Here is a 57,671-nt window from a genome sequence, read left to right on the forward strand (position 1 = left end):
CAGCGTCTGCGGCGGATACTTGGCTTGGGCTTCCGCCAGGATCTGCTGGTAGCGGGCGTCGTCGGCCTGCTGGCGGCCCAGCTGGCCGATCAAGGTCTGGCGGCTGGCCTGCGCCAAAGCCGGATCGGCGGGGATGCGCCAGCCGGGCTGGCCGGCCAGCCGGTCGGCGTAGAACTGGGCCATCGCGCGGCGCAGCGCCGGGGAGAAGGCGCCGTCGTCGCGGGCCGCCAGCTGGGCGGCGAGGAAGGCCGGTTCGGCGCGCGCCGGCTGGTCCAGGGTCAGATAGGCTTTCAGCGCCTGATAGCCTTGTTCGGTGTGGGCCGGATCGGCGCTCAGCTCGGCGGCGGGGGTCTGGTTCAGCGCCTGCAATTGCTGCGCCCAGTGGCTGCGGGCCGGCGCAATCATCGCCTGGCCGATGGCGCGGGCGTAGTGCGGGCGCAGCCGTTCCAGCAAGGCGGCGTCGCGGTTCAGGCCGAAGCGGGCGGACCACGGCGCGCCGTGCCGCTGGCGGGCCTCCAGCTTCTCCAGCAGCCGTTGTAGCTGGAGCGCGCTGTTCAGGGTGGCGGTTTTAGGTTGGGCGTCGATGGCGGCCTGGGCCTCGGCGATCAGGCCGTGGTTCTGATAGGCGGACGCCAGCATGCCGGCCAGCCAGAACAGGCACAGCGCGCCGATAAGTCCGGCCAGCCGGCGTTGCCAGAGGCTGCTGCGGCGGCGCGGGGCGAAGGCGAAACCCTGGCTGACCGCGCCGCTCCACAGCCGGACGTCGGCCGGCCAGGTGGCCAGCGCCAGCGCGGTGAAGGCGGGAGCTGTGCCCAGGCCGCCGCGCCAGCGCTGCCAGGCCTCGGCCAGCGCCGCGGCTTCGCGTTCCAGCCACTGGGCGCAACGCAGCAGAAAGGGCTGGGCCACGTTGTTCTGGTGAGTGGGAATGCCGTGTAGGGCCAGCCGGTCGGCCCAGGCCTTGGCCTGGGCGGCCCAGTCGTCGGCGTTGGCGGGCAGCGCCGGCAAGGGCCAGCCGGCGACGCCGGGGCCGGCATCGTCGGGTGCGCGCTGGCACAGGGTGATGGGCAGGGTCCAGCCGCTGGCGATGGCTAATTGCTCGGCGCGCTCGGCCAGCGCGGCGGCGTCGCCGGCTTGGGGCAGCAGGGCGATGACGGCGTCGGCGGGCGCTTGCCAGCGTCCGCGCAAGCGTCGCCAGCCGCCGGGAGGCGGGGGGGCGGAGGCGTCGATCAGCACCATGCCGTCGGTTTCCAGCCAGGGCTGTTGGGCTAGCGCCGGCGCCGCCTGGCGGACGGCTTCGGGCGCGCCGCAGAGCAGCAGCCAGTGCGGGCGCTGCTGGGCCGGGCGCTCGCGCCAGCGTTGGGCCACGCGTTCCAGGCCGGCCCAGGGGGCGGCCGGGGCCGGCGCGTCGGCATCCAGCAGCCGGGGCGGCGGCGCGCCCCAGCGCAGCACTCGCTCCAGGCCGGTCAGCAGGCCCTGTTTCTTGAGCAGGCGATACAGGCCGTAAGCCAGCAGCCCGGCCGCGGCCAAGGACAGCAGCGGCCACCAGACCGGGCGGCTGCCATCCGCGGCCGCGTCGGCGCCGATCAAGGCGTCGCGGTACAGCCATAGCGGGATGCCCAGTAACAAAAGCAGCAGCGCCAGCGCCAACAGCATGATCAGCAGGCCATGGGGTTTTGAAGGTGCGCTCATGCCGTGTCCTTATTGTTGGAGAGTGAGGCCGCCGGCAGCGCCATCCCGGCATAAAGCATGCTTTGTTCTTGCAATAGCCAGCCGCAGGCTTGCCGCTGGGCGGCGGCGTGGATGGCGGCCAGCGTGCACAGCGCTGGGCCATCCAGCTCCGGCGGGCCGTCCCACCATGGCCGCAAGCCCTTGTCCGGCGTCGGCCAGGGAGCGGCGGTCGGCGTCAGCTTGTCCAGGCCCAGGCAGGCGGCCGGGGCTTGCTCGGCGTTGCGGGTGGCGCCGGCGCAGACATCCTCGCCGCTGTCGCTCCATTCCGGGCGGCTCAGCCGCACCGCGTCGTCGGGGCCGGGGCGGCGCAGCAGCCAGGCGAAACCGGCCTGCCGCGTCGGCTGCTGAGGGTCCAGCGCCAGGCCGGCGCACAAGACCGCCGCCGGCGAGGAACCGTCCGCCGCCGGGGTGTGCAGCCGTTCAATGGCGGCATCCAGTGTTTGCATGGACTCCCAGCGCCTTAGCGAACCCACACTCAAGCCGGGCCAATGGGCAAGCAAGGCATCGACAAACCGGGTTCTGCCGGTGTCTGTCCCTTGCCAGTACAGTTCCAGGGCCAGCGGCACGTCGGGACCGGATTGGCTCGTCCGCAAGGCCAGCGCCAGCCGGCTGGCTAAGCGGGTCTCTATCTCGGCGTAACCCGGCGCGGCTTCCCAGCCGGGCGGTCGTTGCCGCAAGGACGCGGCCGGCGGCGGCTTGGCGGCCGCGCACAGCGCCGCCCATTCCGCTTCGCCGCGGGCCTGCGGCGTCAGCAGCGCCCAGGCGTCCAGGCTGGCCGTCTGGCGGTGATGGGCCAGCCAGTATTGCTGGCGTTGCGCCAGCTCTTCCTTGAAGAAGACGGCGTCATTGTCCGCCGCGTAATAGGCGACGCCGCGCAGACAGAGCAGGAAAGCCCACAGCAGCGGGCCGAAAGCCGCGGTCCAGAACCAGAACTCCAGCGTGTTGGTCGGGGCGTCCGTCGGCCAGCGCCATAGCGTGAGGCCGGCGCCGGCGGCGCAGAACAACAGCAGCGCCGTCGCCCAAGCCCATGGCGACAGCCGCTTAGGCGGCGGCAACAAGGGCAAGCTTGGCAGCGCGCGCATCTCAATGCACCTCGATGCCGTCGCTGCTGCTGAGCAGCGTGCAGCCGCACTCGCAGCGATGGCCTTCCAGCGCCACCGGCATATCGTCCAGCAGCCAGTGCGCCGCGCCTTCGGCGATGCGGTTGTGGCCATGGTCTTTCAGCGGGCAGAACACCGGGTCGCCCTTGCGGGCCAGCGGCCGCTGGAGATGGCCGCCCAGGCCGCTGCCCTGCAACACCGTGCCGCCGCTGCTGAGGCGGTCGCCCTGACGAATCACGCGAGACATGGAGGATTTCCCTTTCTTTAAGTCGAGAGCGTCAACGGCTCCGGAGCGGGGTGAAGACGAAGTCGGCGAAATAGGCGATAGCGGACAATTTCCAGCGTTGACGGATGGCCATGAGCTTGATTTCCTGCATGTATTAAGTTTGATGGAAAAAGAAGGCCTCACCATGACCACGGCCGCGGCGGGAACGGCGGCGCGTCCGGGTCGTTGGGGTGCGGCGGCGTCAAGGCGCGCCAGGCCTCCAGTTCCGCCACGTCCTGTTTACGCGCCTCCCAGGCCCTCAGCATCAGCGGCGTCGGCTGCCACGGCTCGGCGCCGAACACCGGCAGCCGCGGTTCGGCGCGCCACAGCTGCCTGAGCACCGTTTCCGCCGCCGCCGGCCGCTGACTGAAGGCGCGCAGCGCCGGGTCCAGCTCCGCCATCGGCAGGGCCGCCCCGCTTTGCGGGTCGGTGAAGCTCAGCTCCGGCAGCGCCCCGGCCGACCACTGCGGCCAGCCGCGCCCGCTCAATACCGGCAAGCCCAGCGACGGCAGCATCAGACCCAGCAGATAGCGCGGGTCCTTGCGCTTGATCGCGAAACCGACGCTGCCCAGCGTCACCGCCAGCCCCACCACCCGGCCGGCGATCATCAGCGGCGACAGCGGCTTGTTGGATTCGTCGTCGTAGAACACCGTGCGGTAGCGGAAGTAATCGGTCCACGGTTCGCGGGTGCCCAGGGTGGAATAGATGAACCAGGCGCGCGAATCGTGGATGTGTTCGTCGTACAGCAGCACCAGATCGCGCAGCTCGCGTTGACCGAACAGGATTTTTTCCTTGGCCTGGCCGCCCTCGCGGATGCTGGCGTATTCGGCGGCCTCGTCGTCGCTGTTGAGCAGGTAAACGGTGCCGCCCAGCAGCAGATCGAACACGCCATCGATGACGCTGCTGGGGTCGCCGGACAACTGCCACTCCGGCACATAGTCCTTGCGGAAGTCCTTGGCGCCGTGCTCCAGCTGCTGCTGGTCGATCACCGGCTCAAAACCTTTGTCGATATTGACCCGGGTGGCCACGCCCGGCCGCGTCACCATCTGCTCGCTGCCGTCCTTGGCCTTGCCGCCGTCCGGAATCGCCTTGCCGGCGGCGGCTTTGGCTATCAGCTCGCGGTCCTTGTCGCGCTGCTCCTGCTGCTCCGGCGACAGCTGCGGCGGCGGCTTGTTGTCGCGCTGGGCCAGGTCCTCCTGCAACTGCCGCTCATGCTCGCGTTCCAGCGCCTGGCGCAAGGGTTTTGGCTGGTCCTTGTCGTCGCAGCGCTTGAAATAGTCCTGCTGCGGCTGGCTGTGCGCGGATTCGTAAAAGCAGCGCGACCCGGGGATCCAGCGGTGGATGCGCCAGCCGGTGATCCAGGCGATCTGGCCGCGTAATACGTCTTCCAGCCCGCCGGCCTGGGCTTGTTCCAGCCAGACGTTGAAGCGGGTGATGACGGTAGGAGAAATAGCAAATTCGCGGCGGGTGTCCGCGCTCATGACCCGCCAAGGGTCAACCTCTCGCACGCTGACGGGAATGGCAGCCTCCGGCATGGTCAAGGGCGCGCCGGCCTCGAAGGCGGCGCGGTACATATCGTGCAGCGGTATCTGCGACAGCAGCATCCATTGCCATTCTTGGTTCTTGGGGTCGATGCCCTTGCCCTGTTCGCCGACGCTGTAGCCGCCGCCGACATCGCTGTGCATGCCGGGATACAGCGTCTCGACACAGCCAGAGCGGTAGCGCGACGCGGTATTGGCCTGCTTGGGGTCCTCGCGGCGGCGGATGCTATCCAGCGGGAAGCTGGCGCGCTGCTCATGGGCGGCGACAAAGTGCTGGCACTGCTCCAGAAACTGAGGGTTGTCGGACAGGCGCAGCTGGCTGTCGCTGGCCCAGGCCATGTGGCCGTCGCACATCGGCACGCTATTGGCCAGGCCGACGGTGGCGACGGTGTCGAACAGGCCCATAAAGCGAATCGAGATCGGGATGCCGATCAGCGTGTGCTGGACATCCACCGCGTCGGCCGGCGCGTCCTCGGACCGGGTCAGCGCCTCCAGCCAGCGGGCGAACACCCGGGCCTCGGCGGCGCCGCGCGAGAAGCCGTAGACAAACAGGCGGATGCCGAGCACGGTGGGCCGGGGTTTGGCGTAGCGGGCCTCGGCCAGCGCCTCCAGATGCGGCTGCAAAGCATCCTTGCGGTAGCGGTAGCCATCCTGTTGCGAGATGGTGGTGCGCATCCGCGTGGTGATCATCTCTCGGGCCGTGGTTTCCGGTAGGCCATCGCCGGTGAAGTTGATCAGCAAAGTGTCGATGATGCGGGTCAGTCCCCAGTTGATGCGGTCCTCGCCGCCGTTGGCGAAGATCAGACCGCTGCTCATCGGCTTCAGCTCACCGATTTCCGGGAAGCGGGTGCCGACGCCGGGGATGTAGTAGCGGTAGACCCCTTGATCCAGCAGCTTGCCGCCAGGGGAGTTGGGAATGCTGGTGGCGGCGCCTGGCAGTAGGCCCATGGTGGCGTGGAATAGCCGGGCGATATTCGAGGTGTTCGGCGGCTTGGCTTCCCGATCCGACGGCTCATGGTTATTGGTGCCGTCGAAGAACAGTGAGATGGTGATGGTCTTGTTGCAGGGCGTCGAGTAGGCGCGGCCGCCCTCGGCGGCGGCTTTGCGGCGGCGGGCTTTTTCGGCGTTCTCGTCGCGGGCCTGCAAGTTCAGGTTCTGCCGGCGCTCGGCCAGGGTGGTGGGTAGCAGGCCACCCTCGGGGAAGGGGGCTGAACGGAGCTGTACCGCTTCGGGCTTGGGACGGCTGTCTATTTGGGACATGTCTTGGGCTCCTTGATCTGATACCAGTCTTTATAGGGAAAGTTAGGACCACTAGGTTTGTGGCAGGTAGCGGTAACCCGGACCTCATTGCAAGGAAGGAAGTGGACTTGTACTGCACATGGTGGGTCGTAGCGTGGGATTTCGACGACGGCGCGGTGAGAAGAAAAATACTGGGCTTTATGGCGGTCGAAGGCTTGCATCCAGGCTTCGTCATATTTGCCTTTGGCTAATTCAGGATTGCCGAATGGCTTGGAGTCTTTTTCCCACTCGACGGTGGCCATCAGTCCAGGCCGCCATTGGCGTGGCAAGGAAACGCAGCAGGATTGCGAGCCGCCATAGCTATTGAACGGAGCGATATTGTGGCCGCCTGCGCGGTTGACGCTGAAGTTATTGATATTGGCTGAGGTGTGGTTGTAGCCTTCGACGCCGGCAGGAACCATTTCGGGTTTGTCGCCCATGGCCTGTGCCGGCAGCCAGGGCAGCACGGCGAGCGCCAGCAGGGTCAGGCCGCGTTGGGCGAATCGCCACAGGATGGCGAAATCAAACATGATGGGCTCCTTTTTTATGGTGATGGGGGAAGGCACAAGCGGGTAAGCACGGAAGCACAGGGAAAAACACGGCACAGGCTTGGGGGTGTTTCCCGTGTCCTTCCGTGTGTTTCCGTGGCTCATGGCGACGTGATAAAGCCGGGCGATATTCGAGGTGTTCGGTGGCTTGGCTTCACGGTCCGACGGCTCATGATTATTGGTGCCGTCGAAGAACAAGGAAATGGTGATGCTCTTGGTACAACTGGTCGAGGAATAGGCCGGACCGCCCTCGGCGGCGGCTTTGCGGCGGGGGGCTTTTTCGGCGTTCTCGTCGCGGGCCTGCAAGTTCAGGTTCTGCCGGCGCTCGGCCAGGGTGGTTGGCAATAGGCCGCCTTCCGGGAAGGGGCCGGAACGAATGCGCACGGCTTCCGGGCTTGGGCGTGGTTCTACTTGGGACATGTCTTGGGCTCCTCCATCCTTCTAGGAAAGTTGTAGGGGTAGCCGGGCGTGATGTTGTTGGCGGCGACTTTGACCTGATCGCAGGGCAGGAAGTGGACTTTCAAGGCACCGGAATCCTCGTAGTGCGGAATTTCGACGACGGCGCGGTGAGAAGAAAAATACTGGGCTTTATGGCGGTCGAAGGCTCGCATCCAGGCTTCGTCATATTTGCCTTTGGCTAATTCAGGATTGCCGAATGGCTTGGAGTCTTTTTCCCACTCGACAGTGGCCATCAGTCCAGGCCGCCATTGGCGTGGCAAGGAAACGCAGCAGGATTGCGAGCCGCCGTAGCTATTGAACGGTGCGATATTGTGGCCGCCTGCGCGGTTGATGCTGAAGTTATTGATATTGGCCGAGGTGTGGTTGTAGCCTTCGACGCCGGCAGGAACCATTTCGGGTTTGTCGCCCATGGCCTGTGCCGGCAGCCAGGGCAGCACGGCGAGCCAGAACCCGTCCAAGACACGCAAGATGGCGGTGAGGAGACGACCGGTCATCGCGATGTGTCCTGCGCCGAGGCGGCTAGCGCGGCCAATTGCTTGGCAATCCAGTCGCCGCGCCCCGGCTCTTCCCATAGCGATCGGGCGTCCGCCTGACAGCTCAGCGCCGCCAGTTGGTCCAATAAGGCTTCCCGGCCGCTCAGTTCCGGTTCGTCTTCCAGCCGCTGTTGCAGCAGCGCATGGGCTTCGACATAGGCTTCCAGTTGCTGGCGCTGCTCGGCGCTCAGCCGCAGTGCTGGCCCTGCCGGCGGTAGCATGGCGGCCGGGGGGCTGAGCTTGGCCAGATCACCGTCGCGATCGCGCCACAGCCAGCAGTCGATATTGTGATTTAGCGCAGCGGCTTGCTCCGGCGCCAGGACCTGTTGCACCACGCGTAGCAGCCGCGGGTCGTAGTAGCGCAGCAGCGTTCTAGCGCCGTCGTCCAGCACCGCCAGCAGGCAGCGGCGCAGTTGTTGGACAAGAGTGGGCAGCGGGCTGGGGCTGAGCAGGGCCAGCCATTGCGGCTGCTGCCACAGCATGCTGAGCGTGCTGTCCAGCCAGTCGCAATGGCCGGGCTGCGATAGCATCACCCGCACCAGCAGTGGCGAGTCCTGGCGCAGATCGCTCAAGGGGGTGTCGTCGAACAGGCGCAGGCGTTCCAGCGGCGGCTGGATCAGGGCGATGCGACGGAGCCAGTTGTCGCCGTCGGCGGCCGGGTCCAGCAGCAGGTCCAGATGGCCGTAGCGCCGCTGCGCCGTGGCGGCGCTGAGTTGGTCGAGATAGCGTTGATGGGGTTCGGTCATGTCTTGTCCTTGCTTAGGCGGCGGTTTCCAGCGGGACCAGCGGGTTGGCGCTCGCCAAGGCCAGGCGCAGACATTCCTTGCACACTGAGGCCGGCAGTTCCGGCAAGGGCAGGGTCTGGCCGCCGGGCGGGGCCATGTCGTAGATGCCGCGCAGCTTGAGGTCGCCGGGGCTGTGGATGTCGATCTTGCCGTCTTGCAGGCGGATGAAGGCGCCGCCGCTGGCCAGGGTGATGCCGCGCTTGGCGTTGAGCAGCAGTTGGCCGTTGACGGTTTGCAGTGTCATGTTCTTTTCGCTGCTCAGCTCCAGCGCGTCGCCGTGGGCTTCCAGTTGCAGCTTGCCCTGGCCCGCCACCAGCCGCATGCCCTGGCTTTGCGCCAGCAGGGCGATGGCCTTGACCGCCACCGCGTGCAGCGATTCGCCGCTGCCCAGGTTGATGTCGTCGCCGGCTTGCAGGTGGATGGCCTGGCCGGCGCTGGCGAGCAGCGAGGCCGGGGTGGCGTGGGCGATGCCGGCCGGGGCATGCGCCAGCAACGCGGATCCGGCCAGTTGCTTGCTGTGGTCGAGCAGGGTTTGCAGGGTGTCCAGCATCGGCTTGGGGTTGCGGTGTTCGCCGGCCAGGCGCAGCAGTTCCCGCGCCTGGTTCATTGCGGCGTCCAGCTGATCCAGCGCCGCCTGCATGTCCAGCTGCTTGCCGCCGGCCTTGGGCTGGGCGTCGGTGGTGATGAACAGCCCTTTGGCCGAGCGAATGGCGCCCCAGCCGTCGGTCCGGAGTTCGAAGCCTTGGCCGCGCGGCGCGCGCTGGCCGTTGACCAGATGGCCGAGGTTGAGCTGGCTCTTGTCAAACTCGGTGGCCAGCTTGATGTGTTCCTCACCCTTGCGGTCTTCCAGCCGCAGCTTGTTATTGGCCCAGGTGCGGATCAGGTTGCGGCTGTCCCAGTAAGCGCCGGGGTTGCTGTCGGTGAGTTCGGAGTTGTGCAGGCAGCCGCTGATATAGGGCCGGTCCACATCGCCCTGTACGAAACTGACCAGCACTTCGGTGCCTTGGTGCAGCGGGAAGTGCTGGCCGTACTCCGGGCCGGCGTAGGGCCGGGCCAGGCGTAAGGGGCGGCTGTCGCCGCCGGGCGACCATTCGTCCAGGTCGAAGGGCATACGCACGCAGTAGCGGCCTTGCAGGTCTATCGCGCCGTAATGGGTTTTTTCCGGGGCGACCACGCGGGCCGGCAGCGCACCGGCGATGTTCGGCACCGGGGTGAATAATTCCTGGCGATAAGGCCGGTCGGCGGGCGTGGCGCTGAAGGCGTTGCGGTAGGCGTCGCGGCGGCCGCCCTGGTGCTGGACCGAGACCAGCAGCCAGCCGTCCGGGGCCGGAGCCAGCGTCGGGCCGTCGTGCTTGAAGATCTGGCCGGGGGCGAAGGCTTGCAGGCAGTTGCCGTCGCCGGCGGCGACCCACTGGCGGCAGTGTTCGCGCTGCTGGGCGATCCGCACCGCGCGCTGCCCTTGCGCCGGGTCTTTGTAGTGTTCGCCCCACAGGTAGTCGACGCCGCGCGCGCCGGGGGTGTTGTCGGCCGGACCGCCCTGGCTGAGCAGGCGGGTGTCGGCGCTGCGGTAGTTGTAGTCGTTGCGCTGGATTTGCGCGCGGATGGGCTGGGCGGCCAGTTCGAAGCGGCTCAGGGTTTCCTCGTTGTCGGCCATGCCGGCCTGGGGCCGCAGTTTGAGCTTGACGCCGCCCTGGGGCGGCTGGGCGGGATCGCGGCCGGTGCGGACGTAGGCGTCGACATCGTCGCCGAAGACGATGGTTTCCCAGGCGGCGCTGTCCGCTTCGGTGACCAGGTAGTAGTAGAGGCCGGCTTTTTCGGCGAGGCGGTGGATGAAGTCGAGATCGGACTCTTGGTACTGGGTCACGTATTCCAGCTTGGGGTAGGCCTCGCCGCCCTGGCTGAAGGCCGGGCGCAGCTTCCAGGTGATTTCGTGGCCGCGATAGTCGTGGCGGCGCAGCACGGCTTCAATGATCTCCGGCACGGATTGGTGCTGGAAGATGCGGGAGTAGCGGCCTTCTCCGAGGCGGGCGAGCCGGGATTCGATGCGCAGCTCGTACAGCGCTTCGTCGCGGCTGGCGCTGAGGCGGCGAGCGTGGCTGACCACGCCGCGCCAGCGGCGCAATAGCTGCGGCGGAGTCTCTGGAAACAGGGCGGCGTCCGGGTGGGGGCCGTGGATGGAGAACAGCGCGTAGCGGTCCAGCAGGGAGACGAGGTCGATGTCCTGGCGGGCGGAAGTGACGCGGATGTTGGCGGCGAAGGGCCGGCCCAGGGTTTCGTTCAGGGTGAAGGATTGGACCGACAGCTGTTCTGCCGGCAGTTCGGCGATCTTCAGATGGTAAAGCTGTTGCGGCGGCATGGCGGCTCTCCCTATTGGACCTGTCCTCGGGCCGTGGAGACGGCCCGAGGGGACGGACGCTTAGAACCTGTTTACGATCTGCTGCGCGTCGTGAAACGCGGCGCGGCGAGTACCGCTTCGAAATGCCCACGTACCAAACGTACATTCCGCTTTCTCAGCGGTTTTCGCCTTGTCTCGCTCTTGCTCGCTAGGTCGTAAACGCGTTCTTAGTTTTTGGCCTTGGGCATTTGCGAGACCAGCGACAGGTTGATGTCCAGGCCCTCCACCTGGAAGTGCGGCACGATGAACAGCTTGACCTTGAAGAAGCCGGGGTTGTCGTCGATGTCTTCGACGATGACCTGGGCGTCGCGCAGCGGGTGCGAGGCTTGCAGTTCGTCGCTGGGGTCGGTCATTTCGGTGACCAGCAGCTTGATCCAGGTGTTGAGCTCCAGCTCCAGCAGCCGGCGGTCCTTGGTGGCGCCGATGTTTTCGCGCTGGATCAGCTTCAGGTAGTGGGCCAGCCGCGACAGCAGGAAGATGTACGGCAGCCGAGCGTTGATGCGGCTGTTGGCGCTGGCTTGCTTGGTGTCGTACAAGGCCGGCTTTTGCGCGGAGTTGGCGGAGAAGAAGCAGGCGTAGTCGCGGTTTTTGTAGAAGGACAGCGGGACGAAGCCCAGGTTGGCGAATTCGAATTCGCGGGTTTCCGGGATCAGCACTTCGGTGGGGATTTTCACCTGGTTGCCTATGCCCAGGTCGTACAGGTGGATGGGCAGGTCTTCCACCAGGCCGCCGGCCTGCGGGCCGCGCACTTGCACGCACCAGCCGTTGCGGATGAAGCTGCGCACCATATTGGCGGCAAAGGCGAAGCCGGCGTTGGCCCACAGGTAGCGCTGGTGATCCGGACCCTTGACGTTTTCGGCGTAGTTGAAGCTGCGCACCGGCACGGTGTCGGGCCCGTAAGGCAGACGGGCCAGGAAGCGCGGCAGGGCCAGGCCGATGTAGCGGGCGTCGTCGCTGTTGCGGAAGCTGCGCCATTTGATGTATTCCGCGCGGTCGAAGTAGTTGGCCACGTCCTGGATGGCGGCGACTTCGTCCATGCTGTCCTTGCCGAAGAAGGCCGGCCCCACGGCGCCGATGAAGGGCATGTGGGCGGCGGCGGATACCTTGGCGATGTCGCGCAGCAGCGCGATGTCCTGCGCGCCGCGGTCGAATTCGTAGTTGGAGATGATGGCGCCTATCGGTTCGCCGCCGGGGGTGTCGTATTCCTGGATGTAGGTGTGCTGGTACAGCCCGCTCTGAATCACTTCCGGCGCGTCGTCAAAGTCGTTGCGCAGGTCTTCCTTGCTGACGTCCAGCACTTCGATCTTGACGTTCTTGCGGAAGTCGGTGCGGTCCACCAGAAAGCGCAGTCCGCGCCAGGCGGATTCAATCTGCTGGAAGGATGGGTTGTGCATCACCGCGTCCAGCTGACGGCTGATCTGCGCGTCGATGCGGGCGATGTGGAAGTCCAGCAGGCTTTTGTCCAGCCGGTCCACCTTTTGCGAAGACTCCTGAATCATTTTCAGGAACACGTTGACCGCCACCGCGATGCGTTCGTCCAGCGGCGCGTCGGACATCACTTCCGCGGTCTGATAGGCCTCGATGGGCTGGGTGCTGGCCACCGGGGCCAGGTTGATCTTGGCGCATAGCGATTCGTAAACGCTGGCCGGAGATTCCAGCACAACGGTGCCGTCGGACTGCTGTTGCGTTTTTGTAGACATGGAAGGGCTCCTGGCTTAGTGGGCGGCTTGGCTGAGCGGGATGATGCGTTCCAGTTCGCTGCGCAGGTTGGCGGACAGCGAGTCGTCGCGCAGGATTTTTTCCAGCTCGCGGCGGAAGGAGGCGTTGTCCAGCAGGTTGGCCTTGAGGTCGCGCAGCAGGTTGCGCATCGCCAGCAGCGCGCGCAGCTCCGGAATCCGCGCCGCCACCTGTTCCGGGTGGAAGTCCTTCATGGCCTTGAAGTCCAGGTCCACCGCCATTTCGGAGCCGTCGCCGGCCAGCGTGTTTTCCACCACCAGCTTGGCCCTGGGGTTGAGTTCGGCCAGCACCGCGTCGAAGTTGTTCTTGTCGATCGACACCTTTTCCCGTTCCGCCAACGGCCGCTGTTCCTGGCCATGGCTGTAGTCCCCCGCCACCAGCAGTTTCAGTGGGAGCTCCACTTTCTTCTGTGCCCCGCCGGTGTGCAGGTCCAGCTTGATGTTGACCCGCGCGGCGGGCACTTCGTTTTGAAAGCTTTCAGCCATGGTGTTTCCTCCTGCGATCAAGGTTGAAGCTGTCCATTCATCCTGTTGGGTAAATGAACGTGGTTGTCTTGCTTTGCCGCGCTGGGCGCGGATTTAAGGTTTTTTTGAGTTTGTTTGTGGTTTGTTTTTTCTCCTTATTTAGGTGGGTGCGTTTGTTGTGGTTTTGTTTGTGTTTTTTTTGGTTTTTGATACTTGTTTGTTTTTGCTGGATTGTTTTTCAATGGTAACCAGGTTGTGTGCTTTGGCGCAATATTGTTTTTAAGTTGACATGATGTGATGTTTGATGTCTAGAATGCTTGAAATTTTCTATGTTGATTGTTGTGTTATTTCAATGGCATTCATTGTTTAATCAAATATATTTTTGGTAATTTAATAAATTTAGTTTAAATGATTTTGTGTTTTTTATTTGTTTTTACGTGAACAGATCGAGTTGGTTTTATTTTTGTGGAGACGTTGTGTGTTGTTGATTTGTATTACGCATCGCAAATATTCGTGTAAGGATTTATTCGGAGGTTATCTGCATGAGATTTTTCCGTCCGATGTGGCTGGAGGGCGCCTTGCTGTCCCCTCAGCATTTTCAGCAGCAGTCCTTGTGGTTTTCCCACCTGGCCGCCTCGTTTGGACGTTTGGCCCAGCCATATTTTTGGGGGTGCTGGGAGTTGGCGTGGGATGAAGCCGCTTTAGCCCTGGGCAAGCTGAAGCTGGAAAGGCTGCGTCTGATCCTGCCGGATGGCGTCGTGGTCGATTGCGCGGAGGCGGACCGCCTGCCGCCGGCGCGGGATTTGGCGGCGCCGGCCGAGGCGCAGAGCGTGCAGGTGTTTCTGGGGCTGCCCATGTGGGAAGCAGGGGGCGGCAACGGAGAGTTCGATGGCGAAACGCCGGCGCGGCCCAGGCGGCAGCGCTGCGAATACCTGGAGGTGGAGGACTTGTACGACGGCCCGCCGGCGGAGCTGGCGGTAGAGCGAGGCAATTTGCGTGTGCTGCTGGAGTTTGAGGAGCGGGCGGATTATGTCTGCTGCCCCTTGTTGCGTTTGAGCCGCAACGGTCAGGGCCAATGGGAGCGGGATGCTTCGTTCTGGCCGCCGGCGCTGCGTCTGGACACGGCGCCGGGCTTGATGGATTTGCTTGGGCGGATTGAGGAGACGCTGTTGGCGCGCAGCCGGCAGCTGTCGGAGCGCCGGCGCGAGCGCGGACATGGTTTGGTGGATTTTTCAGTGTCGGACGCCGGCTTGTTCTGGTTCTTGCATTGCGTGAACAGCGCTTGGCCGGTGCTGGCGCATCTAAGGCAGACGCCGGCCTGCCACCCGGAGGCGCTGCATCGGGCTTTGGCTCAGCTGTGCGGCATGCTGTCCACGTTTTCGTTGCAGCAGGATCTGGCGGACATCCCCGCTTATCGGCATGAGGATGCCAGGCCGGGTTTCCTGTTGTTGGAGGACAGGATCAGGGGCTGCCTGGACACGGTGATTCCTTCGCAGGTGGTGTCGGTGCCTTTGGTGAAAGGGGAGGCGTCGATGTGGCATGGCCAGTTGGTGGATTCGAGGCTGGGCGAGCAGGGCGGTTTTTATCTGTCGGTGAGGGCGGAGATGCCGCCGGCGCAGTTGCTGGAGCGCTTTCCGGCTGTGTGCAAGATAGGCGCGCCGGAGGATGTGGAGACCGTGGTCAGCACCGCGTCTGGCGGGGTGCCGCTGAGCGTGCCGGCGCGTTTGCCCGCCGCTCTGCCGCTGCGGATGGAAAACTTGTATTTCGCCCTGGATGCCGGCCACCCGGCTTTTCTGCGCATGCTGGCGGCGCAGGCGTGTTCTTGCTATGTGCCCGCGTCTTTGCCGGGGGTGGTGCTTGAACTCTTCGTGGTGTTGAAATCATGAGCAAGCAATTTTCGCCGGAGGCTTTGGCCCGCAGTTTCCGGGACACTGCGCTGACGGTGTCGATGTTGGCCGACAAGGACGCGCCCGAGCACGTGGAGGATTGGCGTGAGCACGCAGCCGGACTGGTGAGCGCGACGCGCGAGGATTTACGCCAGGGCGGCGCCGGCGAGGCCTTGATAGAGCGGGCCAGTTACGCGCAATGCGCGTTGCTGGATGAGGCGGCGCTGCGCCGTCTGGAAGGGGCGAAGCGGGCGGCGTGGGCGCGGGAGCCTTTGCAGGTCCGTTTTTTCAATAGTTATCAGGCCGGCGAGGTTTTGCTGGGGCGGATGCGCGCGCATTTGGCGCAGCCTGCGGCGGAACCGGCGTTGGGCTGGTGCTATGCGGCGACTCTGGCCTTGGGGTTCCGCGGAGGAGAAGACGAAGCGGCCTGCCAGGCGCTGTTGGGGCAACTCAGCGCGGGCCTGCCGGCTCCTCCCTCGTTGCCGTCCGGCGAGTTCGACGGCGGGGTCGCCATGCTGCGTAGCGGCGTTTCCAGGCGTTTTCGGCGCTTGGTTTTGCCGCTGGCTGTCGCTGTGGCGGGCCTGGCTGCGGCGCTGCTGGCGCATGCGGCGTTGAGCGGGTGGTTGAGCGCCGCCGACGCCGCCTTGGCGTTGACCTGAAAGGGGGGCGGGCGATGCGGGCTCACGCGCATTTTTTCTGCTTGTGGGGGTTGTCGCTGGCGGCGGTGGCTTGGTGGCTGACGCAAATGGCGCCGTGGGGCGGGACGGTTCGCCTGGGCGCGGCTTTGGCGGCGGCGGCGCTGTGGCTGGCCTGGGGCGCTTGGCGTTTGTGGCGTTGGCGGCGCGACGAGGCGGAGCGGGAGTTGCTGTTGCCGGGGTTGCAGGATTTGCCGCAGGGCTGGCGCCGCGGCCGCGCCGCGGTGGTGGAGCTGGAAAGCCGGCGCGGCGCCTATGTGGCGGCGGAAGACGGCGTGCTGCGGGTGATGGTGCCGACGCCGGCTTTGCTGGAGCGCGCGGTAGCCGAGCTGGCGGCTTGGCGGCAGGGTTCGCCGCCGGATGCCTTGGCCTTGCGCCTGGAGGCCGCGGCCGAATGCAGCGAGCCGGCCTGGTTGGGGCGCTTGCAGGCCTGGCGGCAGGCGATTGCCGATGTGGAGGGGCGCCTGACGTGTCGCTTGCCGGTCTATTTGTTGGTGGGGTTTCCCGCCCCGGCGCGTTGCGCCGGCATCAATGAGCTTTTAGGCGTGGTGTTGCAAGGCGCGCCGTGTTCCAGCCTGCGGCAGTGGCGCGAGCGGCTGGAGGCTTGGCGCAGCCGGATGGAGTTGCAGCCGCCGGCCTTGGGAGACGAGGATGCGCGCGCGCGTTTCGATCTGCGCTTGCGCGCCGGGGCGGTGGGCGGTTGGCTGGGGGCCCAGGTGTTGCCTGCCTTATTGCAGGGCGCGGAACCGACCCCCGCGCCCCGTTTACAGGGAATCGCTTTGCTGCCGGCGCAGGGGAGGGATGCGGCGCTGTCTCCATGGGGCCGCTGCAGGCAGGCTTTGAGCGGTTTGGCGGTGCGCTCGCTGAGCATGGGCAAGAGCGAGTGGGAAGGAGTGCCCAGAGGCTGGTTGTTCGGTCTGGAGCCGGGCGGGCGGCTGTCCGCTGCCTGGAGGCTGGCGCTGAGGCTTTGGCTTTTGGCCTGCCTGACGGCGTTGGCGACATTCGCCGCTTCGGCCTGGTCCAATCGCGAGTTGCTGGAACGCTTGTCGGCCAATGTCGCGCACTATCGCGCCTTGCCGGTAGAGCGGGATGCGGAGCGTCGCCAGGCGTTGCGGACGCTGGAAAGCGACGCGCGCGAGTTGCAAAGCCACGCCGACCTTGGCGTGCCCTTGCGCTTGGGTTTCGGGTTTTATCGGGCGCAGCCGTGGCGGGAGCGCATTGCCCGGCTGATTGCCGAGTATCGCCCGCCGACGGCGGCTCCGGCCTCGGTGTCGCTGGACAGCCTGTCCTTGTTCGATAGCGGCAAGGCGGTGTTGCGCACTGGAGCGGAGGCGGCGCTGCAGCCCGCGCTGGCGGCGCTGGCGCGTTATCCGGAGCGTAATGTGCTGGTGGCGGGGCATACCGATAGCGTGGGCCAGGCGGAGTCCAACCAGCGCTTGTCGCTGGAGCGCGCCGCGGCGGTGCGCGACTGGCTGGCGCAAGCGAGCGGGCTGCCGCTGACGCGCTTCGCGATCCAGGGGTATGGCGCGACGCGGCCGGTGGCGAGCAATGACGACGCCGAGGGCCGGGCGCGCAATCGGCGAGTCGAGATTACCTTGCTGCCGGCGCTGCCAGTCAAGTGACGGGCGGCAAGGCGGCGAAGTGGCCGCAGGGTGCGGCGCGCTCGCTCCGCGGCGTTTAGCTTGGACGTGGCGGTGGGCGGGCTTGTTTAAACTTAAGTTATTAAGTTAACCCAAGGAGTGTTTGACATGGCGATACCCGCATATATGTGGCTGAAAGACGATGGCGGAGCGGACATCAAGGGCTCTGTGACGGTGCAGGGACGGGAGAGCAGCGTGGAGGTGGTGGAGTTCGACCACGCGGTGCGCATTCCCACCGACGGCAATACCGGAAAACTGACCGGCACCCGCGTGCACGAGGCGCTGACTCTGGTCAAGGAGTTCGACGCTTCGTCTCCTTACCTGTACAAGGCGGTGACCAGCGGCCAGACCCTGAAGGAGGTGGAGTTCAAGTGGTATCAGATCGACGACGCCGGCAGCGAGCAGGAGTATTTCAACATCAAGCTGGACAACGTCAAGGTCGTGTCGGTGGCGCCCAAGATGTACAACATCAAGGACCCGGACCGCGAGCGTTACAACCACCTGGAGGAGGTGGAAATGCGCTACGAGAAAATCACTTGGGCCTATAAGGACGGCAACATCATCCACTCCGACAGCTGGATTGAAAACCGTTAGTTCCGCCGCGCGCGGCGAGCGCGGCGTCTGGGCGGAGCCGGGGAGGCTGCCGGCATGACGCTCTGACGCGGCGCTTCGCGGTTGCCGGCGGATATCCAGAGGGCGTTTAGCGATGCCGGCCATTCTGGCCGGCATGCGTTTTGTTTGGGAAAAGGCGGAAATGACTCTCGATTCTGTTCATTTGTTGCGGAGGCTGAACGAGCACTGCGCTCGGGCGCTGGAGGCCGCCGCCGGGCTTTGCCAGGCGCGCACGCATGCGGAAATCACGGTTGAGCACTGGCTGGTGAAGCTGCTGGAGCAGGGCGACGGCGACTTGGCCGCCTTGCTGCGGCACTACGAGATCGACGTGGATGACATCTGGCAAGGCTTGCTGGCCGCGCTGGAGCGCCTGCCGCGGGACAGGCGCGGCAAGCCGGGCTTGTCGCGAGGGCTGCAGGAATTGCTGCAGGCTGCCTGGCTGATCGCTTCGCTGGATTTCGGCGGCCAGCAGATTCGCTCCGCTCATCTGTTCCTGGCCTTGCTGGCTGCGCCTGAACGCCTGTCCTGCCGGCAGGCCTGGCCATTGTTCAGCTTGTCCGCCGCGCAGGTGCGCGCGCGCTGGACCTGGCTGGAACGGGTGTCGGCGGAGTCGGAGACGCTTGAGCTTGCGGAGGGGACGGAGCTTGTCCTGCCGGCGGCCGGCAAGGAGGCGCCCGCGGCTGCGGATGCCTTGCCGGAGGTGTTGAGCCGCTTCGCCGGGGATCTGACCGCCAAGGCGCGCCAGGGTTTGATCGACCCGGTGCTGGGGCGCGACAAGGAAGTGCGCCAGATGGTGGACATCCTGTTGCGCAGGCGCAAGAACAACCCGATTCTGGTGGGCGAGCCGGGGGTGGGCAAGACGGCTCTGGTCGAGGGACTGGCTTTGCGCATCGCGGCAGGAGAAGTGCCGGAAGCCTTGCGCCGAGTGCGATTGTTGGCGCTGGACCTGGGTTTGCTGCAAGCGGGCGCCGGGGTCAAGGGCGAGTTCGAGCAGCGGCTGAAGCAGGTGATCGAGGCGGCGCGCACGGCGCCGGAGCCGATCTTGCTGTTCATCGACGAGGCGCATGTGCTGGTGGGCGCCGGCAACGCCGCCGGAGGCAGCGACGCGGCCAATCTGTTGAAACCGGCGCTGGCGCGCGGAGAGTTGCGGACGATAGCCGCCACCACCTGGTCCGAGTACAAGCGGTATTTCGAGCAGGACGCGGCGTTGGAACGACGTTTCCAGATGGTGAAGGTGGAGGAGCCGGACGATGCCGCCGCCTGTCTGATGCTGCGCGGTTTGAAACCGCGCTATGCCGAGCATCACGGGGTGGCGATCCGCGACGAGGCGATCACGGCGGCGGTGAGCTTGTCGCGGCGTTATCTGGCCGGCCGGCAGTTGCCGGACAAGGCGGTGGATTTGATCGACACCGCGGCGGCTCGGGCGAGGATGAGCCTGGAGGGCGCCGCCGCGGAACTGCAGGGCGCGCAGGGGCGGGTGTTGGCGCTGGACAGCGAGAGGGAGGCCTTGCGGCTGGATGCGGGTTTGGGCGCCGGCGGTGCGCAGCTGGAGGCGCGCCTGCAGGCGATAGACGCGGAGCTGGCTGCGGCGCGGCTTGAGAACGAGGCCTTGCAGCAGCGTTACCAGCAGGAGCGGCAGGGCGCGGAGTGGTTGCGCCAGTTGTGCCGGGAGTTGGCCGGGCAGCCGGGCGGCGCGGAGCGGCTGACGCAGGCGCGGGCCGAGCTGGCGGCGCTGCAGGGGGAGCGCCGCTTGGCCGCCGCCGATGTGGACGCCGCCCTGGTGGCGGAGGTGATTGCAGACTGGACCGGCGTGCCGGTGGGCAAGCTGCTGGCCGACGACGCGGCCAATCTGCTGGGCTTGGCGCCGGCTCTGCGGGAGCGGGTGCGCGGCCAGGAGGCCGCGGTGGCTGAGATTGCCCAGTCCCTGCTGGCCGCCAAGTCCGGTCTGGAGCCCAGCCGCGGGCCGCTGGGGGTGTTCTTGCTGGTTGGGCCGTCCGGCGTGGGCAAGACCGAGACCGGGTTGGCGCTGGCCGATTTATTGTTTGGCGGCGAGCAGGCGCTGCTGACCATCAACCTGTCCGAATATCAGGAGGCGCATACGGTCTCGCAGTTGAAAGGCTCTCCGCCGGGTTATGTCGGCTACGGCCAGGGCGGGGTCTTGACCGAGGCGGTGCGGCGGCGGCCGTATAGCGTGATTCTGCTGGACGAGGTGGAAAAGGCGCACCGCGATGTGCTGAACCTGTTTTACCAGGCGTTCGACCGCGGTTTCATGCGGGACGGCGAAGGACGCGAGATCGATTTCCGAAATACGCTGTTCCTGATGACGTCGAATCTGGGCAGCGAGTTGCTGCTGGAGCAGGAGGGGGAGCCGGAGCGAGAGACGTGGCTGGAGGCTTTGCGCCCCCTGCTGCTGGCCCATTTCCAGGCGCCGCTGCTGGCGCGGATGCAGGTGGTGCCGTACGGATTGTTGTCCGAGACCGCTTTGGCGGAGATCGCGCAGCTGAAGCTGGCGGCGCTGGCCGCGCATCTGAAGGCGTCGCAAGGCATTGCGCTGGAGGCGGGGGCGGAGGTCGCGCAGGGGATGGCCGGCGCCTGCGGCCGGCGCGACAACGGCGCGCGCGGCCTGGATCACCTGATCCGGCAGCAGTTGTTGCCGGAGATGGCGGCGCAGTGCTTGCAATGGCGGCTGGAGCGAGGACGCATGCCCTTGCGGATCGAGCTGGCGGCGGGAGAGGGAGGACAGCTGGAAATGTCGATGTCGTAAATGGTTTCTAAGCCTTGCCGGCACTTGGATTCGTCATTTTTCAGCGCTAGTGAATATCACCTTCCATGTTTTTTGCAGCTGGGAAAGCGGGTTGATACAATTCAATCCGCTTTTTCTATTATGAATAGAATAAAAGTCGTGCTGTAATGGAAATCGCAGCGATCCGAAAAATCACAAAGACAGGACTTGACGCATGTTCGTCGGAATCGGGTACCTCATAATTCTTGGCTCCGTGCTGGGGGGATTCGTCGCTGCGGGGGGCCATCTCGCCGCGTTGATGCAGCCGCTGGAGGTGGTGATGATCGCGGGCGCCGCGCTCGGCGCTTTCGTGGTGGCCAACGGCGGCGCGCCGCTGAAGGCGACGATGAAGGCCTTCCCCACCGTGTTCAAGGGCACGCCTTACGGCAAGGCCTTCTACATGGAGCTGTTCTCGCTGCTGTTCGAGATTCTGACCAAGGTGCGCAAGGAAGGCCTGATGTCCATCGAGGCCGATGTCGAGAATCCGGAAGCCAGTCCTGTCTTTTCCAAATACACCACCGTTTTGCACGACCACCACGTGGTGGAATTCATCTGCGATTACCTGCGCCTGATGGTGGGCGGCAACCTCAACGCTTTCGAAATCGAGAACCTGATGGACGTGGAGATCGAAACCCACCATCACGAGGGCGAGGTGCCGGTCAACGCGGTGAAGGGTCTGGCCGACGGTCTGCCGGCCTTTGGTATCGTGGCGGCGGTGATGGGGGTGGTGCACACTATGGAGTCGGTGGGCGCGCCGCCGTCCGAGCTGGGCATGCTGATCGCCCACGCGCTGGTGGGCACCTTCCTCGGTATCTTGCTGGCTTACGGCTTCGTCGGCCCGCTGGCCACCATTCTGGAGCACAAGCTGGGCGACGGCACCCGGGTGTACCAGACCATCAAGGTCACCATTCTGGCCAGCCTCAACGGCTACGCGCCGCAAGTGGCGGTGGAGTTCGGCCGCAAAGTCTTGGCTTCGCATGATCGTCCGTCCTTCAAGGAACTGGAAGATCATGTGAAACAGGCGAAGAAATAAGCGGGGGGAGCGATCATGGCTGACGAATCGCAACGGCCCATTATCGTCAAACGCATCAAGAAGGGCGGCCACGGCCACCACGGCGGCGCCTGGAAGATCGCCTACGCCGACTTCGTGACCGCGATGATGGCCTTCTTCCTGCTGATGTGGCTGTTGGGCTCGGCCTCGCAGGGCACGCTCAACGGCATCGCCGAATACTTCAAGACGCCGCTGAAGGTGGCGCTCTCCGGCGGCGCCGGCGCCGGCGACGCCACTTCGGTGATCAAGGGCGGCGGCAACGATTTGACCAAGCAGACCGGCCAGGTCAACAAGTCAGGCTCGCCGCAGGACGAGATCATGCGCAAGCAGCAGGAAAAGGCGGCGATGGAGCAGTTGCAGAACAAGATCCAGAGCACGGTGGATCACAGCGAGCTGCTCAAGGAGTACAAGAATCAGCTCAAGTTGGAGATTACCCCGGACGGATTGAAAATCCAGATCGTGGACGAGCAGAACCGCTCGATGTTCGACTCCGGCAGTTCGCGCATGCTGCCGCATACCCGCGTGCTGTTGCAGCAGCTGGCGAAAGAGCTGAACATGATGCCCAACAAGATCAGCATCTCCGGCCATACCGACGCCAAGCCGTTCGGCAGCGGCCAGGGCGGCTACAGCAACTGGGAACTGTCCGCGGACCGCGCCAACGCGGCGCGGCGCGAGCTGGTGGCCGGCGGCCTGCAGGACAACAAGGTGCTGCGCGTGGTGGGCCTGTCCTCGGCCAATCCGCTGGTCAAGACCAATGTGTTCAGCCCGGAAAACCGGCGCATCGCCATCGTGGTGCTGAACAAGGAGGCGGAGAGCAATATCCTCAACGACGGCTACAAGCCGCAGATGAATCAGGACGTGATCGGCGGGCCCGCGGAGAGCGGGGCGGAGCCGGCCGCCGAGCCGGCGGAAGCGCCGGCCAAGTAATGCCGATGCGAGCGTTGTCTTGTTGAGCCGCTTGCGACACCTGGGCCTGCAGCTGCTGGCGGCGCTGGCGGCGATGTATTTCGTCGCGCCCGCGGTCCAGCCTCTGGGCTGGGCGATCCTGCAGGGCCTGTGCGCGGCGGCCTTGGCCATTTTCATGCGCCTGCCGGGCTGGCAGCGTTTGCTGCACGGGCTGTTCGTGCCGGCGCTGGCCTTGATGCAGCAGGCGGCCCTGCCGTCCTGGGTGTATTTGCTGGGGCTGGCGCTGACGGTCGCGCTGGGCCGCAACGCCGTGCTGGAGCGCGTGCCCTTGTATCGTTCTTCCGCCCAGGCGGCGGAGCGGCTGGCCGAGCGCTTGCCGGGCCGGTCCGCCTTGCTGGAGGCCGGTTGCGGCGACGGCAGGCTGGCGGTGTGGCTGTGCCGGCTGCGGCCGGATCTCAGGGTGAGGGCGCTGGAAAGCGCCTGGGGCAGCTGGCTGTTGGCGCGCGCGCGCTGGTGGCTGGCGCGGCGGCCGCGGCGGCTGGAGTTCGCCTGCCGCAGTTTTTGGAGGGAGCCGTGGGGAGAGTACGATGCGGTGTACGTGTTTCTGTCCCCGGAGCCTATGGCGCGCGTCTGGCGCAAGTTCCTGGCCGAAGGCCGTCCCGGCAGCCTGCTGGTCAGCAACACCTTCGCCGTCCCCGATGTCGAACCCGATGAACGCATCCCGCTGGGAGGTGCTTTGCAAACCGAACTACTGATCTGGCGCCACCCACATGGAGCTTGCTAACTGGATCAAGTCCATCGCCGAACGGCGTTGGCCGATTCTGCCCAATACGCTGGGCGAGCTGAAGGACATCTGCGCTCGCCACAGCGATCTGATCAATTTCACCGACCTCGCCAATCTCTGTCTGTCCGACCCCTTCCTGCTGCTGGACCTGGTCCGGGTGGTGGGCGGTTCGCGCGCCTTGCAGCGCAATGAGAGCATTCCCTCGGTGGAGCAGACGCTGCTGCTGATGGGGCTGGAGGCGGTGACCAATCGTTTTGGCCGCGTCGCCGCGCTGGAGGCGGTGCCGGACAAGCTGGACGAGGAGGTGCTGGAGGCGGTGGAGGACTGGCTGGGCCGCTCCCGGGTGGCGGCCTTGCTGATCAAGGAGTGGCTGTCCCTGCAGGGCGATCACAAGGTGGAGGACTGCTTCGTGGCCGCCTTGCTGTACAATCTGCCCGCCTGCCTGTTCATGATGCAGCGCAATCAGCTGCCGGACCGCCCGCTGCTGCAGGAAATGTCCAACGCCTTCGATTGCGATTACGCCCAGGTGCTGGAGCAATTCATCAAGCTGATGCCCTTGCCGACCGGGCTGAACGCCCTGCTGGGGCCGGGCAGCCCGACCAAGCGCCGCCAGTTGCTGCGCCTGGCGATGGCCACCGCCAACTCTCTGGAGCAAGGCACTTGGCGCAGCACCTGGCTGGTGGGCGTGGAGGCCGCGGCCAAGCTGATAGGCTGCGCGCCGCATCTGGCGCATCAGGCGGTGGTGCACGCGGCGCTGTCGGTGGCGCGCCATCCCAGGGCGGTGGGCTATATGTATCCGGTGCGCAGCCTGTTGATGCTGGAAGGCGAGTACAAGCGACCGAGTTTGCAGAAAACCGCCGCCTTGAGCGACGCCGAGCAGATGGAGAAGGCGATACGCGAATCCATCCGCCATCTGGCCAACGATCTCAAGTTCGAGCGGGTGCTGTATTACCGCTACGATCAGGACGCGCACGCGCTGAAGCTGCGTTATCAGCTGGGCCTGGGCGACAGCCACCCGCTGCGCAAGCTGCCCCTGGGGCTGGAGCCGGGGTCTTTCTTCGCGGTGTTGACCAGCAAGCCGCAAAGCTTCCACGCGCCGGCCTCGGTGCGCCAGCAGCTGGAGCGGCGCTACGAGGATCTGTTTTTCGAGCATGTCGGGGACAATGAGTTCGCCCTGATCACCCTGTTTGTCGGACATACGCTGTCCGGCGTGTTCTATGTCGACAACGGCCATAGCGGCCAGGCGATCGACGAGGACAGTTATCACCGATTCAAGGATTTAGTGGCGCGCCTGACCCTGCTGCCGCAATAGGACACATGTCGTACCTCAGCAAAACCATCACCTCCGCCCATAACGACGAAATCAAGCAATTGGCGCGCCTGGCGCAGAGCCCGCGCGAACGCCGCAAGCAACAGGCGATGTTGCTGGAGGGCATTCATCTGACCGAGTCCTGCCTGGACGCCGGCATCGTGCCCGAGAGGGTGTATCTGAACGAAGCGGCGGAATCGCATCCCGAGGTGAGGGCCTTGCTGCGGCGTCTGAGCGCGCCGACGGTCGTGATCGCGGTGCCGGAAGCCGTGCTGGCCAAGGCCACCGCGCTGGCCAGCGCCGGGGAGCTGCTGGCCTTGTGCCCGCGGCCGCAGCCGCGACCCAGCCCGGCGGGCGCGTCGCGGGTGATGCTGGAGGATATCCAGGATCCGGGCAATCTGGGCACCATTCTGCGTTGCGCGGCGGCGGCGGGGGTCTACGATGTGATGCTGTCCAAGGGCTGCGTCGACGTGTATTCGCCCAAGGTGCTGCGCGCCGGCATGGGCGCGCACTTCGCGCTCAACATCCACGAACAGGCCGATCTGTGCGCCGAGCTGGCGCGTTACGACGGTCGCAAGCTGGTCACGCATCTGGAGGGCTCCACCTCGCTGTACGCGCAGGACTTGCGCGGTCCGGTGGCCTTCGTGTTCGGCAACGAAGGCGCAGGCGTCAGCGCGGAGGCGCTGGCGCTGGCCGATGCGCGGGTGAGGATTCCGATGCCGGGTCACGCCGAATCGCTGAACGTGGCGATGGCGGCGACCGTGTGTTTGTTCGAGCGGGTGCGGCAGCTGGAGACGGCGGCCGGCTGAGCCGCCGCGCCCGCCGCCCAAAACGGAGAAGGATGAATGGAGCGCTTTGCGCTGGCGGAACGCATTCTGCCGAGTTATCAGTATGTCGAGACTCACGCCCGGATCTTGCCGGCGGCGTCGGGCTCGGTATTGGACGCGGTGCAGCGCGTCGCGCCGGCGGACGACCGCTGGGCGCGGCGCTTCATGGCCTTGCGCGAGCTGCCCGGCCGTTTGAGCGGCGCCTTGCCCGAAAACCGTCCGCCGTTCGGCATGCACAGCTTCACGCCGCTGGCGCGCGACGGCGAGAGCGAGATGGTCCTGGGCCTGGCTGGCGCGTTCTGGCGCGCGGATTTCGGTTTGCGCGAAATCGGCGGCCTCGAGGATTTCATCGCTTTGAATGAGCCGGGCGTGGCCCGCTTATTGCTGAGCTTCCATTGCGAAGCCGTCGCCGGGGGCGTCCGCCTGTCTACCCAGACCCGAGTGCACTGTCCCGACGCGGCCACCCGTTTGCGTTTCGCGCCGTATTGGTATCTGATCCGGCCGGTCAGCGGCCTGATCCGCCGGCGCATGCTGCGCCAGGTGGAGCGGGAGTTGTTGCGCGGCGCGGCAATGGCTTGAGTCTTCGCGCATGAATATTGAGTAGCGGTTGGTTTTTATTTTGGAGAATCTGTTTTATCATGCGTCGGTGATATTCAAACGGCAAATTGAAAGACAGGAAACCAGAACATATGAATGAAGCCGCGCTCGATACCTCCTCAACCCGCTTCGGCGGCGTTTCTGCCTTGCTACGGCAACAATGGGCCACGATAGGTCTGTTGCTGGCCAATCTGATCGTTTACGTCTGGATGGGGGCCTCTGGCGTCTCCTGGACCGAGCCCGACCCCGAACAATTGGTGAGCTGGGGCGCCAACCTGGCGCCGTTCACTCTGGGCGGCGACAGCTGGCGTTTGTTCAGCAGCATGTTCGTGCACGGCGGCGCCATGCATTTGCTGCTCAATATGTATATGTTGCTGCTGATCGGCCCCCTGGCGCAAAAGCGCTTCGGCGGCGTCGGCTTCCTGGCGATCTATCTCGCCACCGGCCTGGTTGCGGGCCTGGTCAGCGCCTGGTGGTACGGCACGCATCCGGTGACCAATCTGTTTATGCAGAGCAGCATCCGGCTGGTGGCCAGCGTGGGCGCGTCCGGCGCCTTGATGGGGCTGGCCGGGGCGCTGTGCGTGGCCGGCCTCAGCGACGCCGACATGGGCGGTTCGCAGGGCAAGGCCCTGGCGCAAGTGGTGCTGTTGAACCTGGGCATGGGCTTCATGGTGTCCGGCGTGGACCAGGCTTGCCATGTCGGCGGCCTGCTGGCCGGTCTGCCGCTGGGCGCGCTGGGCTGGTCGGAGCGCTTGAAGCGGCGTCCGCTGCAGCGTTCCCTGCTGTTCGTCGCGCTGGCGGGCGCGGCGGTCCTGGGCGCGCATCAGGCGAGCCAGACGCTGGGTTCCGAAGACTTGAGCGAGCTGGCGGCGCAACTGCGTCAACAGCAGGTCGCGACGCCCGCCCAGCCTTGACGCGGCGGCCCGCTAGTCCAGCGGGATGTAGACCTCGCCGCGCATCAGCGGCCTGGCGGTGCGGGTCATCACCACTTCGCTGATGATCCAGCCGTATTCGTCCGAGTGGCCCAGCACCGCTTCCACGGTCTGCTTGCCGCTGGCGTGGCTGAAGGTCAGCGGCATGCCGCGCACCGGCGCGCCGGCCACTTGTTGCGGCAGCGTGCCTTCGGTGGCGCAGGCGCAGGCCAGCGCGATGGCGCCGGTGCCGGTGAAGGCGTGGTGCAGCGAGCGGCCCGAGGTCAGGATGCGGGCGTTGATCTGGCAATCCTCGTCCCGGCTTTCCGACAGCAGGCTGATCCGCGGCGTGCCCGGGCGTTCGCGCCGGGCGGCGAAGATGTCGGGCGCCAGGCCCATGACCACGGCGGCGATTTCCCGCGCCCATTCCAGCCTATGGCGCGCGGCCTCCGGCAGGGCCGCCATTTCCTCGTCGCCCTTGAGTCCGAAATCCCGGGCGCGCACAAACACCGTGGGGTTGCCGGCGTCAACCAGCGTGGCTTCCACCCGGCTGCCGTCCGGCAGCGCCAGCTCGTCCACCAGCTTGCCGGTGGGGTAGAGCTCGCCGGAGCTGCCGCCGGCCGGGTCCAGGAAGCGCAGCCGGATCGGCGCGCCGGGGAAGGCGACGCCGTCGATGCGGTAGTCGCCCTGCCAGACCGGCTGGCCGTGCATGATCTCCAGTTCGGCGACGATGCGCTTGCCGACGTTGGCCTGCCAGATGCCGATGGCGGCCACGCCGTCGCGCGGCTCCACCAGTTTTTCCATCACCGCGAACAGCGGCACCGCGGCGCTGAGGTTGCCGCAGTTGCCGGACCAGTCTATCAGCGCGTCTTCTATCGACACATGGCCGAACAGGCAATCGACGTCGCAGTCCTCGCGCCGCGACGGGCTGAGTATCATCACCTTGCTGGTGCTGGCCCGGCCGGTGCCCAGGCCGTCTATCTGCTTGCCGTAAGGGTCCGGGCTGCCGATGGCGCGCAGCAGCATGCGCTCCCAGGCGGAGGTGTCCTCCGGCAGCGCGTCGGCGCGGATGAACAGACCCTTGCTGGTGCCGCCGCGCATCAGCGTGGACGGCAGGCGATGGATCGAGGCCATGTCAGTGCGTCTCCAGTTGCTCCTTGCGGACGGCGATGGCGCGGGTCCGGGCGCGGTCTATCGCTTCCGGCAGGGTGCGCTTGTCTTCCCACTGGCTGGCGATGCCGCCGGCGTCCACCGCCAGCGCCGCGTCCAGCAGCGCGGACAGGTAGTCCGCCTGCGGATAGGGCCGGTCGTGGAAGCCCAGGCGCCCGCGCGCGTCCGCGCGGCAGGCGTCCAGCATCAGCAAGAAGCGCTCCGGCCGCCGCAAGGCGTCGGTTTGCTTGAACAATCGCAATATTGTGCTCGGCTTCAATTCGAAAGCACAGTGTACTTTGGTATGGCTCAACAGCGTGATGCGCGCCAGGTCGCGGCAATCGGCCGGCACGCGCAGCCGCTGGCACAGCGCCAGCAGCGGCGCCTCGCCGGCGGCTTCGTGGCCGATGTGGCGCGGCAGCACCTCCGCCGGCGTCAGCGCCTTGCCCAGGTCGTGGGTCAGCGCGGCGAAGCGCGCCGCCAGCGGCAGGCCTTGCTCGGCGGCGCAGTCCAGCACCCGCATCACGTGGTCGCCGGTGTCGATTTCCGGATGATGATCGGCGCGCTGCGGCACGCCGAACAGCGCGTCCAGCTCCGGCAGCACGCGGGCGAGGGCGCCGCAGGCGCGCAGCGCCAGGAACATGCGCGACGGCCGCTCTTCCATCAGGCCCTTGGCCAATTCCTGCCACACCCGCTCCGCCACCAGCGCGTCGGCTTCGCCGGCTTCCACCATCTGCCGCATCAGCGCCATGGTGTCGTCGGCCACGGCGAAGCCGAAACGGGCGGCGAAGCGCGCCAGCCGCAGAATGCGCACCGGATCTTCGGCGAAGGCGGGGCTGACGTGGCGCAGAACGCCGGCCTCGAGGTCGCGCTGGCCGTGGTAGGGATCGATCAGGCTGCCGTCAGCCGCCTCGGCGATGGCGTTGATGGTCAGGTCGCGCCGCGCCAGATCCTGTTCCAGCGTCACGTCCGGCGCCGCGTAGACGGCGAAGCCGTGGTAGCCCTTGCCGGTTTTGCGCTCGGTGCGCGCCAGCGCGTATTCCTCGTGGGTGTCCGGGTGCAGGAACACCGGAAAATCCTTGCCCACCGGCTTGTAACCCAGCGCCAGCATGTCTTGCGGGCTGGCGCCCACCACCACCCAGTCGCGGTCTTTCACCGGCTGCTTCAGCAGGCGGTCGCGCACGGCGCCGCCGACGATATAGCATTGCATCTATCCGTTTCCCGTTCAGCGCGCAATCTGGCGGCGGTAGGCGGACATCTGCAGATTGAATTCGTCGCTGCCCAGCAAGCCCGGCGCCAAGGCCTCCAGCGCCGTGGGGCTGAAGCCCAGCAGCGCGGCGGGGAAGGGCCGCTCGCTGACATTGTCCACGCTCAGCGAGCGCACATTGTCGCGGCTGATCAGCGCCGGGCCGGGCAGGCATTCCATCAGCGCGGCCTGCAGCATGGCCAGGCCTTGCGGCAACGCGATCACCGGCCGCGGTTTGCCTATGCTGCGGCCCACCAGGCTCACCAGCTCGGCCAGGGTGTAGACGCCTGGGCCGGCCAGGTCCAGGCTTTGGCCGATGGCGGCGCGGCGCGCCAGGCTGGCCTCCACCGCGCGGGCCACGTCGTCGGCCCAGATCGGCGCGAAGCGCGTTTGCGCGCCGGCCAGCGGCAGCAGCGGCGCCTTGCGCAGCAGGCCGGCGAACATATTAAGGAAGCTGTCGCCGTGGCCGAACACCACCGACGGCCGCAGTATGGTCCATTCCAGGCCGCTCTCGCGCACGCGCGCCTCGGCGCGGCCCTTGCTTTGCTGGTACAGACTGGGGCCGTTCTCATCTGCGCCCAGCGCGCTGATGTGGATCAGCCGGCGCACGCCCCGGCTTTGGCAGGCCGCGATCACTTTTTCGCTCAATTGCACGTGGGCCTTGTCGAACTGCGCGGCGCTGCCGTGCAGGATGCCCACCATATTGACCACCGCGTCGTGGCCGGAAATCAATTGTTCCAGCGCTGCCGGGCTGTGGATGTCCGTTTCCACCAGCTGCGCGCCGGGCAGAACCAGCAGCGAGGCCTTGGCGCGTTCGCGCCGGCGGGTGGCGATGGTCAGCTGGCAGCCTTGTTCGGTCAGCCGTTCCGCGATGTAGCTGCCGATGAAGCCGCTGCCGCCGATGACGCAGATGCGTTGATAGGTCATGAGTGCGGTCCCTTTCTTATGGTGCTTGTGGGAGGGGGCTTGGTCCGCCGCCGGGAGGACCAAGCGGAGGTTCAACGCGCCGGCACCACGCCCATCCGGTTCTTCAAGGAGATGTTGGCGTGGCCGAAGGTGCTGGAGTAATAAGCGGCGTTGGCCATCACTTTCTGCACGTAGTCGCGGGTTTCGGTGAAGGGAATGGTTTCGGCGTAGATGGTGCCGTCCAGCGTGCGGTCCGCCTGCCAGGCGCGCGCGCGGCCCGGGCCGGCGTTGTAGGCGGCGGTGGCCATCACTTCGTTGCTGGACAGGCTGTCCAGCACATAGCGCAGATACCAGGTGCCCAGCTGCACATTGGTTTCGATGTCGTTGACGGCGAACTGGCCCAGGCCGATTTTCTTGGCCACCCATTTTGCGGTGGCCGGCATCAGCTGCATCAGGCCGGAGGCGCCGACGCCGGAGCGCGCCATGGTGATGAAGCGGCTTTCCTGGCGGATCAGGCCGTAGACCCAGGCGTCGTCGATGTCCAGCTGCTTGGCGTAGCGCTGGGTGACGTCGCGGTAGGGCGTCAGATAGCGCAGCGAGTAATCGTGCTCTTCCTTGGTGCGCTCGGCGCTGTAAATGGCCATGTCGTAGAAGCTGGCGCGGCGGCCCACTTCGGCGGCGGCCAGCAGTTCGATGTCGCTGCGGTTGCGCATCGCCCAGCGCCATTCGCGCTGCGCGTCGGCGCGGAACTCGGGCTTGACGTGGCGTTCGGCCAGTTCCAGCAGCGCCAGCGCGCGCTTGATCGCCGGTTCCTCGCTCATCTGCTTGATGTCGTCTTTGCCGGGGCCGCTCTTGCTGGCCGGGGTGGACAGGCTGTTGCCCAGTTCTTCCAGCGACAGCAGCGCGTAGTAGTTGTGGCCGACGCTGGCCTGGCTGAACAGCGGCGCGGCCTCGTTCTGGCGGCCCAGCTGTTGCAGCGAGCGGCCGCGCCAGTAACGCCAGGCCGGTTTGGCGCCGACGCTGGCCGGCATGGAGCGGATGATTTTCTCCAGCTGCGTCCATTGCTCCAGGCGCAGCGCCGAGCGCGCCCACCATTCCCATTGTTCGGCGGTCAGTTGGTCGGCGTCGGCCTTGTCGAACCATTGCAGCGCCTGCGCCGCCTGCTGCTTGCGCGCGGACAGCAGCGCCAGCTGGCCCCAGGCGAAGCCGGCGCGTTCCTTGCTCAAGCTGGTTTCGTGTTCAAGGAGTTTGCCCAGGCCGTTGCTGATATTGGCCTTGCCCTTGATCACGATGTCGTAGACCGCGGCTTCCTGGCCGCCGGGGGTGGACAGGTCGGCGCTGGCCGGCTTGCTGAGCGCGGCGTTGTCCAGCGGCAGGCCGGTGTTGGACGCCAGCTGGCGCGCCTGGCTCAGATAGTTGCCGGCGAGCAGCAGGCGGGCGCGCTGCCACAGCCAGTCGCGCTTCACGACGCCGCGGCGCGCGGCTTCGGCGATCAGGCGGTTGCAGCCTTCCGGCAGCGGCCGGCTCTCCAGGAAGCGGTCCAGATCGGCGGGCACCTTGCCCTGGTTCAGATCGTTGAGCTGGCCGTAGCAGCTGGATTCTTCGTCGCGGCCTTCCGGCGGCAGCTTTTTCCATTCCGCGGCGAAGCGGCTCCAGCTTTCGCGCGCCGCCAGTTTTTTCAGCCATTCGTTGCGGACGCGCTCCGGCATCAGGCCTTCGTCCACGCGCGCCAGAAAGTTTTGGGCCGGGCCGTCGTCGTCGCCGTCCAGCGCCTTGAGCGCCAGCCAGTAGGCCGGGTAGTCCTTCAGCGGGTAGTTGGACGGCATGCCGTTCGCCAGGCTGGCCAGTTGCCCCAGCTTGTTGCCGCGGAAGGCGTCGCGGGCGGCGATCAGTTCGTCGTCGGCGCCGGCGAAGGCGGGCAGAGCGGCCGTCAGCGCCAGGCTGAGGGCGAGCATGCGGCTTGGGGCGGTGAATGTCATAGGGTTCATGATCCGGTTTCGTCTTTTATTGTCCGGCGCTGGGCGCCGCTTTGGTTCAGACCCGCGCGCGGCGGGTAAATTCTTCGCGTCCTATTTGCGCCAGAAGGCCGGCGTGAACAGGATCAGCAGGGTAAACACTTCCAGCCGGCCCAATAGCATGGCCAGGCTGCAAATCCATATCTGGAAGTCGGACAGCGACGCGTAGTTCGACGCCGGTCCGACCACGCCGAGTCCGGGCCCGGCGTTGTTGATCGAGGCGATCACCGCGGTGAAGGCGCTGAGAAAGTCCAGGCCGCTGGCGATCAGCGCGAAGCTTAATATCACTATGCACATGCAGTAGACAAATATGAAGCCCATTACCGACAGCATGACGCTTTCCGGCACTACTTTGCCGCCGATTTTCACCGGCCGCACCGCCGCCGGGTGCAGCAGCCGCGTCATCTCGTTGACGCTCTGCTTGCTCAGCATCAGGGTGCGCACCATCTTGATGCCGCCGCCGGTGGAGCCGGAGCAGGCGGTGATGCTGGACAGGAACAGCATCCACAATGGCACGAAGATGGGCCAGCGCGCGTAGTCCACGCTGGCGAAGCCGCTGTCGGTGGCGATGGAGATCAGGTTGAAGCTGACGTGGCGCAGCGCGGTGGGGAAGTCGTAGACATGGTGAGCCCACAGATAGGCGCTCATCGCCAGAATGCTGCCCAGCAGCAGCCACAGCATGGCCTTGGCTTCCGGATCGCGCAGGTAGGCGCGCAGCGAGCGCTGGCGCAGCGCCAGGAAGTGGGTGGCGAAATTCATCGCGCCTACGATCATGCCGAAGCTCAGAATCAGCTCCACCGGCAGCGAGTTGAAGGCGCCCACGCTGCTGTCGCGGGTGGAAAAGCCGCCCAGCGACAGCGCGGCGAAGGCGTGGCACACCGCGTCCAGCCAGCTCAGGCCGGCGGCTTTCAGCGCCAGCGCCACCGCCAGCGTCCAGCCGCTGTAGACCAGCCACAGGTTCTTGGCGGTTTCGGTGATGCGCGGCGCCAGCTTGCTGTCCTTCATCGGCCCCGGTGTTTCCGCCTTGTACAGCTGCATGCCGCCGATGCCGAGGATGGGCAGTATCGCCACCGCCAGCACGATGATGCCCATGCCGCCCATCCAGTTGAGGAAGTGGCGCCAGAAGTTGAGCGAGGCAGGCAGCGCGTCCAGGCCGCTGATCACGGTGGAGCCGGTGGTGGTGAGGCCGGACATCGCCTCGAAGAAGGCGTGGCTGAACGGCATGTCCGGCCGCGCCAGCATGAAGGGGAAGGACGCGGTGATGGCGAAGCCCACCCACAGCGTGGTCACCAGGATGAAGCCGTCGCGCGGTTTCAGCTCCCGCTGGTAGCGGCGGGTGGCGGACCACAGCGCGAGGCCGATGGTCAGGCCGGCCACGGCGGCGGTGACGAAGGTGTCCAGCGCGCCGTCGCGGTAGAGGATGGACACCAGGGCCGGCGCGAGAAAGGTGCAGGAGAACAGCATGATCAGCTTGGACAGCACGTAGAGGATGGCGAGGATTTTGCGCATGTCTCAGTCCCGCGGCTGGTAAAACTCTAGCGGCAAGCCGTCCGGGTCGGCGCAGAAGAAAAAGCGCGCGCCGGTGTATTCGTCCACGCGGACCTCCTCCAGCGCCACGCCTTCGGCCAGCAGGTGTTGACGGCAGGCGGCGAGGTCGGCGCAGGCGAAGGCCAGGTGGCGCAGGCCGCAGGCTTCCGGCCGCGTGGGGCGCGGCGGCGGCGACGGAAAGCTGAACAATTCCAGCTGGCCGCCGCCCGGCGTGGCCAGGTCCAGCTTCCAGGACTGGCGTTCGGCGCGCCAGTGCTCGGCCAGTATCGGCAGGCCGAGGATGCGGTGGTAGAAGTCGCGCGAGCGGGCGTAGTCGGAGGCGATGATCGCCACATGGTGCAGGCCGGTCAGATGCATGGTCACAGAAAGCCCAGTTTGACCTGAATGAGTTTTTCCACCTGGCGGATCACCCGGCGGCGGGACAGGAAGATGATCAGGTGATCGCCGTTCTCCACCGTCAGATCGTGATGCGCCATCAGCACCTGTTCGCCGCGGATGGCCGCCACGATGTGGCTGCCGTGAGGCATGTCGATCTGCTCGATGCGGCGGCCGGTCAGCCGCGATTGCTGCGCGTCGCCGTGAATCACCACTTCCATCGCCTCGGACGCGCCGCGGCGCAGCGGATGCACCGCCTCCACGTCGCCCTGGCGGATATGGGCCAGGATGGAGCCTATGGTGGACAGGTGCGGCGAAATCACGATGTCGATGCGGTGGCCTTCCAGCAGGTCCACGTAGCTGGTGCGGTTGACCAGCGCCACCACCCGCCGCGCGCCCATGCGCTTGGCCAGCAGCGTGGACATGATGTTGTCCTCGTCGTCGTTGGTCAGCGCGCAGAACACGTCCATCTCGTCCACGTTCTCGGCGTCCAGCAGCTCTTCGTCGGTGGCCTCGCCGCGCAGCACCAGCGCATGCTCCAGCCGCTCCGCCAGCCACTGCGCGCGTTCCGGCCGCGCCTCAATCACCTTGACGCTGAAATCCTTCTCCAGCAGCTTGGCCAGCCGGTAGCCGATATTGCCGCCGCCGGCGATCATGATGCGCCGCATGGGGCGCTCGCTGAAGCGCAGCTCCTTGAGCATGGCCTGCACGTGTTCGCGCGCGGCGACGAAGAAGACCTCGTCGCCTTCCTCCAGCACGGTGTCGCCGTCCGGCACCAGGAGCTTGTCCCGGCGGTGGACGGCGCAGACGCGGCAGTCCGCGTCCGGCATGTGTTCGCGGATATTGCGCAGCGGCATGCCCAGCAGCTGGCCGCCGGAATGGGCGCGCGACACCACCAGCTGCAGCTTGCCGTCGGCGAAGTCCAGCACTTGCAGCGCGCCGGGGTAGGCGAACAGCTGGTAGATGTGGTCGGTGACGATCTGTTCCGGGCAGATCGCGGACTCGATGCCGAAATGGGCGAGCGGGTCGCCGTGTTCGGACGCCAGGTAGTCGCTGGAGCGGATGCGGGCGATGCGGGTGGGGATGTTGAAACAGGCTTCGGCCATCTTGCAGGCCACCAGATTGGTTTCGTCGTCTCGGGTCAGCGCCAGCACCATGTCGCTGTCCGCCGCGCCGGCCTCGGCCAGCACCTGCGGGTGGGCGGCGTTGCCGGCCACGGTGCGGATGTCCAGCCGGTCCTGCAGCTGTTTGAGCCGCTCGGCGTTCTGATCCACCACCGTGATGTCGTTGTTTTCCGAAAGCAGGTTCTCCGCCACATTGGCGCCGACCTGTCCGCCGCCGAGAATCAGAATCTTCACCGCACTGGCCTGGTTGTTGGTTTGTTTATGCAATTTTAACGGTTACTGCGGCCGCTTGCTTGGCGATTAAAAAAGCAAATCAGCAGCCTTGCCACAATCAATTAGACGAATTTGCTATCAGCTATCAGAATGCATCCATCGATTTATTAAACCTGTCAGCCAATCCAAACCAAGGAGTCTCGCCATGTTGCAAAACCGTGAAGGCCAACGCGTACCGAATGTCACTTTCCGTGTTCGTGACAACAACGAGTGGAAAGATGTCAGCACCGCCGAACTGTTCGACGGCAAAACCGTAGCCCTGTTCTCGCTGCCGGGCGCGTTCACCCCCACATGCTCGTCCACCCATCTGCCGCGCTTCAACGAACTGGCGCCGGCCTTCTTCGCCAACGGCGTGGACGCCATCCTGTGCGTGTCGGTCAACGACACCTTCGTGATGAACGAATGGGCCAAGGACCAGGAAGCGCAGAACCTGGTGATGATCCCGGACGGCAACGGCGACTTCACCGCCGGCATGGGCATGCTGGTGGACAAGCAGGACCTGGGCTTCGGCAAGCGCAGCTGGCGCTATTCCATGCTGGTGAAAGACGGCGTGGTGGACAAGATGTTCGTCGAGCCGCAAGAGCCGGGCGATCCGTTCAAAGTGTCCGACGCCGACACCCTGCTGGACTACATCAACCCCGGCGCCAAGAAGCCGGACCAAGTGGTGGTGTTCTCCAAGACGGGCTGCCCGCATTGCGCGCGCGCCAAGGCGGTGTTGAGCGAAAACGGCTACGACTTCGTTGAAGTGCCGCTGGACAACAAGGTGCGCGGCAAGGTGCTGGGCGCCGTGGCCGGCAAGATGACCGCGCCGCAAGTGTTCATCAACGGCGAGCTGATCGGCTCCGCCGACGAAGTGGAAAAGTACTTCTCCAAGTAAGCCTGAACCGTGTTCGTCCCCGGTGGCTCGGGCCCTGATGCCACCGGAGTTGTTGCGGGCCGGATGCTCCGTCCGGCCCTTTTTTTACCGGGATACGAGACGGCATGCTCAGCGTGCCGTGCCGTATCCCGATACCGAAAGGAATGAGATGCACACCTTGAACATCGATGTCGCCGTGATCGGCGCCGGCACCGCCGGCCTCGCAGCCTACCGCGCCGCCAAGGCGCGCGGCGCCAGCGCCGTGGTGATTGAAGGCGGCCCTTACGGCACCACCTGCGCCCGCGTCGGCTGCATGCCGTCCAAGTTGCTGATCGCCGCCGCCGAAGCCGCGCACGCGCTGCGCCACAGCGCGCCTTTCGGCGTGCACATGGACGGCGAGGTGCGCATCGACGGTCGCGAGGTGATGGACCGGGTCAAGCGCGAGCGCGACCGTTTCGTCGGCTTCGTGCTCAAGGGCGTGGAAGGCATTCCGCCGCAAGACCGGTTGCGCGGCTACGCTCGCTTCATCGACAACACCACCTTGCAGGTGGACGAACACACGCTGGTGCAGGCGCGCCGCGTGGTGATCGCCACCGGTTCTTCGCCGCTGATCCCGCCGCCGTTCCAGGTGTTTGGCGACAAATTGATCATCAACGACGATGTGTTCGACTGGGACACGCTGCCGGAAAGCGTGGCGGTGTTCGGCCCCGGCGTCATCGGCCTGGAACTGGGCCAGGCGCTGTCCCGCCTGGGCGTCAAGGTGCGCGTGTTCGGTCGCGGCGGCGGCGTCGGCCCGCTGTCCGATCCGGCGGTGCGCGACTACGCCAGCCAGGCCTTGGGCCGGGAGTTCTACCTGGATCCGGACGCCAAAGTGCTGGAAATGGGCCTGGCCGACGGCAAGCCGCAAATCCGCTACTTGAATCTGGACGGCGAGGAGGTCTGCGAGCGTTTCGATTACGTGCTGGCCGCCACCGGCCGCGCGCCGAATGTGCGCGGTCTGGCGCTGGAAAACGCCGGCCTGGAGCTGGATGCGGGCGGGGTGCCCAAGTTCGATCCGCGGACGTTGCAATGCGGGAACTCGCCGGTCTTCATCGCCGGCGACGCCAACAACATCCTGCCGCTGCTGCATGAGGCCGCCGACGAAGGCAAGACCGCCGGCGACAACGCCGCGCTGTATCCGGCGGTGGGGTCGGGTTTGCGCCGCTCCAGCATCGCCGTGGTGTTTTCCGACCCGCAGATGATGATGGTGGGCAGCCGCTACGCCGATTTGCCGGCGGGCGAGTTCGCGGTGGGCGAAGTCAGCTTCGAGGACCAGGGCCGCAGCCGGGTGATGGGCGTCAATCAAGGCCTGCTGCATGTTTACGCCGATCGTATCAGCGGCCGCTTCCTGGGCGCTGAAATGATAGGCCCGCGCGCCGAGAACCTGGCCCACTTGCTGGCCTGGAGTCATCAGCAAGGCCTGACGATCGCCCAGATGCTGGAGATGCCGTTCTACCACCCGGTGATAGAAGAGGGCTTGCGCACCGCGCTGCGCGACGCCGCCGCCAAGCTGGCGCAAGACTGAAGCCGCGCCTAACCGTAACCGGCCGACCCCCGCCCGCTGATGACCATGGTCATCGCGGGCGTTTTTCATGTCCGAAAGGCAAGGAGCCTCCTCTCCTTTTTATCCAGCCGCGGCATAGGTGCGGACGGTTGGTTCACGAAAAAATTCTTCCCCGCATTTGGCCAGGCCTGATTCCATTGTGCTTTATGGATTTCCGTTTTCAAAAGCGCGGGACTATCTGCTTGCGTTGCGCGACGATAGAAAATTCTCCATGAATTTCAAATGCTTTTCTCCGGTGGGGGCGCCGCCGCATGCCTTGCCCTTGTTGTTGGCATAAATAATATGGTTGGGGTGACGTGAGTTTGGATCAGGAGATATTTAATTGTCTTAGGATAAATCCTATGGCACAGCTTATGGCTCGGAATGCAATATGGCCGCGCTCAGTGTCAATGGAGGGCATGGTCGTCGCTATAGTTGCTTTTGCGGTGAGTTGTGTTCTAGGACGTATGATTTCGCTGGAGATGATTTTTTCTTAAAGGGGAACTTATGAAGAAAAGAAGTCTGATTTTGCTGCTAGGTAGTGCTTTCATCGGAGTGCCATCTTTGGCGGCGGCCAATAGCGTCGACTTGTTGATTGCCGGCAGATTGATTCCCATGGCGTGTACTCCGACGTTGAGTGGTGGGGCCGTAATTGATTATGGGGATATTCCAGTTGCAAGCCTTCATCCTAAAGAGGCATACACTTTGGAGGACCGTAATGTAAACCTGACCATAGCTTGTCAGGAAGATACCGCATTAGGCATTCGGATCACTGATGCACGTGCTGATACCAAGCCTTTGTTGAATAGAGAAATTCCCAGGCCGAGCCAACATTCCGACTCGAATCTGGCGGTTGCAAGAACAGACAGGCAGACAATGGGTCTTGGCCTGGATGCCGCTTCAGGCAAGCTGGGTGTTTGGTGGATGCATGTTGATAGGGAAAATTTGAAGGCAAGCAATAGCGAGTCTGAAATAGTGAGCGAGGCCAAGTTGTTGTACTCCACCAATAATGGCAAGAGCTGGAGCAGGACGACAACCTCCCCGCTTGACCCGCATTATGGTGGGGCCGATTCAACGACCTTTGCCATCAAGAGCATTGCGGCGACCAGTCCTGCCGTGGCGGTTTTGCATGAGTTTCCTTTGGTCGTTGGAGGCGCGATCAATGCCCGGGGCAGCTTGACTGTGAAGGACGACACCAGACTGAATGGCAAAGGGGTGTTTACAATTTACTACCAATGAAACGAGGATGGAGTTGGATGTGAGTGACAGGGAGATGTTGTGGAGTGGCCGGCGACTATTGAGTTCGCCGGTTTTTATTTTGCAAATAATTAAAATATTCAGTAATTAATGATTGAGCAGCTTGAAGGGAGTGGTTTTGAGAAATTTTAGGGTAAATATCTGTATGGCTTAGGATAAATCCTATTGTGTGGGTCAGTGCGAACGATGCAATATTGATCTGCCCACTAATGGAAGTAAAAGTTGCCAGCGCTTAGATTTTTTGTTGGAGGCAAAGGCTTTCAAAGGGGGGCTTGGGTTGTGAGTTCTAATTTATTTGGAGAGTTATCCGTGAATAAGCAAAAAATGATTTTGGTGTTGGCAGCTGTTTTTGCTGGAACAGCGCAATGGGCGGCAGCAAACAGCGCAGACTTGCTGATTACCGGGAGGTTGATTCCACCGGCATGTACGCCGACATTGAGCGGCGGCGCGGTAATTGATTATGGAGACATCCCGGTATCCAATCTAAGCGCCAGTGCCGCGCATACGCTGGAAGACCGTGATGTCAGTTTGACGGTGACTTGTGAGGAAGATACCGCGCTGGGAATTCGCATCACCGATGCCCGCGCGGAGAGCAAGCCTTTGCTGGGCAGTGAAATTCCACAGCCGGTCAAGCATTCTCAATCCAACCTTGCCGTGGCCACTGCAAACACCCAGACCATGGGCTTGGGGAATGATGCGGCTGCGGGCAAGCTCGGCGTATGGTGGATGACGGTTGATAGGGCCAATCTGAGAGCGACCAATAGTTTGTCCGAAGAGGTCAGCGAGCCCCGCCTGTTGTACTCCGATAATAGTGGCATTAGTTGGGGAGAAACCACCACGTCTCCTCTGAACCCGCATTTCGCCGGGGCCGGAGTGGGGGCTTTCGCCATCAAGGGCAAGGGCGTGAATACTCCCGCTGTGGCAACCGTACATACTTTCCCGATGGTTGTGGGCGCCGCATTGAATACCAAGGGGCGTTTGAACGTGAAGGACGACACTACGCTGGATGGAGTAGGTACTTTCACTATTTACTATCAGTAAGTTAATTAATCGACTTAGGGGGCGGTCGCCCGCCCCCAACGTTGATCAACATGGGCCGGCGCGCAGCGTGCCGGCTTTCTAATGCAGGCATGCTGGATCCCGCCTGTCGTCACGGCATGGCTGGATTGCGATTGGTTTTTGACGAGAGAGAGTTCCAGATGAAGAAGGCCTTGAATATGTTGGCCGCCGAGAACGTCGGCAGGGCGCTGGGTGCCCTGCTATTAGCCTTGCTGCCCTTGATGGCTTGGTCCGCCGGCGTGGTGCCGGAAACCTCCTTGGTGGTGGTGGAAGAGGGCGACGGAGAGGGTGTGATCAACGTCAAGAATACCGACGGTCATGCCAGCCTGATGTATGTCCGCCTGGAAAACCTGCCGGAAGACCCAGAGGCGCTGCTGCTGGCTTCGCCGCCCATTTCCAGGGTGGAGGGTGGGGAAAAGCAACTGGTGCGCTTTTTATTGAAATCGCCGCGTCCGCTGCAGACTGAGCGGCTGATGCGGGCTTCTTTCGAGGGCATTCCCGCGGTAACCGCAGAGAAAGGGCATCGCATCCAGATGACCTTTAATCAGAACTTGCCGGTGCTGATTCGTCCCAAGGGCCTGCCGCGTGAAAGAGAACCATGGACCAAGTTGCAATGGGGCCTGGCGGAGAACGGCAAGGTGGAAGTGAAGAACGACAGCCCTTATGTAGTGCGCCTGTCCACGCACAAGGTGGAGTTGCAGCCCGGCAAACAAGCGCTGGAGCTGCCCAAGGCCTATATCCTGCCCGGCGAGCGTCTGCAGCTGGCGTCGGCAAACCAGACGCTGCCGTTGGATGCCACTCACGTCAAGTTATGGCCGGCAACCAGTTACGGCTATGCGGTGGACTCATTCACTGCGTCCTTGAACTGAACGATAAAGTCTGGTCATGAACATTAGCCAAGCGATTGCCGCAGCGATGCGTGTTGTCATGCTGGCCTGGCTGCCGTGCGCGCCGGCCCTGGCGGCGAGCGCGCCGTTCGCGTTGACGGCCGAAGTGGTGCCGCCCAGCTGCACGCCCAGTTTTTCCAACAACGGCGTGGTCGACTACGGCGTCATCGCCTGGTCCACGCTGAATCAGGGCGCGACGCTACTGAGCGAGCGCGAGCTCAGCCTGCGGGTGCAGTGCGATCAGCCGGCTCTGGTGGGTTTGAGTATACGGGACAACCGCCGCGACAGCCGAGCGGACATCGCCGTCATGGGGGCGGTCCGGGCGTCGGCGTCCTTGCTGCCGACGGAGGCGGAACAGACTCTGGGTCTGGGCCGGGATGGCCGCAAGCAAGCGCTGGGCTATTGGTGGTTGACTCCGGTTGAGGCCCGAGCAGACGAGCGCACGGCGGCGCTGATGCGCAGCGACGTCAGGCAAGAAGGGTGGCTGCAAGCCGACGCCGCGCCGTTGGACCTGCGCTACGGCTACGCGTTGGGAACGCACAAGGCGTTGCAGCCTGCCAGCACCCATGTGCTCACTCTGCGTGTCGGCGCCGCGCTCAGGGGGCGGCAAGCGCTCAGCGCGCGCGAGCTCGTTCAGCTGGATGGCCACGCGACGGTCACGGTCTTCTATCCCTGATTTCCCTATTCATCCAAATTCTTTGGTCCTGCTAGATGAAGTGTTCAATTGAATGGTTGCTCCGGCCCATTCCGCTATTGCTGTGGCTGGTCGGGCTGGTTCCGGTGTTTTCCGTTGAAGCGGCGGCGCGAGGCGTGCCCGAAGACGGCACGATGTTCGACTTGGGCGTATTGAAGGCAAGCGGCATCGATCCCGGCGTGGCGGAGTACTTCAGCCAGGGCGCACGCTTTGTGCCAGGTAGGAATCGGGTGTCCTTATCCGTCAATGGCGCCGGCCGCGGCAGCACCGAGCTGACGATAGACGGGAATGGTCGCCTGTGCGTCGACGACGGGTTCTGGGCCGCCGCCGGTTTGTTGCCCACGGCCGGCAAACCGCCGGCGGAGGCAGGCTGCCGCGAGCTGACGGACTTTTATCCGCAGGCGGTGGTCAAGCTGCGGCCGGAGCTGGCGCGGGTGGACATCCTGGCGCCCAGCAACGCCTTGCGGCGCGAGCAGGCACAGCTGGACGGCTACGACAGCGGCGGCGGCGCCGGTCTGTTCAACTATGAGTTGCTGGCCATGCGCAGCAGCAGCGGCGGGCGAAGCCTGCAGTATCTGCAGGGCTTCACGGAGCTGGGATTCAATTGGAACGACTGGATGGTGCGCAGCCGGCAAAGCTTTGCGCGCAACGAGGCGAGCAATCGTTTCCAGTACCTGTACAGCTATGCGCAGAAGACCCTGCTGGACAGCAAGTCCATCCTGCAATTGGGCGAGCTGTCGCTGAACAACCCGCTGTTCGCCGGCGTGAACTTCTCCGGCGCGCAGTGGCTGCCGCAAGGAGCGCTGTTGCCGCGAGGCAACTTGCCGCTGGTCAAGGGCATAGCCCAGAGCGAAGCCCGGGTGGAAGTGCGGCAATCCGGCGCGTTGGTGTACAGCACGATGGTGCCGCCCGGCGCTTTTGAATTGAACGATGTGCCCATCCTCTCGGCGGGTTTCGATCTACATGTCACCGTTACTGAAAGCGATGGCAGTCAGCACGCTTTCACCGTGCCGGCGGCGGCGTTTTTCGCTAGTCCGGCCGGCGACGATGAGGGTTTCAATATCGCGGCGGGCAGGGTGCGCCAGTTTGGAGGCCAGGATGGCGACACGCCGTGGCTGTTTTCCGGCAGCCGCAGCTGGCGGCTGGCCCGGGAGTTGGATCTCAGCCTGGGCGGCCTATGGTCCGAGCGCTTTCATTCCGCCGGCGGGGCCTTGTCCTATCTGCTGAGTCCTCAGGTCTTGGCCGGCGCGCGAGCGGTGACCTCCCGCGACAATGCGGCGAACCGGAGCGGCATGCAATACAGCGCGTCCTTGAGCGCGGCCTGGGGCGAGCGCTTATCCGGCGCTTTGAGTGTGAGTCGGCAGAGCGCCCACTTCCGCACGCTGTCGGACTCCGCGGCTCGGCAGCAGGAGACGCCGACGGCGTTGACGCAGTACGGCCTGTCTCTGTCTTATCGCCATGACGCGCTGGGCGCGTTCAGCCTGGGCGTCACTCGCTCCCGCAACGGCGCGGATGCCACTCAGCGGTTGAATGGCGGCTGGAGCCGGCGTCTGGGCGGCGCCAATGTGACCTTGAACATGGGCCGCGATTTGGGGCAGAGCGCGGGCGCGCATCGCAATCAGTTTTACTTGAACGTGGATCTGCCGCTGGAGCGCGCCAGCCTGAGCGCTTATCTGCAACGCTATGGTCAGAGCGAAACCCTGGGGACCAGTTACCGCGAAATCGTCAGCGACAACCTGAATTACAGCGTGGCGGCGGAGCGGGACGCCAACAGGAACAGCACTGGCTTCAACGGCAACTTGCACTGGATTCCGCGTTACGCCCAGCTGGGCCTGGGCTTGAGCCAGCGCAGCGGCGCGCAGTCCTACAACGCCAGCCTGCGCGGTGGCGCGCTGTGGCATGAACGCGGACTGACTTTCTCTCCCTATCCGCTGCGCGACAGCATCGGGGTGGTGTCGGTGGGGGGCTTGTCCGGGGTGAAGTTCAGCACGCCCAGCGGCCCGGTGTGGAGCGATGGCGAGGGGCTCGCGGTATTGGCAAGCCTGAACGCTTATGCCGATACCCGGGTGGAACTGCAGACGCCTAGCCTGCCGCGCAACGCGGACGTGGCGAACGGCTTGAAGGTAGTGCGCGCCGGGCATGGTTCGGTCAGCCAGGTGGCGTTCTCGGTGCTTAAAACCCAGCGCCTGTTGATCCAGATTGTGGGCGAGGGCGGCACGTCATTGGCGGCGGGTTTGAGTGTGGTTGACGCGGAAGGGCGTTTTGTCACGATAACAGGGAGCGGCGGCGAGGTGTTTCTGGATCAGGCGATGGCGCAGAACGGACTGTATGTCGAGCATCTGCCGGGGCAACGCTGCCGGCTGAGCTATGTGTTGCCGGACGAGGAGGCGTCCGCCTTGTACCAAACCGTCAAGGCAAGCTGCGTGCAGGAGCCGCCAAGCGCGCAGCTCAAAGCGGAGGCGTCGGAACGCCGCGACGAAGACAGAGGAGCGGAGGGATGAGAATGAGCAAGTGGAGTTTGCTTGTGCTGGCGGCCTTGAGCGCCGGCGTCGCGGCCGAGGAGCGGCGGTGCGCGTTGACCGTGAGCTTGCCCCATCTGGATTATGGCGTGGTGCCGCTGGCCGCCTTGCGCGAACATGTCGGTCGAGGCGTGTTGGGGGCCGGCCTGGAGGCGCGAGTGTTGAGCTTGCAAGCCGTCTGCGATCAGCCCCAGGCGCTGGCCTTGCGTTTTAACGGCCCGGCGGCGGATGCGGCCTCGTTCCGCTTCGGTCCCCAGGGCTCGGTGCGTCTGGTGTTGCGCTCGGCGACGCTGGATGGGCGCGCCGCCTACTTCCGGCTAGAGGGGGAAGCGGGTGGCGAACGTCTGCGCTCGGCCCCGCTGCGTCCCGGCCAGCGGGTACATGTGTATCCCGATGGCGGCGAAACGGGCCGAGCATTGCAGCTGGAGCTGGAAGTGCGGCCGGCGCTGCCGGCCGGCGCGGCGCCCTCCCGGGAGCGGGAGCGCTGGCGGATGGACGGGGTGTTCGAGCTGGAGGCTGTCGACGCTTAGAGCGGCTAACAAACCCCTGATGCTGCGTTGCGCCGCCTTGTCGTACTCAACGGTACATGAGCATTTCGAAGACGTTTTCAACGCCGTATCACCGACGCGCAGCAGATCGTAAACAGGTTCTTAGCCGCGCAACGCCCGCAGCCAGTCCAGCCGTTGCCGCCAGATCACCGGCGCGGCGCTGAGCAGATGCAGCGTGGCCAGAATATTGAGCGCGGCGGTGGCCAGCAGCAGGATGGCGATGCTGTCGTAAAACTTCAGCGCCAGCGCGCTGCCGATGGCGGCGGCCACCATGTAGAAGCCGTTGGCGATATTGTTGGCGGCCACGGCCTGGGAACGGAAATCGTCCGGGCTGGCGGTTTGCAGCCAGGTGTACAGCGGCACGGTGAAGAAGCCGCCGAAGAAGCCCAGCAACGCCACGTCGACCATATTGCGCCAGCTGCCGGCGCGGGCGAGGAAATCGGCCAGACCGATCAGCTCGCCGCGGTAGTGCGGCAGCGCGGACAGCGCCAGGTCGCCGCCAAACAGTGTCATGCCTACGCTGCCCACCAGCACCATGCCCAGTTGCAGCTTGCCTTGCGACAATTTGGCGCAGACCACCGAACCCAGGCCGATGCCGATGGAGAACAGCGCCAGCAGCAGGGTGTAGACGCCGGCGTCCCCGCCCAGATGCAGGCGGGTGAAGGTGGGCAGCTGGGTGGTGTAGACCGCGCCCATCAGCCAGAACCAGGAAATGCCGAGGATGGCGCAGCGCACGTCGCGGATGCGCCAGGCGTCGCGCATCAGCACTACCGAATCCTTGAGGAAATTGAAGGACAGCTTCAACTCCGGCGCGCCGGGCCGGGCCGGCGGCATCGCGCGGCTGGCGCCGTAGCCGAACAGGGCGGTGGCCAGCAAGGTGGCGGTGATCAGCAGCGGGCCGCCGGTGGTCAGCATGCTGCCGCCGATCTGGCCGACCAGGATGGCGAGAAAGGTGCCCATTTCGATCAGGCCGTTGCCGCCCACCAGCTCGTGTTCTTTCAGGTATTGCGGCAGCACCGAGTATTTGAGCGGGCCGAAAAAGGCGGAGTGGGCGCCCATCAGAAACAGCGCGGAGAGCAGCAGGCCGGCGGAGTGCAGGAAGAAGCCGGCGCCGGCCAGCAGCATGATGGCGATCTCGGCCAGCTTGATCCAGCGGGCGATGACGGCCTTGTCGTAACGCTCGGACAATTTGCCGGCGGTGGCGGAAAACAGGAAGAAGGGCAGGATGAACACGCCGGCGGCCAGATTGACCAGTTGCTCCGGCGGCAGCCCGGCCAGGCTGAGGCCGTGAAAGCTGATCAGCACCACGATGGCGGTTTTCAGCAGGTTGTCGTTGAAGGCGCCCAGAAACTGGGTGCCGAACAGCGGGAAGAAGCGCCGGGTGGCGAAGAAGGAAAAGCCTGCTTTCACGTGGATGCCGATCTGGTGTCATGAGCCGGAAACGCATGCTAGCGGATTCGCGGCGGGCTGTCAGCCGAGCGGCGGCGGGTTTTCCGTATAATGCGGCGCATGATGCTACGTCTGTGTTGTTGCCTGTTGATCTGCCACGCGGCCTGGGCCGGCGAACTGTCGTCGCGGCTGGACGCCGCCCTGGCCGAGTCGCGGCCGGCGCAGTCTTTGGCGCTGGCGCGGATCCAGTCGCTGGACGAGGGCCTGATCGCGCCGGAGTCGCTGCAGCCGGCCTGGTCCCGCTACGGTCTGCGCGCCTTGCGGCAGCTGGCGGCGCACGAGCGCGGCTGCGAGGGGGATCTGTCCGCCGTGCCGCCGCTGTGGCGGGATTTCGAAGGCCGGCGCTGCATGGACGGGCGCTTGCCGGCGGATTGGCTGCGCCTGCATCCGGTCCATCCGCTGGGCGGCAGCAGCGCCGCGCATTGGCGGCAGGGCCGGCCGCGGGCGGAGGCGGCGGACTGGCTGCACGTGCGCGAGCGCGCCGACGACCTGGGGTTGTTGGGCGCTTTGTCCGACGACAATCTGGACGCCTTGCTAGCCGGCGCGCGCTGGCTGTGGCAGGACGGCGCCTTGTGGCGGCTGCGCGACGGCCATTGGCGGCTTTACCCGGCCGCCGCCTGGCGGGAGCGGGCGGAAGCGGCCGGGGTGAGTGTGTCGGCGGCCGGGACGAGTGCTTGCGCGGAGCGTCTGGACGGGTTGTGTTTGAACCCTACGCCGGCGCCGGCCTGGCCGTGGCGGGCGGTGCTGGCGGGCCTGGCCGGGCTGGCGTTGGCCGGCGGCGGCTGGCTGGCCTGGCAGCGGCGGCGCCTGGAGCGGGAGCGGCGCTTCGCCTTGCAGATGCTGACCCATGAGTTGCGCACTCCCATCGCCGGCCTGGCCGGCGTGGTGGAGGGGCTGCGCCGCGACTTCGACCGCCTGCCGGATTCCGCTCAAGATCATTTTGGCCATTTGGCCGGCGGCGTCAGCCGCCTGCGCCAGTTGGCCGAAGCCAGCCGCCATTACTTGTCCGCCGACCGGCTGGACGAGGGGCGGCAAGCGGTGCGGCTGGCGGAGTGGCTGGACGCGGTCGCGGAGCGGCACCAGGCCGCTTTTTGCCTGAACGAGGACGCGACGCTGCTGTTGCCGGCCTATTGGCTGGGTCTGTGCCTGGACAATCTGCTGGCCAACGCGCGCCGGCACGGCCGGCCGCCGTGGCGGGTGCTGGCGGACTGGGACGGCCGCAGGCTGACGCTGACGGTGTGCGACGGCGGTCGTCTGTCGGATTACCGGCTGCGCCGACTGACGCGGCGCGGCAGCGGCGGCGAAGGCATGGGCTTGGGCCTGGCCATTGTCCTGCGGGTGCTGGCGAGGCTGGGCGGGCGGCTGCGCCTGTCCGGCCCGCCCACGAGTTTTAGCTTGCAACTGCCCGCCAAGCGGGCGCCGCGACAGGATCATCTTGCATGAACACCTTGCTGCTGATTGAAGACGACGAGACGCTGGGCGAGGGCCTGAGCCGCTTTCTGGAAGACGCGGGCTATCGCTGCCAGTGGCTGCGGCGGGCGGAAGAGGCGGCAGCGCAGTGGCTGCGCGCCGACCTGGTCATCCTGGACCGCAGCTTGCCGGACGGCGACAGTCTGCGGCATCTGCCCGGCTGGCTGGCGCTCAAAGCCTTGCCGGTCATCGTGCTGACGGCGCGGGTGGAGGTGGGCGACCGGGTGGCTGGCTTGGAGGCGGGCGCGCGCGATTACCTGAGCAAACCCTTCGCCCACGCCGAGTTGCTGGCGCGGATTCGCGCCCAGCTGCGGCCCCTGGGCGATGGCAGCCTGAGCCTGGGGGCCTTGAGCCTGCAGCCGGCCAGGCAGTCGGCGAACTGGCAGGGACGGGAGGTGGTCTTGACGCGCACCGAGTTCGAACTGCTGGCCTTGCTGGCGCGCATGGCCGGGCGGGTGATGAGCCGTGACGAACTGCTGAACCAGGTCTGGGGCTATCAGCACTTCCCGTCCACGCGCACCGTGGACACCCATATCCTGCAACTGCGGCAGAAGCTGCCCGGCCTCGTCATCGAAACCGTGCGCGGCGTCGGTTACCGTCTGGAGCAGGCCTGATGCGGCGCGCTTTGTGCCTGTGGCTGGCGCTGGCCGCACCGGCCGTCGCCGACCCCTTGGCGGCCTTGAACCGAGCCTTGCTGGGGGCGGACGACGCGGCCGCCTGGCGCGCGCTGTCCGAGAGCTGGCCGGCCTTGCGCAGCCAGGCGCAGCGGCAGGCCTGGACGCAGACGCTGGCGGCGCTGAGCGCCGAGCATTGCGGCAAGGACGCGCCGTTGACGCTGCCGGCCTGGTTGCCGCGGTTGACGCTGGAACTGGCGCAGCGCGACATGCCGCTGGCGCGCGCCTACCGGGTGGTGTTGAGCGGCCGCGGCGCGCTGGAGGACGCCAGGCTATTGGACGCGCAGGGGCATGATCTGTTACGCGGCGGCTTGCTGGAGCGGGAAGACGGCCAGGGTTTCCGCCTGGAAAGCGAGGACCTGAGCCGCCCGCTGGCGGCGGGCGCTTATCGCTTGCAGCTCAGCGCCGCCGGCCGGCAATGGCAGGCGGAGCTGGCCTTGCCGGAAGTAGCCAACCTGGACTGGCTGTCGCGCAGCCCGCTGGCGGTGTCGCGCTTGCCGCCGCCGCGCGCGGCCTGCGCGCAGCCTTGGCTGGAGCAGTCGCTGCTGCGGCGCAGCGACTATGGTTTTGTCTGGTGGCGGCGACGCGAGTTGGGCGAGGCGCTGCGCTGGCCGCCCAGCCGGGGCGAGCTGTGGCAAAGCGTGGCCCTGGTGCGCGCCGAGGCGCGCGGCCAATTAGTGCTGAGGCTGGCGCACCGTCAGGTTGGTCCGCGCTGAAATCCTGACATTGGCCTGACAATCGCGCCGGCCTTTGCCTTTCTAATCTCTCCACCTTGATTCCAATATGGAGAGCGTTCGCAATGCCGATTACCCCTCGTTTCCTTGTTCTGGCGCTGGCGGCGATGAGCTTGCCTCTGAGCGCCTGGGCGCAAATCCGCCTGGAAAACGCGCAATGGCGGGTGGCGCTGGACCCGGCCACCCTGGCGGTGACCGCGACGCCGGCCGGGCAGCCGCCGCTGGCGGTGTCTAGCGGAGGTCCGGCGCGGGCGGTGGCGGATCTACGCGCGGACGAGGCCGGCGCCGCCTGGTCTTGGGAGCAGGGCCGTTATCGTTTGAGCGCGCGCCTGGACGGGCCGGACCTGAGCTTGACGGTTCAAGCCGAGGCCGGCGCCGCGGAGACGGTGCCGCTGCTGCGGCAACCGGCTGCGGCGATGGGGCGCGGCTTGCTGCTGCCCTTGGCCGAGGGCAGTTATGCGCCGGCCGGCGATCCGCTGTGGCTGGATTTCCTGCCGCGCTTCGCCGGCGACGGGCTGAACACCTCGGAAAACCTCAGTCTGCCGCTGTGGGGCATGGACTACGGCGCGAACAGCCTGCATTGGCTGCTGCTCAATCCCTTCAACAACCGCTTGCGGATCAGCCGGGACGGCGCCGGCCTGAGCCTGGCGCTGAGCCATGATTTCAACGCCGTGAATCAGCGGGAGCCGATGACGCTGCTGCTGCATCTGGCGGACGGCGATCCCTTGGCCGGGGCCAAGCGCTATCGGCAATGGCTGATCGAGGCGGGGCGTTTCGAGAGCCTGGCCGACAAGATGCGCGCTCAGCCTGAAACCGCCAAGCTGGTGGGCGCCAGCCATGTCTATCTGTGGGGCAACGATTTGCTGGGCGCGGCCGATGTGAGCGACTGGGAACGCTGGCTGAGCCTGTTGCGCGGCGACAGCGCGCTGGCGCGCCGGCTGCGGGGGCGTTTCGACGCCGAGGCCGCCGTGGCGTTGCGAACGGCTGCGGCGCGTCCAGACGGCTACCAGCGCCGGGTGCTGTTGGCGGCCTTCAATCAGGCGGCGACGGCGGAGGCGCGCGCCGGCTGGCTGAGCGCCGCGCCGGAGTGGAGCAAGCTGGCCGCGCCTTACCGCCGCCTGCGTCGCGAGGTGAAGGAGGTGTTCGGCGCGGCCTTGGGCCCGGCGGACGACTGGGGCGGCGGCTTGTCGCTGCGCACGCTCCGGGCTTTGCGCGAGGCCGGCCTGGAGCGGCTGTGGCTGGGCATGGACAATTGGGAAGGGGGCTTGTGGCAGCCGCAAGCGATGGCGGAGGGCGTGAGCGCCGGCTATTTGATGGCGTCTTACGACTCCTATCAAACCGCCTTGCAGCCGGGGCGGCGCGAAGATTGGCTGACGGCGCAGCTGGGCGCCGCCGCGTACCGGGACTGCGGCATCACCCTGGCCGGCGGCCGGCGCAAGAGCGGCTTCCAGCAGTCCGGCTATTACACCAATCCGGAGTGCGTGCGGCCGGTCTTGCGCCAGCGCAGCCAGGCGCTGCACCGGGCCTTGGGCTTCAACAGCTGGTTCCTGGACGCCTACGCCACCGGCATGGTGTTCGACGATTACACTCCGGGGCGGCGCATGAGCCAGGCCGGGATGGCGGCCGGCAACGAGCGCAGCATGGTCTGGGTGCGGGATCGCTTCGGCGTGCCGGTGGGCTCGGAGAACGGCAACGCCGCCACCTCCCTTGGCATCGCCTTCGCGCACGGCATGCAGGTGCCGGTGCTGGGCTGGGGCGACGTCGATCTGCAGAAAAACCCCAAGTCGCCGTATTTCCTGGGTCGCTGGTTTCCGGCGAATCAGCCCGAGGTGTTTTTCCGTTCCGTGCCCTTGAAACAGCCTTACCTGAGCATCTACTACCAGCCGCAATACCGGCTACCGCTCTATCAGGCGGTGTTCCACGACTCCATCGTCACCACCAATCACTGGCTGTACGACAACCTGAAGTTCAGTAACGCCTACGCCGACAATCTGCTGACGCAGTGGCTGTACAACACGCCGCCGCTCTGGCACCTGAGCGCGGACAGCCTGGTGCGGCGTTTGCCGCTGATGCGTTGCGCCGACCAGGTGTTCCGGCCGCTGCATCGGCAACTGGCGACCCAGGCGATGACCGGCTTCTCCTGGCTGACACCGGATCGCTTGTCGCAGCAGACCCGCTTCGCCGACGGCAGCCGGCTGACGGTGAATTTCAGCGCCGAGCCGCGCCGGCTGGAAGGACGCGAACTGGCCGGCCGGGCGATGCGGGTGCAACTGGCCGGACAGCCGGAACGCATGGTTTCCTTAAAGGACTGCGAACCGAGTCCGGCCTCATGAGTCGGCGTTCGACAGGTATGAGTTAAATGCATTGATTTAATCGTCTTTCTGATTTTTACACATGTCATGAAAATATCGCGCCGCGCAGCGCATTGGCAAAAAGGCAACGCGCCGTTGCGCTCGCCGGCGCGGCGGACCATGCCCTGGCATAGGTGGCGAGCCTTTGCCGGCGGCCTTTCCGGCCGATGGCGGCGGGGCGGTTGCAGCTCTGGGAACCGGCAGGGACGGAAAAGCCGAGTGTGACGAATCATGATGCCGATTGACCGTCTGTAATAAATGCTCCAAGCATCGTGTCAGGCCATATGACAAATAGTCTGTGGCTGGATGATCTGCGAAAAGCGTGTCTAGAGAAGCGCGCTAAGCAGGTTAGACACATGACTGGAGAAATCATGAGAACTAGCAAGAAGAAGTTGGTGCTGGCCCTGGCCCTGGCAGGCCTGGGCGGCCAAGCCGGCAGCGCCTGGGCGGCGGAATCCAGCAGCGGCACCCTGGACCGGGTGGAAGTCACCGGCTCCAACATCAAACGCAGCATCAAGCAGGAAAAGGCGCTGCCGGTCACGGTGGTGCGCACCGAGGAAATGAGCAAGCAGGGCTTCACCACGGTGGAGCAGGTGGTGAACTCGCTGGCCAGCAACCAGTCCAGCATGGTGGGCGCCTCGTCGGTGCAGACGGTGTCGGGCGGCGCGTCCTACGCCAGCCTGCGCGGCCTGGGCTCGCAGTACACCTTGGTGCTGCTGGACGGCCGACGCGTCGCCAGCCAGGCGATTGGCGGATACGCCACGGATTTGAACGCCATTCCCTTGTCGGCGATTGAGCGCATCGAAGTGCTGCGCGACGGCGCCTCCGCCATTTACGGCACCGACGCCATCGGCGGCGTGATCAACTTCATCACCAAGAAAAGCTATCAGGGCGTGACGGTGGCGGGCGAACTGGTGTCCACCGACCACAAGGGCGGCAACACCGGCAGCGCCAGCATCACCGCCGGCATCGGCGATTTGAACAAGGACGGCTACAACGTTTACGGCTCCTTGAGCTACCAGAAGCTGGACGCCATCACCACGCTGGACCGTTCCTTCGCCAATAAATACCTGACTGCGAACAACCTGAGCGGCAGGGTTTTTCCGTCCAACTTCACTTACAAGGGCAACGCCTACAACCCGGCGGCGCCGAATTGCAAACCGCCGTACGCCAAGCCGATAGACGCCAACTCCTGTGGCGAAAACGCCAACCTCTACATGGACCTGACGCCGGAGGTGGAGCAGCTGACCGCCTTCGTCAAGGGCACCAAGCAGATTGGGGACCATACCCTGTCGCTGCAATACATGGGCGCGCGCAACGTCAGCACCACGCATATCTCGCCGGCGCCGCTGACCAAGATCGCCACGTTGAAGGCCGGCGACAAGTACTATCCAACCCATTTGCCGGACGGCACCCCCACTGACGGCAGCGACGTGGTGATCAACTCGCGCTCCGTGCCGCTGGGCCCGCGCGTGACCGAGAGCCTGTCCACCACGCAGCGGCTGGCTTTCAATGCCGAAGGCTTGCTGGCGGGCTGGGATTACCGCGGCGGGGTGGCCTACTCCGAGAACAAGACCACCATCAACTACAAGTCCGGCTATGTGCACGGCGACAAGATCGCCGCCGCTTTCCAGGACGGCACCATCAACCCCTTCGGCGATTCGGCGCCAGGCGCCTGGCAGAGCACCGAGCTGAAGGGAGACGGCTGGGTCGCCAAATACCAGACGGTGATGGCGGACTTCAAGGTCAGCAAGGAAGTGCTGCAGTTGCCGGCCGGCATGATGGCGACGGCTTTCGGCGTGGAAACCCGGCGCGAGAAGCTGGACAGCCAGATCCAGGACATCGCCCAGTACGCGCTGGGTTCCGGCATCGCCGATTCCAAATCCACCAGCGGCAGCCGCGGGGTGACCGCGGCCTATGTCGAAGCGGATATCCCCATCTTCAAGAACTTCGACGCCCAGTTGGCGGCGCGTTACGACCGCTACACCGACTTCGGCAGTTCTTTCAACCCGAAGGTCGCCGTCAAGTACCAGCCTATCCCGCAGGTCTTGTTCCGTTCCTCGGCCAGCAAGGGCTTCCGCGCGCCGACGCTATACGACGTGTTCACGCCCAACAGCAAGACCTACACCGCCAACAAGTTCAACGACCCCTTGCGCTGCCCGGGCGGCACGCCGGCCAACGGCGGCAACAAGGTGGACGATTGCAACACCCAGTTTGAAGCGCTGCAGGGCGGCAACAACAACTTGTCGCCGGAGAAGGCCAGCTCGCTGACCTTCGGCATCGTGATCGAGCCGATCAAGGAAATCACCGCCAGCGCTGACTTCTGGTGGACCACGGTGAAGGACACCATAGGCGCGCTGGACCCGGGCGTGATTTTCGCCGATCCGGGCAAGTACGCCGACAAGTTCGTGCGCAATCCCGACGGCTCGCTCAACCATGTGATCACCACCACCCAGAACCTGGGCACCTTGAGCGCGGCCGGCGTGGACATCAGCCTGGCTTTCCGTCTGCCCAAGACCTCCTGGGGCAATTTCGGCATCAATCTGGACGGCACCTACACCTCCAAGTACGAGCAACAGCTGGAGCCCAAGGGGCCTTACATGAGCTCGCTGGGCGGTTGGTACAAGGATATTCTGCAGCCGACCTTGCGCTGGAAGCACAGCCTGGCGTTCAACTGGGCGCAAGGGCCGTGGAGCGGGGTGCTGGTGCAGAACTATTCGTCCGGCTACACCGATCTGAACCCCAGCGATGAAGGCCACAATGTGCGCCCGTACTCCAACTGGAACCTGTCCGGCAGCTATGTCTGGGACAAGAAGCTGACCATTACCGCCGGCATCCGCAACCTGTTCGATCAGGAGCCGCCGTTCAGCAATCAGACCAAGACCTTCCAGTACGGTTTTGATCCGGTGGTGGCGGATCCGGTGGGGCGCGCCTACTTCCTGAAAGCCAGCTACAAGCTTTAAGCCTCGGCAAGTTGGATTGACCAAGCCCCGTCGCGCCGTTTGGCGCGGCGGGGTTTTATGTTTTTGGAATGATTTTTCTTGTATGGAAATGGCTAAGTTGGAATGGACGACATTGGCGATCCATGATTTTTTGCATGTCTGCCATTAAAAAAACGAATGCATAAGTTTTTGGAAAATTAGCCTAATCTGAAATTCTTGTACAAATTTGTCGTAAAAATGCAAAAAAGCAACAATGGCAAGTTGTGTTTGCTATAAAAAATGACATGGAATTAGCTGGGGATTGTAAAAGCTGCTGGCAAAAATCAGGGGCATAGTCTATTGATTTTCAAGCGCAAACATGATTTTTACGCATTTCTCCGTCAAACGGCGCATTGGCGCGGGCCGCCGGACAGCGCGGATCGTCCCTCAACAAATATTGACGGAAGGCAACAATCCTTAACACACTCGAAACACGGTCATGACGTTCGATTGTCGACGACCTGCAGTATCCAGCAAACGTTCGCCAGAAGCGTTGCTGGTTTCCGTGTGCAGTTAAGGAGAAATCAAGTTGAGAAGTCAAAAGAAGCAGCTAGTGCTTGCCCTGGCCATGGCTGGCATGGCGAGCCATGCGCCGTTCGCATTCGCCGCTGAGGCGAACTCCGGTCAGCTGGATCGGGTAGAGGTCACCGGTTCCAACATCAAGCGCAGCATCAAGCAGGAAAAAGCGCTGCCCGTCACCATTCTCAAAACCGAAGACCTGGCCAAGCAAGGTCTGACCACGGTGGAGCAGGTGGTCAACAGCATTGCCGCCAACCAGTCGTCGCAAGGTGCGGCAGCTGCAGTGGGCGCCTCTACGGGCGGTGCCGCGTTTGCAAGCTTGCGTGGTCTGGGCAATCAATACACCCTGGTATTGCTGGACGGTCGTCGCATGGCCAATCAGGCGATTGACGGTACTTCCGCCGACCTGAACGCCATCCCTCTTTCCGTGATTGATCGTGTGGAAGTGTTGCTGGACGGCGCCTCCGCCATTTACGGCACCGACGCCATCGGCGGCGTGATGAACTTCATCACCAAGAAGAGTTTGAAAGGCTTCAGCATTGGAGGCAGTTTTTCCAATCCGCAGCACGGCGGTGGCGATGATAAAAACATCAATGTTTCCTATGGCTACGGGGATTTGGGTAACGATGGTTTCAATATTTACGGCGCCATCGATTACCAGAAAAAAGACCCAGTGATGGCATCTCAGCGCGGCTTTGCTTCGCTGATCAATAAAGATACCGGTTCCAGTCCCAATGCCTGGCCTGGCAATTATGTTGATGGGGTTACCGGGGACTTAATGACTCCGTCCGCACCGAATTGCCGGCCGCCGTTCTCCACGTTCAATGGCGAAAACTGCCAGGAATATTACTCGCTGTACCCCAGCATTATTCCGGAGGTAGAGCAGATTTCCGGTGTGATCAAGGCCACTAAACGCATTGGCGACAATCACGAATTGTCGTTGCAATACACCCGCACCGAAACCACCACCACCTCCCAAAACGCGCCGTTGCCGACTGGGGGAGACATCACCCGCGCCAACGCGGTGGACCCGAGCAAGCGCGACCAGTTGTATGTGCGTACCGTCCCGCTAGGTAATCGCGTGACTGAAGCCAATTCGGTCACGCAGCGCCTGATGTTGAATATGGAAGGCCTGATCGCCGGTTGGGATTATCGCGCCGGCATCGGCCGTTCGGAAAACCTGGTCAAGGAAAACCTGAACTCCGGCTACGTTAGCAAGAGCAAGATGCAGTCCGCGGTCGACAGCGGGGCTTTGGATCCGTTTGACTTGTCCGGCAATAATCTGGCGGCCTGGCGTTCGGTGGGCATAACCGGCCAGACCAAGGAAGCCAAGTCCACCATAGACATGGCCGACATCAAGGCTAGCCGCGAAGTGCTGCAACTACCGGCCGGGATGATGGCCATCGCCTTTGGCGCGGAGGTACGCCGCGAGTCCTTGAGCACGATCTACAACAAAGCGGTAACCCGCGATGCGCTGAGCACTGGTCAGAACAAGACCGAAGACGCCGCTGGCAGCCGCAACTCCTATTCGTTGTACGGCGAGGCGGATATTCCAGTTCTGAAGAACCTGGACGCGCAGTTGGCCGCGCGTTACGACCACTACAGCGACTCCGGCAGCTCTTTCAATCCGAAGGTGGCGGTGAAGTACCAGCCGCTGCCGCAGCTGATGTTCCGCTCCTCCGCCAGTACCGGTTTCCGTGCGCCGTCTCTGTACAATATGCACAAGCCTAACCAGTTGCAGCTGACAGGCCGTGCCTATGTGGATTACGGTGCTTGCCCTAATGGCAAAACCCCGGTGCCTGGCGCGAACGCCTTGGCGTGCCAGAGTATTCAGCGGGATATCCGTTACGGCGGCAACAAGAACCTGGAGCCGGAAAAGTCGTCCTCCTTGTCCTTTGGCATCGTGATCGAGCCGGTGAAGAGCTTTACCGCCAGTGCCGACTTCTGGTGGACCATGATCAAGAATCAGATCAATGTGATCCCGGAAGATACTATCTTCGCTAATCCGTCCAAATATTCGGATCGCTTCATTCGCGATAGCAACGGCAATCTGTCTTATCTAGTCGATGACTATTCCAACCTGGGCAATCTCAGCGCAGCAGGGGTGGATATCAAGATGAACTGGCTGTTGCCCAGGACCGCGATTGGCACTTTCAATGCGTCCCTGGATGGCACCTATCTGTCCAAGTACTCCTACCAGAAAGAGAAAGAGGGCCCGTACTTCAGCAACCTTGGATCTTACATCGATGCGAACGGTCCGGCTTTCCGCTGGCAGCACACTTTGTCGATGAACTGGTCGCTGGGCGCGTGGAGCGGGGTGCTGGCGCAGAACTATCGTTCCGGCTACACCGACAGCAACTCGAAGAAAGGTCAGAACAATACTGTGCGGCCTTACTCCACCTGGAATCTGTCCGGTTCCTACGCCTGGAACAAGCAGCTGACGGTGACCGCCGGCATCAAGAACCTGTTCGATCAAGAGCCGCCGTACTCCAATCAAAGCGATACCACGCCGCGTAGCTACGATCCGCGCTTTACCGATCCGATGGGCCGTTCCTTCTTCCTCAAGGCTAATTACAAGCTCTGAGGCGGCGGGACACTGGACGGGGCGGATTGGACCCGCCC

General features: G+C 64.8%; 44 protein-coding genes. 26 read left to right on the forward strand and 18 right to left on the reverse strand.

Going from position 1 to position 57,671, the window contains the following annotated elements; all coding sequences use genetic code 11:
* The 10 genes from VK98_RS21635 to tssB all read right to left on the reverse strand — a co-directional run.
* A partial coding sequence (locus VK98_RS21635) for an ImcF-related family protein (protein ID WP_197083136.1) occupies positions 1-1,689 on the reverse strand: 1,689 nt, incomplete at its 3' end.
* Entirely contained in the window at positions 1,686-2,810 is a 1,125-nt protein-coding gene (locus VK98_RS21640) for a hypothetical protein (protein ID WP_048416005.1), read from the reverse strand. The genes VK98_RS21640 and VK98_RS21635, both read right to left, overlap by 4 nt.
* A gap of 1 nt (position 2,811) precedes the next feature.
* Positions 2,812-3,075 (reverse strand): PAAR domain-containing protein, encoded by a 264-nt coding sequence (locus VK98_RS21645; RefSeq protein ID WP_043593944.1) that lies wholly within the window; start codon positions 3,073-3,075, stop codon positions 2,812-2,814.
* 158 nt (positions 3,076-3,233) lie between these two features.
* Complete coding sequence (locus VK98_RS21650) at positions 3,234-5,894, reverse strand: DUF2235 domain-containing protein (RefSeq protein ID WP_082159176.1); 2,661 nt, start codon at positions 5,892-5,894, stop codon at positions 3,234-3,236.
* Complete coding sequence (locus VK98_RS23015; protein ID WP_082159177.1) at positions 5,882-6,880, reverse strand: DUF3304 domain-containing protein; 999 nt, start codon at positions 6,878-6,880, stop codon at positions 5,882-5,884. The genes VK98_RS21650 and VK98_RS23015 overlap by 13 nt, the downstream gene beginning before the upstream one ends.
* On the reverse strand, positions 6,868-7,413 hold the full coding sequence (locus VK98_RS21660) for a DUF3304 domain-containing protein (protein ID WP_048416006.1): 546 nt from the start codon (positions 7,411-7,413) through the stop codon (positions 6,868-6,870). The genes VK98_RS23015 and VK98_RS21660 overlap by 13 nt, the downstream gene beginning before the upstream one ends.
* Positions 7,410-8,198, reverse strand: coding sequence for a DUF4123 domain-containing protein (locus VK98_RS21665; RefSeq protein WP_048416007.1), 789 nt, complete (start codon positions 8,196-8,198; stop codon positions 7,410-7,412). The genes VK98_RS21660 and VK98_RS21665 overlap by 4 nt, the downstream gene beginning before the upstream one ends.
* Before the next feature lie 13 nt (positions 8,199-8,211).
* Positions 8,212-10,593, reverse strand: a complete 2,382-nt coding sequence (locus VK98_RS21670) for a type VI secretion system Vgr family protein (RefSeq protein ID WP_048416008.1) — start codon at positions 10,591-10,593, stop codon at positions 8,212-8,214.
* 206 nt (positions 10,594-10,799) lie between these two features.
* Positions 10,800-12,332: a type VI secretion system contractile sheath large subunit gene (tssC, locus tag VK98_RS21675; RefSeq protein WP_048416009.1), complete on the reverse strand. Its 1,533-nt coding sequence runs from the start codon at positions 12,330-12,332 to the stop codon at positions 10,800-10,802.
* Positions 12,333-12,347: 15 nt separating this feature from the next.
* Complete coding sequence (gene tssB, locus VK98_RS21680; protein WP_048416010.1) at positions 12,348-12,854, reverse strand: type VI secretion system contractile sheath small subunit; 507 nt, start codon at positions 12,852-12,854, stop codon at positions 12,348-12,350.
* 521 nt (positions 12,855-13,375) lie between these two features.
* On the opposite strand from tssB, the gene tssK reads away from it, so the two are divergent.
* The 12 genes from tssK (at position 13,376) to VK98_RS21740 (ending at position 26,836) form a co-directional block, all read left to right on the forward strand.
* A complete protein-coding gene (tssK, locus tag VK98_RS21685; protein ID WP_082159178.1) occupies positions 13,376-14,719 on the forward strand; it encodes a type VI secretion system baseplate subunit TssK in 1,344 nt (447 codons plus the stop codon).
* Positions 14,716-15,378 carry a DotU/TssL family secretion system protein gene (locus VK98_RS21690; RefSeq protein WP_048416011.1) on the forward strand — a complete coding sequence of 221 codons (663 nt, stop codon included), beginning with the start codon at positions 14,716-14,718 and terminating at the stop codon, positions 15,376-15,378. Before tssK ends, VK98_RS21690 begins: the two co-directional genes overlap by 4 nt.
* A gap of 14 nt (positions 15,379-15,392) precedes the next feature.
* Positions 15,393-17,036 (forward strand): OmpA family protein, encoded by a 1,644-nt coding sequence (locus VK98_RS23020; protein ID WP_053077541.1) that lies wholly within the window; start codon positions 15,393-15,395, stop codon positions 17,034-17,036.
* A gap of 126 nt (positions 17,037-17,162) precedes the next feature.
* Positions 17,163-17,648 carry an Hcp family type VI secretion system effector gene (locus tag VK98_RS21700; RefSeq protein WP_048416012.1) on the forward strand — a complete coding sequence of 162 codons (486 nt, stop codon included), beginning with the start codon at positions 17,163-17,165 and terminating at the stop codon, positions 17,646-17,648.
* Between the two features lie 160 nt (positions 17,649-17,808).
* Positions 17,809-20,430: a type VI secretion system ATPase TssH gene (gene tssH, locus VK98_RS21705; RefSeq protein ID WP_048416038.1), complete on the forward strand. Its 2,622-nt coding sequence runs from the start codon at positions 17,809-17,811 to the stop codon at positions 20,428-20,430.
* A gap of 193 nt (positions 20,431-20,623) precedes the next feature.
* Positions 20,624-21,481, forward strand: a complete 858-nt coding sequence (gene motA, locus VK98_RS21710) for a flagellar motor stator protein MotA (protein ID WP_039755446.1) — start codon at positions 20,624-20,626, stop codon at positions 21,479-21,481.
* Positions 21,482-21,496: 15 nt separating this feature from the next.
* A complete protein-coding gene (gene motB / locus VK98_RS21715) occupies positions 21,497-22,426 on the forward strand; it encodes a flagellar motor protein MotB (RefSeq protein WP_048416013.1) in 930 nt (309 codons plus the stop codon).
* 22 nt (positions 22,427-22,448) lie between these two features.
* Positions 22,449-23,189 (forward strand): class I SAM-dependent methyltransferase, encoded by a 741-nt coding sequence (locus VK98_RS21720; RefSeq protein ID WP_048416039.1) that lies wholly within the window; start codon positions 22,449-22,451, stop codon positions 23,187-23,189.
* Positions 23,176-24,501: an HDOD domain-containing protein gene (locus VK98_RS21725; RefSeq protein ID WP_048416014.1), complete on the forward strand. Its 1,326-nt coding sequence runs from the start codon at positions 23,176-23,178 to the stop codon at positions 24,499-24,501. Before VK98_RS21720 ends, VK98_RS21725 begins: the two co-directional genes overlap by 14 nt.
* 5 nt (positions 24,502-24,506) lie before the next feature.
* Positions 24,507-25,307, forward strand: a complete 801-nt coding sequence (locus VK98_RS21730; RefSeq protein WP_048416015.1) for an RNA methyltransferase — start codon at positions 24,507-24,509, stop codon at positions 25,305-25,307.
* A 36-nt stretch (positions 25,308-25,343) separates the two neighbouring features.
* Positions 25,344-25,904, forward strand: a complete 561-nt coding sequence (locus VK98_RS21735; RefSeq protein WP_048416016.1) for a DUF2867 domain-containing protein — start codon at positions 25,344-25,346, stop codon at positions 25,902-25,904.
* Positions 25,905-26,014: 110 nt separating this feature from the next.
* Positions 26,015-26,836, forward strand: coding sequence for a rhomboid family intramembrane serine protease (locus tag VK98_RS21740; protein ID WP_053077542.1), 822 nt, complete (start codon positions 26,015-26,017; stop codon positions 26,834-26,836).
* A gap of 12 nt (positions 26,837-26,848) precedes the next feature.
* Here VK98_RS21740 and VK98_RS21745 read toward each other — a convergent pair whose 3' ends face one another.
* From VK98_RS21745 to trkA, 7 genes are all read right to left on the reverse strand, one after another.
* A complete protein-coding gene (locus tag VK98_RS21745; RefSeq protein ID WP_048416017.1) occupies positions 26,849-27,967 on the reverse strand; it encodes a 2-methylaconitate cis-trans isomerase PrpF family protein in 1,119 nt (372 codons plus the stop codon).
* A gap of 1 nt (position 27,968) precedes the next feature.
* On the reverse strand, positions 27,969-29,192 hold the full coding sequence (locus tag VK98_RS21750; protein ID WP_048416018.1) for a multifunctional CCA addition/repair protein: 1,224 nt from the start codon (positions 29,190-29,192) through the stop codon (positions 27,969-27,971).
* A gap of 15 nt (positions 29,193-29,207) precedes the next feature.
* The gene (locus tag VK98_RS21755) at positions 29,208-30,155 is read right to left on the reverse strand and encodes a complex I NDUFA9 subunit family protein (protein WP_048416019.1); all 948 of its coding nucleotides are present in this window, start codon (positions 30,153-30,155) and stop codon (positions 29,208-29,210) included.
* Positions 30,156-30,226: 71 nt separating this feature from the next.
* On the reverse strand, positions 30,227-32,122 hold the full coding sequence (locus VK98_RS21760; protein WP_231589348.1) for a lytic transglycosylase domain-containing protein: 1,896 nt from the start codon (positions 32,120-32,122) through the stop codon (positions 30,227-30,229).
* 81 nt (positions 32,123-32,203) lie between these two features.
* On the reverse strand, positions 32,204-33,658 hold the full coding sequence (locus VK98_RS21765) for a TrkH family potassium uptake protein (protein WP_197083137.1): 1,455 nt from the start codon (positions 33,656-33,658) through the stop codon (positions 32,204-32,206).
* 3 nt (positions 33,659-33,661) lie between these two features.
* Positions 33,662-34,054: a VOC family protein gene (locus VK98_RS21770; RefSeq protein WP_156188017.1), complete on the reverse strand. Its 393-nt coding sequence runs from the start codon at positions 34,052-34,054 to the stop codon at positions 33,662-33,664.
* Positions 34,055-34,056: 2 nt separating this feature from the next.
* A complete protein-coding gene (trkA, locus tag VK98_RS21775; protein WP_048416042.1) occupies positions 34,057-35,430 on the reverse strand; it encodes a Trk system potassium transporter TrkA in 1,374 nt (457 codons plus the stop codon).
* A gap of 184 nt (positions 35,431-35,614) precedes the next feature.
* Between trkA and VK98_RS21780 the strand changes: the two genes are divergently transcribed.
* The 8 genes from VK98_RS21780 (at position 35,615) to VK98_RS23030 (ending at position 44,853) form a co-directional block, all read left to right on the forward strand.
* On the forward strand, positions 35,615-36,346 hold the full coding sequence (locus tag VK98_RS21780; protein ID WP_048416022.1) for a glutathione peroxidase: 732 nt from the start codon (positions 35,615-35,617) through the stop codon (positions 36,344-36,346).
* Positions 36,347-36,494: 148 nt separating this feature from the next.
* Positions 36,495-37,889, forward strand: a complete 1,395-nt coding sequence (locus VK98_RS21785; protein ID WP_048416023.1) for a dihydrolipoyl dehydrogenase — start codon at positions 36,495-36,497, stop codon at positions 37,887-37,889.
* Between the two features lie 525 nt (positions 37,890-38,414).
* Positions 38,415-39,146 (forward strand): DUF1120 domain-containing protein, encoded by a 732-nt coding sequence (locus VK98_RS23525; protein WP_082159179.1) that lies wholly within the window; start codon positions 38,415-38,417, stop codon positions 39,144-39,146.
* A gap of 327 nt (positions 39,147-39,473) precedes the next feature.
* Entirely contained in the window at positions 39,474-40,205 is a 732-nt protein-coding gene (locus tag VK98_RS23025) for a DUF1120 domain-containing protein (RefSeq protein ID WP_156188015.1), read from the forward strand.
* Positions 40,206-40,363: 158 nt separating this feature from the next.
* On the forward strand, positions 40,364-41,092 hold the full coding sequence (locus VK98_RS21800) for a fimbria/pilus chaperone family protein (RefSeq protein ID WP_197083138.1): 729 nt from the start codon (positions 40,364-40,366) through the stop codon (positions 41,090-41,092).
* A 46-nt stretch (positions 41,093-41,138) separates the two neighbouring features.
* A complete protein-coding gene (locus VK98_RS21805) occupies positions 41,139-41,786 on the forward strand; it encodes a DUF1120 domain-containing protein (protein ID WP_197083139.1) in 648 nt (215 codons plus the stop codon).
* 35 nt (positions 41,787-41,821) lie between these two features.
* Complete coding sequence (locus tag VK98_RS21810; RefSeq protein WP_082159181.1) at positions 41,822-44,305, forward strand: fimbria/pilus outer membrane usher protein; 2,484 nt, start codon at positions 41,822-41,824, stop codon at positions 44,303-44,305.
* A gap of 2 nt (positions 44,306-44,307) precedes the next feature.
* Positions 44,308-44,853: a hypothetical protein gene (locus VK98_RS23030; RefSeq protein WP_053077544.1), complete on the forward strand. Its 546-nt coding sequence runs from the start codon at positions 44,308-44,310 to the stop codon at positions 44,851-44,853.
* A gap of 120 nt (positions 44,854-44,973) precedes the next feature.
* Here VK98_RS23030 and VK98_RS21820 read toward each other — a convergent pair whose 3' ends face one another.
* Complete coding sequence (locus VK98_RS21820; RefSeq protein WP_048416027.1) at positions 44,974-46,281, reverse strand: MFS transporter; 1,308 nt, start codon at positions 46,279-46,281, stop codon at positions 44,974-44,976.
* 99 nt (positions 46,282-46,380) lie between these two features.
* Here VK98_RS21820 and VK98_RS21825 point away from each other — a divergent pair, with 99 nt between their 5' ends.
* The 6 genes from VK98_RS21825 (at position 46,381) to VK98_RS21850 (ending at position 57,633) form a co-directional block, all read left to right on the forward strand.
* Positions 46,381-47,763, forward strand: coding sequence for a DUF3404 domain-containing protein (locus VK98_RS21825; protein WP_048416028.1), 1,383 nt, complete (start codon positions 46,381-46,383; stop codon positions 47,761-47,763).
* Positions 47,760-48,404, forward strand: coding sequence for a response regulator transcription factor (locus VK98_RS21830; protein WP_048416029.1), 645 nt, complete (start codon positions 47,760-47,762; stop codon positions 48,402-48,404). Before VK98_RS21825 ends, VK98_RS21830 begins: the two co-directional genes overlap by 4 nt.
* Entirely contained in the window at positions 48,404-49,180 is a 777-nt protein-coding gene (locus VK98_RS21835; protein ID WP_048416030.1) for a DUF2861 family protein, read from the forward strand. Before VK98_RS21830 ends, VK98_RS21835 begins: the two co-directional genes overlap by 1 nt.
* A gap of 83 nt (positions 49,181-49,263) precedes the next feature.
* Positions 49,264-51,531 (forward strand): glycoside hydrolase, encoded by a 2,268-nt coding sequence (locus VK98_RS21840; protein WP_048416031.1) that lies wholly within the window; start codon positions 49,264-49,266, stop codon positions 51,529-51,531.
* A gap of 389 nt (positions 51,532-51,920) precedes the next feature.
* Complete coding sequence (locus VK98_RS21845) at positions 51,921-54,512, forward strand: TonB-dependent receptor (protein WP_082159183.1); 2,592 nt, start codon at positions 51,921-51,923, stop codon at positions 54,510-54,512.
* A gap of 571 nt (positions 54,513-55,083) precedes the next feature.
* Positions 55,084-57,633 carry a TonB-dependent receptor gene (locus tag VK98_RS21850; protein ID WP_231589349.1) on the forward strand — a complete coding sequence of 850 codons (2,550 nt, stop codon included), beginning with the start codon at positions 55,084-55,086 and terminating at the stop codon, positions 57,631-57,633.
* Positions 57,634-57,671: the final 38 nt, after the last annotated feature.

The organism is Chromobacterium sp. LK11 (genome assembly GCF_001043705.1).
Taxonomy (GTDB): domain Bacteria; phylum Pseudomonadota; class Gammaproteobacteria; order Burkholderiales; family Chromobacteriaceae; genus Chromobacterium; species Chromobacterium alkanivorans.

Bases quoted from the DNA above. Each gene is read 5' to 3' on its own strand.
- VK98_RS21640 (WP_048416005.1), bottom strand. From the start codon at position 2,810: ATGCGCGCGCTGCCAAGCTTGCCCTTGTTGCCGCCGCCTAAGCGGCTG.
- VK98_RS21645 (WP_043593944.1), bottom strand. From the start codon at position 3,075: ATGTCTCGCGTGATTCGTCAGGGCGACCGCCTCAGCAGCGGCGGCACG.
- VK98_RS21650 (WP_082159176.1), bottom strand. From the start codon at position 5,894: ATGTCCCAAATAGACAGCCGTCCCAAGCCCGAAGCGGTACAGCTCCGT.
- VK98_RS23015 (WP_082159177.1), bottom strand. From the start codon at position 6,880: ATGTCCCAAGTAGAACCACGCCCAAGCCCGGAAGCCGTGCGCATTCGT.
- VK98_RS21660 (WP_048416006.1), bottom strand. From the start codon at position 7,413: ATGACCGGTCGTCTCCTCACCGCCATCTTGCGTGTCTTGGACGGGTTC.
- VK98_RS21665 (WP_048416007.1), bottom strand. From the start codon at position 8,198: ATGACCGAACCCCATCAACGCTATCTCGACCAACTCAGCGCCGCCACG.
- VK98_RS21670 (WP_048416008.1), bottom strand. From the start codon at position 10,593: ATGCCGCCGCAACAGCTTTACCATCTGAAGATCGCCGAACTGCCGGCA.
- tssC (WP_048416009.1), bottom strand. From the start codon at position 12,332: ATGTCTACAAAAACGCAACAGCAGTCCGACGGCACCGTTGTGCTGGAA.
- tssB (WP_048416010.1), bottom strand. From the start codon at position 12,854: ATGGCTGAAAGCTTTCAAAACGAAGTGCCCGCCGCGCGGGTCAACATC.
- tssK (WP_082159178.1), top strand. From the start codon at position 13,376: ATGAGATTTTTCCGTCCGATGTGGCTGGAGGGCGCCTTGCTGTCCCCT.
- VK98_RS21690 (WP_048416011.1), top strand. From the start codon at position 14,716: ATGAGCAAGCAATTTTCGCCGGAGGCTTTGGCCCGCAGTTTCCGGGAC.
- VK98_RS23020 (WP_053077541.1), top strand. From the start codon at position 15,393: ATGCGGGCTCACGCGCATTTTTTCTGCTTGTGGGGGTTGTCGCTGGCG.
- VK98_RS21700 (WP_048416012.1), top strand. From the start codon at position 17,163: ATGGCGATACCCGCATATATGTGGCTGAAAGACGATGGCGGAGCGGAC.
- tssH (WP_048416038.1), top strand. From the start codon at position 17,809: ATGACTCTCGATTCTGTTCATTTGTTGCGGAGGCTGAACGAGCACTGC.
- motA (WP_039755446.1), top strand. From the start codon at position 20,624: ATGTTCGTCGGAATCGGGTACCTCATAATTCTTGGCTCCGTGCTGGGG.
- motB (WP_048416013.1), top strand. From the start codon at position 21,497: ATGGCTGACGAATCGCAACGGCCCATTATCGTCAAACGCATCAAGAAG.
- VK98_RS21725 (WP_048416014.1), top strand. From the start codon at position 23,176: ATGGAGCTTGCTAACTGGATCAAGTCCATCGCCGAACGGCGTTGGCCG.
- VK98_RS21730 (WP_048416015.1), top strand. From the start codon at position 24,507: ATGTCGTACCTCAGCAAAACCATCACCTCCGCCCATAACGACGAAATC.
- VK98_RS21735 (WP_048416016.1), top strand. From the start codon at position 25,344: ATGGAGCGCTTTGCGCTGGCGGAACGCATTCTGCCGAGTTATCAGTAT.
- VK98_RS21740 (WP_053077542.1), top strand. From the start codon at position 26,015: ATGAATGAAGCCGCGCTCGATACCTCCTCAACCCGCTTCGGCGGCGTT.
- VK98_RS21745 (WP_048416017.1), bottom strand. From the start codon at position 27,967: ATGGCCTCGATCCATCGCCTGCCGTCCACGCTGATGCGCGGCGGCACC.
- VK98_RS21750 (WP_048416018.1), bottom strand. From the start codon at position 29,192: ATGCAATGCTATATCGTCGGCGGCGCCGTGCGCGACCGCCTGCTGAAG.
- VK98_RS21755 (WP_048416019.1), bottom strand. From the start codon at position 30,155: ATGACCTATCAACGCATCTGCGTCATCGGCGGCAGCGGCTTCATCGGC.
- VK98_RS21760 (WP_231589348.1), bottom strand. From the start codon at position 32,122: ATGAACCCTATGACATTCACCGCCCCAAGCCGCATGCTCGCCCTCAGC.
- VK98_RS21765 (WP_197083137.1), bottom strand. From the start codon at position 33,658: ATGCGCAAAATCCTCGCCATCCTCTACGTGCTGTCCAAGCTGATCATG.
- VK98_RS21770 (WP_156188017.1), bottom strand. From the start codon at position 34,054: ATGCATCTGACCGGCCTGCACCATGTGGCGATCATCGCCTCCGACTAC.
- VK98_RS21780 (WP_048416022.1), top strand. From the start codon at position 35,615: ATGTTGCAAAACCGTGAAGGCCAACGCGTACCGAATGTCACTTTCCGT.
- VK98_RS21785 (WP_048416023.1), top strand. From the start codon at position 36,495: ATGCACACCTTGAACATCGATGTCGCCGTGATCGGCGCCGGCACCGCC.
- VK98_RS23525 (WP_082159179.1), top strand. From the start codon at position 38,415: ATGAAGAAAAGAAGTCTGATTTTGCTGCTAGGTAGTGCTTTCATCGGA.
- VK98_RS21800 (WP_197083138.1), top strand. From the start codon at position 40,364: ATGAAGAAGGCCTTGAATATGTTGGCCGCCGAGAACGTCGGCAGGGCG.
- VK98_RS21805 (WP_197083139.1), top strand. From the start codon at position 41,139: ATGCGTGTTGTCATGCTGGCCTGGCTGCCGTGCGCGCCGGCCCTGGCG.
- VK98_RS21810 (WP_082159181.1), top strand. From the start codon at position 41,822: ATGAAGTGTTCAATTGAATGGTTGCTCCGGCCCATTCCGCTATTGCTG.
- VK98_RS23030 (WP_053077544.1), top strand. From the start codon at position 44,308: ATGAGCAAGTGGAGTTTGCTTGTGCTGGCGGCCTTGAGCGCCGGCGTC.
- VK98_RS21825 (WP_048416028.1), top strand. From the start codon at position 46,381: ATGATGCTACGTCTGTGTTGTTGCCTGTTGATCTGCCACGCGGCCTGG.
- VK98_RS21830 (WP_048416029.1), top strand. From the start codon at position 47,760: ATGAACACCTTGCTGCTGATTGAAGACGACGAGACGCTGGGCGAGGGC.
- VK98_RS21835 (WP_048416030.1), top strand. From the start codon at position 48,404: ATGCGGCGCGCTTTGTGCCTGTGGCTGGCGCTGGCCGCACCGGCCGTC.
- VK98_RS21840 (WP_048416031.1), top strand. From the start codon at position 49,264: ATGCCGATTACCCCTCGTTTCCTTGTTCTGGCGCTGGCGGCGATGAGC.
- VK98_RS21845 (WP_082159183.1), top strand. From the start codon at position 51,921: ATGAGAACTAGCAAGAAGAAGTTGGTGCTGGCCCTGGCCCTGGCAGGC.